General features: G+C 42.1%; 54 protein-coding genes (1 of these 54 running past the window's edge). 8 read left to right on the top strand and 46 right to left on the bottom strand.

The features are described 5' to 3' along the window. On the top strand, positions 1 to 868 hold the 3' portion of the coding sequence (locus ON01_RS09245) for an FAD-dependent oxidoreductase (RefSeq protein WP_010530753.1). The gene continues 662 nt to the left of window position 1, outside the view; 868 of the gene's 1,530 nt are visible here — the last part of the coding sequence; its start codon lies off the left edge, out of view; its stop codon occupies positions 866 to 868. Positions 869 to 1,326: 458 nt separating this feature from the next. Here the strand turns inward: ON01_RS09245 and ON01_RS09240 are convergent, their stop codons facing one another. Continuing rightward, a complete protein-coding gene (locus tag ON01_RS09240) occupies positions 1,327 to 1,971 on the bottom strand; it encodes an RlpA-like double-psi beta-barrel domain-containing protein (protein WP_010530752.1) in 645 nt (214 codons plus the stop codon). A gap of 134 nt (positions 1,972 to 2,105) precedes the next feature. Here ON01_RS09240 and ON01_RS20070 point away from each other — a divergent pair, with 134 nt between their 5' ends. Beyond that, positions 2,106 to 2,237 (top strand): hypothetical protein, encoded by a 132-nt coding sequence (locus tag ON01_RS20070; RefSeq protein ID WP_010530751.1) that lies wholly within the window; start codon positions 2,106 to 2,108, stop codon positions 2,235 to 2,237. Between the two features lie 8 nt (positions 2,238 to 2,245). On the opposite strand, the gene cysK is transcribed toward ON01_RS20070, so the two are convergent. From cysK to ON01_RS09150, 18 genes are all read right to left on the bottom strand, one after another. After that, the gene (gene cysK, locus ON01_RS09235) at positions 2,246 to 3,166 is read right to left on the bottom strand and encodes a cysteine synthase A (RefSeq protein ID WP_010530750.1); all 921 of its coding nucleotides are present in this window, start codon (positions 3,164 to 3,166) and stop codon (positions 2,246 to 2,248) included. A 14-nt stretch (positions 3,167 to 3,180) separates the two neighbouring features. Beyond that, a complete protein-coding gene (locus ON01_RS09230) occupies positions 3,181 to 4,491 on the bottom strand; it encodes a D-serine ammonia-lyase (protein ID WP_138919764.1) in 1,311 nt (436 codons plus the stop codon). Positions 4,492 to 4,577: 86 nt separating this feature from the next. Further along, positions 4,578 to 5,423 (bottom strand): gamma-glutamylcyclotransferase family protein, encoded by an 846-nt coding sequence (locus ON01_RS09225; RefSeq protein ID WP_010530748.1) that lies wholly within the window; start codon positions 5,421 to 5,423, stop codon positions 4,578 to 4,580. 95 nt (positions 5,424 to 5,518) lie between these two features. Continuing rightward, positions 5,519 to 6,391, bottom strand: coding sequence for a 5'-3' exonuclease (locus ON01_RS09220; protein WP_010530747.1), 873 nt, complete (start codon positions 6,389 to 6,391; stop codon positions 5,519 to 5,521). After that, positions 6,388 to 10,026 carry a dynamin family protein gene (locus ON01_RS09215; protein WP_010530746.1) on the bottom strand — a complete coding sequence of 1,213 codons (3,639 nt, stop codon included), beginning with the start codon at positions 10,024 to 10,026 and terminating at the stop codon, positions 6,388 to 6,390. Before ON01_RS09215 ends, ON01_RS09220 begins: the two co-directional genes overlap by 4 nt. Positions 10,027 to 10,152: 126 nt before the next feature. Beyond that, positions 10,153 to 10,620, bottom strand: coding sequence for a CBS domain-containing protein (locus ON01_RS09210; RefSeq protein WP_010530745.1), 468 nt, complete (start codon positions 10,618 to 10,620; stop codon positions 10,153 to 10,155). Between the two features lie 319 nt (positions 10,621 to 10,939). Further along, entirely contained in the window at positions 10,940 to 12,469 is a 1,530-nt protein-coding gene (locus tag ON01_RS09205; RefSeq protein ID WP_010530744.1) for an acyl-CoA carboxylase subunit beta, read from the bottom strand. A 21-nt stretch (positions 12,470 to 12,490) separates the two neighbouring features. After that, complete coding sequence (locus ON01_RS09200) at positions 12,491 to 13,282, bottom strand: enoyl-CoA hydratase (protein ID WP_425357505.1); 792 nt, start codon at positions 13,280 to 13,282, stop codon at positions 12,491 to 12,493. A gap of 85 nt (positions 13,283 to 13,367) precedes the next feature. After that, positions 13,368 to 13,580 (bottom strand): acetyl-CoA carboxylase biotin carboxyl carrier protein subunit, encoded by a 213-nt coding sequence (locus ON01_RS09195; RefSeq protein WP_010530742.1) that lies wholly within the window; start codon positions 13,578 to 13,580, stop codon positions 13,368 to 13,370. A gap of 12 nt (positions 13,581 to 13,592) precedes the next feature. After that, the gene (accC, locus tag ON01_RS09190) at positions 13,593 to 14,948 is read right to left on the bottom strand and encodes an acetyl-CoA carboxylase biotin carboxylase subunit (protein ID WP_010530741.1); all 1,356 of its coding nucleotides are present in this window, start codon (positions 14,946 to 14,948) and stop codon (positions 13,593 to 13,595) included. Positions 14,949 to 14,958: 10 nt separating this feature from the next. After that, positions 14,959 to 16,593: an AMP-binding protein gene (locus tag ON01_RS09185; RefSeq protein WP_010530740.1), complete on the bottom strand. Its 1,635-nt coding sequence runs from the start codon at positions 16,591 to 16,593 to the stop codon at positions 14,959 to 14,961. Positions 16,594 to 16,660: 67 nt separating this feature from the next. Next, positions 16,661 to 17,803, bottom strand: a complete 1,143-nt coding sequence (locus ON01_RS09180; protein ID WP_010530739.1) for an acyl-CoA dehydrogenase family protein — start codon at positions 17,801 to 17,803, stop codon at positions 16,661 to 16,663. A 66-nt stretch (positions 17,804 to 17,869) separates the two neighbouring features. Further along, positions 17,870 to 18,535 carry a TetR/AcrR family transcriptional regulator gene (locus ON01_RS09175; RefSeq protein WP_010530738.1) on the bottom strand — a complete coding sequence of 222 codons (666 nt, stop codon included), beginning with the start codon at positions 18,533 to 18,535 and terminating at the stop codon, positions 17,870 to 17,872. Positions 18,536 to 18,625: 90 nt separating this feature from the next. Then, complete coding sequence (gene parC, locus ON01_RS09170) at positions 18,626 to 21,067, bottom strand: DNA topoisomerase IV subunit A (protein ID WP_010530737.1); 2,442 nt, start codon at positions 21,065 to 21,067, stop codon at positions 18,626 to 18,628. Positions 21,068 to 21,115: 48 nt separating this feature from the next. Beyond that, positions 21,116 to 23,071 carry a DNA topoisomerase IV subunit B gene (gene parE, locus ON01_RS09165; RefSeq protein ID WP_010530736.1) on the bottom strand — a complete coding sequence of 652 codons (1,956 nt, stop codon included), beginning with the start codon at positions 23,069 to 23,071 and terminating at the stop codon, positions 21,116 to 21,118. 323 nt (positions 23,072 to 23,394) lie between these two features. After that, positions 23,395 to 23,808 carry a CoA-binding protein gene (locus ON01_RS09160; protein ID WP_010530735.1) on the bottom strand — a complete coding sequence of 138 codons (414 nt, stop codon included), beginning with the start codon at positions 23,806 to 23,808 and terminating at the stop codon, positions 23,395 to 23,397. 14 nt (positions 23,809 to 23,822) lie between these two features. Beyond that, on the bottom strand, positions 23,823 to 25,349 hold the full coding sequence (locus tag ON01_RS09155) for an ABC transporter permease/substrate-binding protein (RefSeq protein WP_010530734.1): 1,527 nt from the start codon (positions 25,347 to 25,349) through the stop codon (positions 23,823 to 23,825). Next, positions 25,349 to 26,416 carry an ABC transporter ATP-binding protein gene (locus ON01_RS09150; protein WP_010530733.1) on the bottom strand — a complete coding sequence of 356 codons (1,068 nt, stop codon included), beginning with the start codon at positions 26,414 to 26,416 and terminating at the stop codon, positions 25,349 to 25,351. The genes ON01_RS09155 and ON01_RS09150 overlap by 1 nt, the downstream gene beginning before the upstream one ends. A 167-nt stretch (positions 26,417 to 26,583) precedes the next feature. Between ON01_RS09150 and plsY the strand changes: the two genes are divergently transcribed. The 4 genes from plsY (at position 26,584) to ON01_RS09130 (ending at position 28,867) form a co-directional block, all read left to right on the top strand. Continuing rightward, positions 26,584 to 27,165, top strand: coding sequence for a glycerol-3-phosphate 1-O-acyltransferase PlsY (gene plsY / locus ON01_RS09145; RefSeq protein WP_010530732.1), 582 nt, complete (start codon positions 26,584 to 26,586; stop codon positions 27,163 to 27,165). 101 nt (positions 27,166 to 27,266) lie between these two features. After that, on the top strand, positions 27,267 to 28,208 hold the full coding sequence (gene folE2, locus ON01_RS09140; RefSeq protein ID WP_010530731.1) for a GTP cyclohydrolase FolE2: 942 nt from the start codon (positions 27,267 to 27,269) through the stop codon (positions 28,206 to 28,208). Between the two features lie 8 nt (positions 28,209 to 28,216). Next, positions 28,217 to 28,447 carry a membrane protein insertion efficiency factor YidD gene (gene yidD, locus ON01_RS09135; RefSeq protein ID WP_010530730.1) on the top strand — a complete coding sequence of 77 codons (231 nt, stop codon included), beginning with the start codon at positions 28,217 to 28,219 and terminating at the stop codon, positions 28,445 to 28,447. Positions 28,448 to 28,573: 126 nt separating this feature from the next. Then, positions 28,574 to 28,867, top strand: a complete 294-nt coding sequence (locus ON01_RS09130) for a HesB/YadR/YfhF family protein (protein WP_425357504.1) — start codon at positions 28,574 to 28,576, stop codon at positions 28,865 to 28,867. A 177-nt stretch (positions 28,868 to 29,044) separates the two neighbouring features. Here ON01_RS09130 and ON01_RS09125 read toward each other — a convergent pair whose 3' ends face one another. The 7 genes from ON01_RS09125 to ON01_RS09100 all read right to left on the bottom strand — a co-directional run bounded on the left by ON01_RS09125 (position 29,045) and on the right by ON01_RS09100 (position 35,258). Then, positions 29,045 to 29,344, bottom strand: coding sequence for a hypothetical protein (locus ON01_RS09125; protein ID WP_010530728.1), 300 nt, complete (start codon positions 29,342 to 29,344; stop codon positions 29,045 to 29,047). Beyond that, positions 29,344 to 29,769 (bottom strand): acyl-CoA thioesterase, encoded by a 426-nt coding sequence (locus ON01_RS09120; protein ID WP_010530727.1) that lies wholly within the window; start codon positions 29,767 to 29,769, stop codon positions 29,344 to 29,346. Before ON01_RS09120 ends, ON01_RS09125 begins: the two co-directional genes overlap by 1 nt. A 105-nt stretch (positions 29,770 to 29,874) precedes the next feature. Further along, positions 29,875 to 30,093: a small acid-soluble spore protein Tlp gene (gene tlp, locus ON01_RS09115; protein ID WP_010530726.1), complete on the bottom strand. Its 219-nt coding sequence runs from the start codon at positions 30,091 to 30,093 to the stop codon at positions 29,875 to 29,877. Positions 30,094 to 30,301: 208 nt separating this feature from the next. After that, positions 30,302 to 30,454 (bottom strand): FbpB family small basic protein, encoded by a 153-nt coding sequence (locus tag ON01_RS18920; RefSeq protein ID WP_010530725.1) that lies wholly within the window; start codon positions 30,452 to 30,454, stop codon positions 30,302 to 30,304. Positions 30,455 to 30,536: 82 nt separating this feature from the next. After that, positions 30,537 to 31,118: a TlpA family protein disulfide reductase gene (locus ON01_RS09110; RefSeq protein WP_029329069.1), complete on the bottom strand. Its 582-nt coding sequence runs from the start codon at positions 31,116 to 31,118 to the stop codon at positions 30,537 to 30,539. A gap of 161 nt (positions 31,119 to 31,279) precedes the next feature. Then, positions 31,280 to 33,997, bottom strand: coding sequence for an aconitate hydratase AcnA (acnA, locus tag ON01_RS09105; RefSeq protein ID WP_010530723.1), 2,718 nt, complete (start codon positions 33,995 to 33,997; stop codon positions 31,280 to 31,282). A 277-nt stretch (positions 33,998 to 34,274) separates the two neighbouring features. Further along, positions 34,275 to 35,258 carry an ATP-binding protein gene (locus ON01_RS09100; RefSeq protein WP_010530722.1) on the bottom strand — a complete coding sequence of 328 codons (984 nt, stop codon included), beginning with the start codon at positions 35,256 to 35,258 and terminating at the stop codon, positions 34,275 to 34,277. 405 nt (positions 35,259 to 35,663) lie between these two features. On the opposite strand from ON01_RS09100, the gene ON01_RS09095 reads away from it, so the two are divergent. Beyond that, on the top strand, positions 35,664 to 36,140 hold the full coding sequence (locus ON01_RS09095; RefSeq protein ID WP_010530721.1) for a DUF2621 family protein: 477 nt from the start codon (positions 35,664 to 35,666) through the stop codon (positions 36,138 to 36,140). A gap of 98 nt (positions 36,141 to 36,238) precedes the next feature. Here the strand turns inward: ON01_RS09095 and ON01_RS09090 are convergent, their stop codons facing one another. From ON01_RS09090 to ON01_RS09055, 8 genes are all read right to left on the bottom strand, one after another. Next, positions 36,239 to 36,703, bottom strand: a complete 465-nt coding sequence (locus tag ON01_RS09090) for a CcdC family protein (RefSeq protein ID WP_010530720.1) — start codon at positions 36,701 to 36,703, stop codon at positions 36,239 to 36,241. A 66-nt stretch (positions 36,704 to 36,769) separates the two neighbouring features. Then, positions 36,770 to 37,195 carry a Na(+)/H(+) antiporter subunit B gene (locus tag ON01_RS09085; protein WP_010530719.1) on the bottom strand — a complete coding sequence of 142 codons (426 nt, stop codon included), beginning with the start codon at positions 37,193 to 37,195 and terminating at the stop codon, positions 36,770 to 36,772. Between the two features lie 96 nt (positions 37,196 to 37,291). Next, a complete protein-coding gene (locus ON01_RS09080; RefSeq protein WP_010530718.1) occupies positions 37,292 to 37,999 on the bottom strand; it encodes a cytochrome c biogenesis CcdA family protein in 708 nt (235 codons plus the stop codon). Between the two features lie 203 nt (positions 38,000 to 38,202). Further along, positions 38,203 to 38,427 carry a YneF family protein gene (locus ON01_RS09075; RefSeq protein WP_010530717.1) on the bottom strand — a complete coding sequence of 75 codons (225 nt, stop codon included), beginning with the start codon at positions 38,425 to 38,427 and terminating at the stop codon, positions 38,203 to 38,205. Positions 38,428 to 38,471: 44 nt separating this feature from the next. Further along, entirely contained in the window at positions 38,472 to 38,933 is a 462-nt protein-coding gene (sirA, locus tag ON01_RS09070) for a sporulation inhibitor of replication protein SirA (protein WP_010530716.1), read from the bottom strand. 172 nt (positions 38,934 to 39,105) lie between these two features. Further along, positions 39,106 to 41,109 carry a transketolase gene (gene tkt / locus ON01_RS09065; protein ID WP_010530715.1) on the bottom strand — a complete coding sequence of 668 codons (2,004 nt, stop codon included), beginning with the start codon at positions 41,107 to 41,109 and terminating at the stop codon, positions 39,106 to 39,108. 87 nt (positions 41,110 to 41,196) lie between these two features. After that, positions 41,197 to 41,430 (bottom strand): DUF896 domain-containing protein, encoded by a 234-nt coding sequence (locus ON01_RS09060; RefSeq protein WP_010530714.1) that lies wholly within the window; start codon positions 41,428 to 41,430, stop codon positions 41,197 to 41,199. An 84-nt stretch (positions 41,431 to 41,514) separates the two neighbouring features. Beyond that, entirely contained in the window at positions 41,515 to 42,153 is a 639-nt protein-coding gene (locus ON01_RS09055; RefSeq protein WP_010530713.1) for a YneB family resolvase-like protein, read from the bottom strand. A gap of 345 nt (positions 42,154 to 42,498) precedes the next feature. Here ON01_RS09055 and lexA point away from each other — a divergent pair, with 345 nt between their 5' ends. After that, on the top strand, positions 42,499 to 43,122 hold the full coding sequence (lexA, locus tag ON01_RS09050; protein ID WP_010530712.1) for a transcriptional repressor LexA: 624 nt from the start codon (positions 42,499 to 42,501) through the stop codon (positions 43,120 to 43,122). A gap of 144 nt (positions 43,123 to 43,266) precedes the next feature. Here lexA and glnA read toward each other — a convergent pair whose 3' ends face one another. The 12 genes from glnA to miaB form a co-directional block, all read right to left on the bottom strand. Next, positions 43,267 to 44,604 carry a type I glutamate--ammonia ligase gene (gene glnA, locus ON01_RS09045; RefSeq protein ID WP_010530711.1) on the bottom strand — a complete coding sequence of 446 codons (1,338 nt, stop codon included), beginning with the start codon at positions 44,602 to 44,604 and terminating at the stop codon, positions 43,267 to 43,269. A 192-nt stretch (positions 44,605 to 44,796) separates the two neighbouring features. Beyond that, complete coding sequence (locus tag ON01_RS09040; RefSeq protein WP_010530710.1) at positions 44,797 to 46,050, bottom strand: methionine gamma-lyase family protein; 1,254 nt, start codon at positions 46,048 to 46,050, stop codon at positions 44,797 to 44,799. 9 nt (positions 46,051 to 46,059) lie between these two features. Further along, on the bottom strand, positions 46,060 to 47,295 hold the full coding sequence (hflX, locus tag ON01_RS09035) for a GTPase HflX (protein WP_010530709.1): 1,236 nt from the start codon (positions 47,293 to 47,295) through the stop codon (positions 46,060 to 46,062). A gap of 87 nt (positions 47,296 to 47,382) precedes the next feature. Then, on the bottom strand, positions 47,383 to 48,309 hold the full coding sequence (spoVK, locus tag ON01_RS09030; protein ID WP_010530708.1) for a stage V sporulation protein K: 927 nt from the start codon (positions 48,307 to 48,309) through the stop codon (positions 47,383 to 47,385). Positions 48,310 to 48,439: 130 nt separating this feature from the next. Next, entirely contained in the window at positions 48,440 to 48,664 is a 225-nt protein-coding gene (hfq, locus tag ON01_RS09025) for an RNA chaperone Hfq (protein WP_010530707.1), read from the bottom strand. 47 nt (positions 48,665 to 48,711) lie between these two features. Continuing rightward, the gene (gene miaA / locus ON01_RS09020) at positions 48,712 to 49,638 is read right to left on the bottom strand and encodes a tRNA (adenosine(37)-N6)-dimethylallyltransferase MiaA (protein ID WP_010530706.1); all 927 of its coding nucleotides are present in this window, start codon (positions 49,636 to 49,638) and stop codon (positions 48,712 to 48,714) included. 20 nt (positions 49,639 to 49,658) lie between these two features. Continuing rightward, positions 49,659 to 50,108, bottom strand: a complete 450-nt coding sequence (locus ON01_RS09015) for a Dps family protein (RefSeq protein WP_010530705.1) — start codon at positions 50,106 to 50,108, stop codon at positions 49,659 to 49,661. A gap of 58 nt (positions 50,109 to 50,166) precedes the next feature. Then, the gene (gene mutL / locus ON01_RS09010) at positions 50,167 to 52,020 is read right to left on the bottom strand and encodes a DNA mismatch repair endonuclease MutL (protein ID WP_010530704.1); all 1,854 of its coding nucleotides are present in this window, start codon (positions 52,018 to 52,020) and stop codon (positions 50,167 to 50,169) included. Between the two features lie 18 nt (positions 52,021 to 52,038). After that, a complete protein-coding gene (gene mutS / locus ON01_RS09005; protein WP_010530703.1) occupies positions 52,039 to 54,609 on the bottom strand; it encodes a DNA mismatch repair protein MutS in 2,571 nt (856 codons plus the stop codon). Positions 54,610 to 54,722: 113 nt separating this feature from the next. Then, on the bottom strand, positions 54,723 to 55,289 hold the full coding sequence (locus ON01_RS09000; protein ID WP_010530702.1) for an outer spore coat protein CotE: 567 nt from the start codon (positions 55,287 to 55,289) through the stop codon (positions 54,723 to 54,725). 267 nt (positions 55,290 to 55,556) lie between these two features. Next, positions 55,557 to 55,985 (bottom strand): YlbF/YmcA family competence regulator, encoded by a 429-nt coding sequence (locus ON01_RS08995; RefSeq protein WP_010530701.1) that lies wholly within the window; start codon positions 55,983 to 55,985, stop codon positions 55,557 to 55,559. Position 55,986: 1 nt separating this feature from the next. Continuing rightward, complete coding sequence (gene miaB, locus ON01_RS08990) at positions 55,987 to 57,567, bottom strand: tRNA (N6-isopentenyl adenosine(37)-C2)-methylthiotransferase MiaB (protein ID WP_010530700.1); 1,581 nt, start codon at positions 57,565 to 57,567, stop codon at positions 55,987 to 55,989. Between the last annotated feature and the right edge of the window lie 104 nt (positions 57,568 to 57,671).

The raw sequence follows: 57,671 nt of genomic DNA, 5'->3' as shown, positions 1-57,671 counted from the left end.
GGATGAACACCGTATTAACTGCAACTATGTCATTCAGGCATCCCATTATCCATTTTATGACGGGCAAGGGTTTTACCCAACACGAATGTACCCGGAACGTTCCTATATCATTGCCGTCAAAACACCGGAAAAATTCCCGGGTGGAATGTATATAAATGCTGAATCCCCATCACGTTCAATCAGGTCAGCTAATATGGACGGAGAAGATTTGTGGCTGATTGTCGGTGAAAATCACAAAACGGGCCAGGGCGAATCAACGATGAAACACTATGAAGCGCTTCAGGATTACGCTGAAGAACAATTTGGCATATCTGAGTTTGTGTACAGATGGTCAGCACAGGATTTAACGACGATGGACAAGGTTCCGTATATCGGATCGGTCACGAAAAATGAGGAAAATGTTTATGTTGCAACCGGTTACCGTAAATGGGGCATGACAAACGGTACGATTGCAGCAAAAATCATAACTGACCGGATTCTTGATAACGATAATCCCTACAGTGAACTCTTTACGCCGTCACGGTTTCAGGCTGATCCTTCAGTTCGGAAATTTGCCAGTATGAATGCTGATGTTGCTAAACATCTAATCAGCGGAAAACTTGAATACACCCAAAATAACGTAAAGGACCTAGAGCCTGATCATGCAACAGTAACAAGAGTTAAAGGAAAACGCACCGGTGTCTATAAAGATCAGGATAAACAGCTGTATGCTGTCGATACAACATGTAAACACCTCGGCTGTGAAGTGACTTGGAACTCAGGAGAACGGACGTGGGACTGTCCATGCCACGGATCCCGCTATTCCTATACCGGCGAGGTCATTGAAGGTCCAGCAAAAGAACCACTGAATAAAGTTGAGTTGGAATAAAGCAGTCATTAAGTTGACTGCTTTATTTATTCCAATTTTATATGTCCGATTAACAAAAAGGGAGGAGGAGGGTTCTCGTGTTCACATAAGCTTTGGACAACGCAACCAATATAACTGATTCATTTGCCGAAGCATTTGAACGAACTATATTATTGGCTGATGTTATATATATCGGTGAAGGAGCAGTTAAATTGAAATCAGATAATCAACAAAAGATTATCTCAAAAATTTCCTCGATTGTCTCACTATCATAAGTATACTTAGTTATGAAACAGAATATGCCGCTTGATATTTATTTTTCCATAACTTCTTATAATATATATTATGTAAACTAGAATATATATTAACGGGACGAAATTAGATCACCTTTCCGCCCCATTTTGTAACATATCTTCAAAGACTTATTTGATTTACAAACATAAGATGAAACTTCCGATAACTTAATTATATAATAATAATTATACTTCCTTTATATCAAGTGAAATAACCCGATTATTACCCGGATTATAAACGACACTGGCACGTACAGTGATGGTTTCCTGGACTGACTGAAGGCTGTATTCATATGTCTCTCTGGTTCGCGACGGTGATTCCTGAGTTTTGTTTACAAAGTTATATTCAGTTATGTTGTAGCCTGAATAGGCTGTTTGCGTTATTTCGAGCAAATATCTGCCCCATTGCTGCTGCTCAACTTGTGAAACGGGTGCTATCTGAATATCAATGACACCTTGCTGCGGATTAGCACCCAATGTTTCAAAAACTCTGCGATGTACGTTTAGGCGATTATCCGGATAGCCAGGCACCTGGTCAACAATCTCCACTAAAATGGATCTTCCCGTAACAGGATAACTGATGTGCAGCGTCTGGCCACACTGGTATGGGGAATTCTCGCCCACCGCCGCAGTCATATATAAATTATCTGACCACGGAATACCACATTTAGTAAGTCCTCCGCCTTCTGTCCACGTTGCCTGGCCACTGACGAACTGCTGTCGGAAATCGGGATACATAACATCTTGATAATGAAGTTGCTGAGCAGCGTCATATGGATGGTAAGCATACGGATACAAATTTGTGAAATATGGATTTGTCTTTGAATACATCTTCCTCCTCCTATCTAAATCAAACTTCATCAATACAGTATGCATCTTCAGAACAATCCGTTACAGACGCCCTGTAAACACTGTTCTTAGACAGGTTCATATGAAAATAGGATAAAAAAGAAAGGAGTAATGTAATGAAACTTCTTGATTGGCAGATGGTTCTTTTTGTCGGAGGTTATCTCATCCAGGATTACTGGCTTTACTGGGGGTTGCCGCGGGTTTATTACTGGAGATCTAATCCAAAAAGAGGAAAAGTGAGCAAGTAAATAACTGCTCACTCATCAAAGAGATTCATACTTAAATAACGCTCCCCTGTATCAGGTGCCATACACAACACCTTCTTGCCCTTTCCGAGTCGTTTAGCAACTTTTACAGCTGCAAACACTGCTGCTGCACCTGATAGCCCGATGAAAATACCTTCTTTGCGCGGCAGTGTTTTAAACATATTGACCGCATCGTCATCAGTTATCTGGAGAATCTCATCATAAACAGATGTATTTAAAATATTGGGTACAAATCCCGGACTTGTGCCAACTAATTTATGTGAGCCCGGCTTTCCACCTGACAATACGGGAGATCCTTCTGGTTCGGCAACAGCAATATGCAAATCAGCTATCTTTTCTTTTAACACTTCACCTGTTCCAGTAATGGTTCCGCCTGTTCCGGCGGTCGCCACGAATGCGTCAAGCTTTCCTTCCACCTGGTCATAAATTTCAAGAGCGGTCGTTTTACGATGAATATCTGGATTGGCTTGATTTTCAAATTGTTGCGGAATAAAACTATTTGGTATTTCTTTGTTCAGTTCTTCAGCCTTTCTGATGGCACCGGGCATTTTTTCTTCACTTGGTGTCAACACCACTTCTGCTCCAAAGGCTCTCAAAATATTACGACGTTCCTGTGTACTGTTATCAGGCATTACCATAATAGCCTGATAGCCTTTAGCTGCAGCGTTCATTGCCAGACCTATCCCGGTATTGCCGCTCGTCGGTTCAATAATTGTCGCACCCGATTTGATCAGCCCTTCATCTTCTGCCATTTTTATCATGCTGTAGGCAGCCCGGTCTTTAACACTTTTGGTCGGATTAAACGATTCCAGCTTCAAAAATACATCAGCTGCATCTTCCGGGACGATATGGTGCAACTGTACAACCGGTGTCTCTCCGATCAGCTCTGTCATGTTCTGTGCCACTTTCATATAAAACAACCTTCCTATCTTATACTCTTCCCTTTATTATAAAACTTTTCCATATCTTTTTCAGGTACAAGCGATCCGCCGGTTGCCCATGCAATATGGACAGCATTCGTAAAATCAATATCATTTTTCCTGACATACGGGGATATTTGCTTAGGTCCCGGTATTCCCGCTGTTGCTGATGGCTCCAGATAGATTCCTTCAGTATCAGCAAGCATGACCAAATGGCGGTACAATTCATTATCGTCTATTGTGTAAACCCCGCTCACCAATTGATCGCTGATGGCTGTTGCGAACCGGGAAGGTCGTCCGACAGCCAATCCATCCGCTTCTGTCCGGTTATCAATGCCAAAATCCTGCACACTGACATGGTCCATTTCGCCAGTTGCAAGACCAATGAGAACAGATGGTGAATGTGTGGGTTCGGCAAAAAAGCAATGGACATGATCACCAAACACCTGCTTCAGTCCAAAGGTGATACCTCCCGGGGAGCCGCCGACACCACAGGGAAGGTAGACAAATAACGGATGATCTGCATCAATTGTAATATTTTCCTGTTTCAGTTGTTTTTCAAGCCTTAAAGCAGCAACACTGTAGCCTAAAAATAAATGTTTGGAATCTTCATCATCCACAAAGTAACCTTTGGGATCCGATACGGTTTTTGCTCTGCCTGCAGAAATAGCTTCACTGAAATCACCTTCAAATTCCAGCACTTCAGCACCTTTGTGACGCAGCAGATCCTTTTTCCATTGTTTCGCGTCAACCGACATGTATACGGAAACATTGAAACCCAGTTTGGCGCTAATAATACCGATACTCAGCCCCAAATTTCCTGTTGATCCAACCCCTATGGAATACTGACTAAAAAACGATTTGAACCGTTCACTTGAAAATACATCATAATGATCATGTCTGTATACCAGCCCAGCTTCCAACGCCAGTTTTTCAGCATGCTGCAAAACTTCGTAAATGCCACCCCTGGCTTTGATGGAGCCGGCAATCGGAAGTTCATGATCGCACTTCAGATAAAAATCCCCAGAGACCTCAGTAAAATAGCTTTCTTTCATATGATTGATTTGCTTAAGTGGTGATTCTATTATACCATTTGCATCGGCCGTCTCGGGAAATTCATTTTCCAAAAAAGGGGCAAATCGCTGCCAAAGCGACGCTGCCTCTTCCATGTCATCCCGTGTTAATGGAAGTGAAGAAACCTCGCGCACATTTTTTAGATAAGGGTTCATCCAGAATACAGGATTTAAATCCATTATGTCCTTCATTATCGGGAGCTTATTTTGCCAGTCATTAAGTTCCTCCTGTGTCAAAACGATAATATCCACCTTCTTTTCGCCCAATTTATTGTTACCATTCCCTACAAGTCAGCTTATCATGTCACCGAACATCATTGAAAACAGATTTATCCACCTAAAAGCCTAATCCTGTTCTGAAGACTCCGTAAATAATCTTCGCTTAAATATCCCTCTCCTCCTCTGATAATTTCCGTGCTATATCGCTTGGTCGGGGGTGTTTCATGCGATTTTCTGACGCCAATAAATGTCAGACACTGATAGATCGATTCATTTATTGATACCGGAACGACAGCCGGTCTATACGAATGGGAACGGACACCTTCCCGTTTATACAAATAATCGATGGCATCATACGGTATCCTGTAAACTTTCCCTTCAACTTTCCCTCGCTTATTTTCCACTAAATCTGCTTTGCCGCCATCGTCTGTGCTTCGGGAAAATTGAAATTCAAAGCCCTCCAAAATGCCCTTTCCTTTCACTTCAGCAAAGTGATGGTCGACACCCGCCTTTTTAAACCGCTCATCGTCCATGCATGATCCGTATGCAAAATACAGCAGGTTATTCTGTTTTAAATATGTATGGACAAGCCAATCGCCGGAAGAAATCCAGTCAAAAGCATGATTCAATGCGTTTCCTGCTGTATAAACAAAAGCATCGTGTTGATAACCGCTATCGTCGTAAACCGGAAGAACCTTACGTTCGGATAGATTATCAGCATTGTTTTCCTTATACCCTTCCAATTGGTCGATTTCAGCCAGCTGCCGTTCTGATACATCATATAATTCGCCCCAGATCCGATTGGACGTGTTTTGTTTCATAATAGGATAACCGTATCCGCTGTCGAATAGTGAGCCTTCCACAAAATATTGCTGACAAATGCACTGCAAGTCATTCAATAGATAATTATTTTTCCCACCGCACCTTAAGGTTCCATATACAAAAACTGTTGGCATTCAATTCACCCTTTATTTCAGCCCAAGATAATGTTTTTTATCAACAAAACCCGGCTCCTACCCCTTGTTTCAGTAAAAGCCAGGTTATGATCTGTTTAATAAATCTGTTTTACTAAATTGCCGAATTCCAGATCTGCAAATTTTCCTTCAACAATCGCTTTATCATATTGCCATAAAGCATTATCCAGTGTGCAGCCGACTGAAATATCGCACTTGATTTCCGCAAGCTTCCTTGATAAATGCAGCATCTCTTGGTTCTCCCGGATTTTCTTTTGCACACCTTTTGGCAGCCTATCCATATTTTCAAGAATTCGGTCAATCGATTCATATTCCTGAATAAGTTTTAATGCTGTTTTTTCACCAATACCTTTCACACCAGGATAGTTATCCGATGTATCGCCCATAAGCCCTTTTAAGTCTACAATTTGTCCCGGACGTATACCTTTCTGTTCCTCAAACGTCTCCTTTTCAAAGACTTTATAGTTTCCAATTCCTTTGCGCATAATGGCTACACGGATGCCATCATCAACGAGCTGTAAAATATCCTGATCGCCGGTTACAATCAGAACATCGTGATCTTTAGCATATTGTCTCGCCAGCGTACCCATGCAATCATCGGCCTCAAAATTCTCCAGCCCGATGTTAGGGATATTGAAAGCTTCCACAACTTCCTTTACGAGATCAAATTGCGGAATCAGCTCTTCCGGCGGCTCTGAACGGTTTGCCTTGTACCCGTCATATATATCAGTGCGAAATGTTTTACTTCCCATATCCCAGCAACAAATAACGTGTGACGGTGCGAATTTATTTGCTGCATCAAGAAAGTACCTCATGAATTGATAAACGCCATTAGTCGGCATGCCGCTCTTGGTTTTCATGAAATTTCCCCGGAATGCCGTGGCAAAATAACCGCGAAAGAGTAACGCCATGCCATCCACCAGCATTATATTATGCTGCTTTGTCGTCATTCTGCTTTCATCTCCTCGTACTCGGTTAAAATTGAAGTCAGTCGTTCATGTTTTCTGCGCAATGTATCCAGATCCATTGATTCATCACTGAACATTTTCAGCTGATTATCAATATGGTTTTCGGCATGCCGAACAATAAATTGTTTCATCGTATTCACCATGTCATTCCATTGATGAATATAAGATGCATGCATTTTTTCGTGATTTTCAGTAATGTAATCATCCGCAAAAGGATATAGTCGTTCAAACAGACCTTCTTTCATACTTTCTTTCTCATTTCTCGCAAAAAATGCCTTTGTCCCGTTAAATTGCTTCAATTCTTTTTCAAATGTCTGTGCGTCAAGGTTTGCAAACGCTTGTTCATAATCAGGTGTCGACAGCTCTGATTCCTCAAAGTCAGGAAGCAGAAAAGCATTGTCGATGCTGCTGCTTTTATTGGTATAGTCAAGGTAAACCTCCTGCTTCAAATTATATATAAATGATTCGATGCGCAGTGAAACAGCCCGTAATTCCTGTAATAGCTCATAGCCGGCGTAATCAAGCAGATTCCATAAACTGTTTTTCAATTGCTGCTTAGCCTCTTTGCCCGATCCTGTGATGGTAGCCGGGTTAAAGGTTTCTTTAAATAAATCATTAAACCGGATCGAGAAGCGCTCAAGCACATAATATAATTGCTTTTTCTGTTTTTGTTTGATTTTCTGCTCATATAAACCAGTATCGATTTCATCAGCCAGCTTTTTCAGCGACGATTGTTTTTCCAGTAACGCCACGCGTGCTTGTTCTTTCTCTTCAGCATTCATCTGAAGAGAATCCAGATACTGCCGCACTGCCTGGTTTGCCCGCTGAATATCCCGTACGGCTGACTGTATGGTAATCGTAGCTAAATCATGATGGATAAAATGATCGAATGCCGATTCAAAAGTTTCCATTTGGTCATTTAACGTTTTGTCATGCCGCTTTTCCTCAAGCGATTGTTTGCTCGAAACAGGAAACAGTCTTGGAAAACGGATGCCTAAAGCCGTCAGCTGCTCTTCAATATATTGCTGCACCATTTGAAGTTCTGATGCGTCCTGTGCAAGATCGGAAGCATTCACGATAAAAAACATTTTATCCAGGTGAAAAGCATCTTTCACCCGTCCTAGCTGCATCAGAAAATCTTTATCAGCACGTGAAAAAGCATGATTATAATAAGTGACATAAAGGATCGCATCAGCATATTTAATATAATCAAACGCGACATTGGTATGTCTGGCATTAATCGAGTCAGCACCGGGGGTGTCGACCAGCGTAATCCCTTCTCTTGTCAATGAACAATCATAATAAAGGTCAACTGATTCCAGGAAACATGCAATTGTTTCATCTGTCACATAAGCGGAAAAATCTTCTAAATAAATGGTCCTTTCCTGACCGATTGCAGCTCTACTGTATTCGTAGCCATTCAAAATAGCAGTCAAGTATGCCTGATGTGTTTTATGCAATTGATCACTCTGATGAATATTACGCTCGGTTATCCAATTCAGTAATTCGTCGAGACTATCCGTTTTGGGCGAAAATTGACTGATCAGTGACGTCAGATCGTTAACGAGCGTTGTCTCATCTTTCATTTTTACGACGACAGTTCCGTGTTTTTTTTGCCCGGTAACCGGATGAATGCGATTAATGACAGCAGTTGTCGGGTTTGGCGCCGATGGGAGAATGTGTTCCCCGATTAAAGCGTTAGCCAGTGATGACTTCCCAGCACTGAATGCTCCAAACAGAGCAATCGTATATGACCGGTTGTTCAGCCTGTCATGTTTCCGTTCCAGGTCATCTATAATGGACTGAAATCCAGGCAAATCTGAAATCGTATCTCTTGTCTTTTCCAGATCAGGCAAAATATGTTGAACCGGATACGCCGGCTTTTCAGCGGGTTGATCATTCGTTTCCACAATGGCAGGTTCATTTGTTTCCCGGACAGGAAATGGCTTTGCCTGTGCGACAGATACCTGTTTTGTTGCTGACAGATCACTTTCCATTTTTGCCCAAATATCTGTTTCCGGCTGTGGTTCAGCTAAGGCTGCATCTACTTTATGAATTTGTTCCTGCAGTTTATTTTTTAACGATTCCTGCGTTTCTTGCTGCTTACGGATTTGCTTCAGGTCATCACGTTCAGATTCATACACAGCAGACTCTTCGGCTATTTCACGGGATATTTCACCATAAACGGAATCCCAGAGTTTCAGTGCTTCCTGTTTATACGATTGTTTTACGTCATGACTAACATCATCGGTATAGCGCAGAACATAGTCGCCGTTCACGGTTGCACCCGATTTGATTAAGGCCTTAAGTGATTCGGCATCATAGGAAATTGATATATTGTGTACCTGCTGTGTCAGTTTCTGATTATAAATCCCATATTCATGAAGCAGATTCAGCAATTTATCCCGGAGTCTCCACTGGACAGATGTTTCGATGTTTTGGTGTAATCCAGTCAAAAAATCGTTCTCCCGTTTATGCCGTTCGTCTTCGGTCTTTTTCTTTGATCCAATTAACCCGACTTTAAAATCGCTCTGCTGGGATTCCAAAAATAATTGGGCTGTATCGCGCAATTTTGCCGGCATCAGGTAGGCATTTTTTAGAGTGGTGTTCAATTCGTTGCGAAAATCTTTCTCCATCTTTTCTGGTAAGCTGCTTAAACGGTCAATTTCAGCATGCAGCTCATCCAATCGCACTGCAGTCTCTGCTGAATCATCTCCGTCCAGCGTTTCCATTTCTGCCATTTCGTCTTCATAAAGCTGATGCAAATAATCCTTATGTTCTGCGATAACCTGATTAATAGACCGCTCGATATTAAGTAGATCATCTCTCTGTGTATCAAGCATTGAAAACAATTCCATTTTAATATCATCTATTTGATTATGGGGCGCATTAGCCTCGATTAAAGAAGAATAATAGATTATTTCCGGGTATATGCCCCATTGATCAAACGTTTGTTTAATTTTTTCGACGAAGTTCCTGAAAGTTAGCTCCTGTTCGTTATGTTTGTCGATTTGATTAATAATCATGTACACAGGTATCCCATAATCCTGCACCTTTTTCAGGAAATGCAAATTAACTTCTGATTGGACATGATTATAATCCATGACATAGAACAGGGCATCCACAAGGTGTAATGACGATTGGGTAATCAATCGATCTGCATCATCTGCGGCATCTATGCCGGGGGTATCGATAATTGTGCATCCATCAGGCAAAACAGCCTCTTTTGTGCTTATCTCGATTTCTTTAATACTGCCTTTACGTTTCGCATAATCCTTTATGAGATCGATATCATACGGTTCTTCATATTCAAGTACTGTTCCGTCATCCGTATAGACACGTGCAGAGCCTTTTCCGGAGTTTATTTTAACGACATTTGCACTCGTTGGAATCGGACTTTTCGGCAGGATTGATTGACCCAAAAGATGATTGATCATTGAGGACTTACCGGCGGAAAAATGACCGGCAAAACTGATTATAAATTCCTGCTCATTCAATTTTTGATAGATTTGCAGCAGCTTATCAGCGCTTTTAGTATCTCGATTTTCGTTCATCGCCTCATAAAGGCCCGCCAAATGCTGCTGCGTGATATGAGTCTGTTTTTCTTTTGTTATCATCACGCTGTTCGTTTCCCTTCCATCAAAGCACTTCTCATAGTATTATAGCAAAGCATCATTGCCTGCGTCGACACTTCACACGCTTAATGGTTGTTAAATGAACCGGGCATTACTGGTAGATAAACGTTAATCATCTGTTTCAGCAATTACTTTATTATAAACGGACCGGATAATATCACCGCGGCTTACAACCCCAACGACCTTGTTCGATGCATCAACAACCGGTATTTTTTTAAAATGATAACGGGATAATAGTGATAACGCTTCTTCTATTTCATCATCGGGATGCACGGCATATACATTCTTTTTCACAATTTCTGAAGAGTGATGTTCAATACTGGTTTCTATTTTATTCCGCAATCCTTCTTTTTCAGTGATAAATACCATGGAAAAAGCATCGTAAATTGTCCGGCCATCCGGCTGCAGATAACGGATGACATCACCATCACTGATCATCCCGATCAGACGGGCGTTTTCATCAACCACCGGTACACCGCCGATTTTATGTTCGACAAGTGTTTTCAAAAGATCTTTAATTTTAATGTCTTCCTGAACGGAAATAACATCGGTAATCATAAAGTCCTGAATCTTCATTGCTGTCACCTCTTCGTATATAGAGTACCCACATATGACATATCAGAGCATTAACTATTGCAGTTACCTTTATCATATCATATTCCATTTTTTTAGGTTAATATTCAAAACGAATTAATTTACATAATATTATTATGGTTTACTAAAGGCGGATAATAACCGGAATATTTAAACCACCGCTACGGAAAAATACTTCGCTACTATAGATAAAAACCCTTTTACTGTAAAAATCCGAACGATGATTGGCAAACTCACCGAAAAGTTTGAGTCATCGTTCGGATTTTTCTTTCATGAACACTTTTGTCTCAGTATCTTGATACTACACAGGATATACACCATGTTTGCGATCTGTGAATGTTGTATTTTTTGCTTCGTATATCTTATACCGTTTGATCAGATCGTGGCGCAAATCCTCCGGGTCTACAATGGCGTCAATGACCATTTCTGAGGCTAAACGGTAAATATCAATGTTATCTTTATATTCTTCCTGTTTTTCTTTTATAAATTGAGGGCGCTCCTCTTCCGGTAATTCCGCTATTTTATTGGCATAGACAGCGTTAACAGCTGCTTCAGGCCCCATGACGGCAATTTGGGCTGTCGGAAGGGCCAGACAGGCATCAGGCTCGAACGCTGGGCCGGCCATGGCATAAAGTCCCGCACCATAGGCCTTGCGTACAACGACTGAGATTTTCGGTACAGTGGCCTCACTCATCATTGCCAGCATCTTGGCGCCGTGGCGGATAATGCCTGCTTGTTCCACCTTTGTACCAATCATGAAACCCGGAATATCCATTAGGAAAAGCAGCGGGATATTAAACGCATCACATAATTGAATGAACTTGGCACCCTTATCCGCCGAATCAGGAAATAATACACCACCCTTCATGCGCGGCTGATTGGCAATTATACCGACTGATTTACCATTTATTCTCGAAAGTCCGGTGATTAATTCAGGGGCGAATTTTTTCTTAACCTCGCAAAAGCTGTTTTCATCAATAATCCGTTCGATAAAATCATGCATATTGAACGGGGAATTCTGGTTTTCCGGAATAAGTTCCGTTATCGATTTTTCAAATGCTTTAACGTCTTTCGGCTCAGCGCCGGCCGGTTGATGTCTGAAATTTGCCGGAAAATAGTCAAGATAGTTGCGTGTGTAAGTGATGGCTTCTTCCTCGGATTTCACCAGCACATCACCTACACCGGAAACCGAGCAGTGCATATTGGCACCCCCCATTTCCTCAAGACTGACTTTTTCTCCAATCACTTTTTCAGCCATCCTTGGCGAGCCAAGGTACATGGAAGCATTGCCATCAACCATAACAACAATGTCACAGAACGCCGGTATGTAAGCGCCTCCTGCCGCTGACGGGCCAAAAAGCAGACAAACTTGCGGTACCCGGCCGGATAATTTGATCTGATTATGAAAAATACGGCCTGCACCGCGGCGCCCCGGGAACATTTCAACCTGGTCCGTAATGCGTGCACCAGCAGAATCCACCAGATAAAGCATCGGGATTTCCAGCTTTGCTGCTGTTTCCTGAATACGAACAATTTTTTCCACTGTCCGTTTGCCCCAGGAACCCGCTTTTACTGTGGAGTCATTTGCCATAACGCAGACATCCTGGCCATTGACCCGGCCTATTCCTGTAACGACACCATCTGAAGGCAAATCGCCATCCATATAATTTGCAAAAAAGGCATCTTCTATATCGATGTCTTCATCAAACAATAGTTCAAGCCGTTTCCGAACAAACAATTTTCCTTTTTCTTCATTCTTTCGGTGGTACTTTTCCTGTCCGCCTTGTTTAATCGTTTCCACGCGATGTTTAAAATCTTCAGTAGAACTCATTTTTCTTCCTCCCTGCTTCGGTTACTTGCCCTGGTAAACAGGTTTTCGTTTTTCTTTAAATGCATACAGTCCTTCAAGCCGATCGTCTGTCGATACTGTTTCTTTATAGCATAAGTGCTCAATTGACAAGCCTGTTGTTATATCAGTCTGCAAACCCTTATTTATGGCCAATTTTGCCTGGCGGAGTGCAACAGGTCCGTTTTTTACTATCGACTGTACCATGTCAATGGCTTCCTGCAGCAAATCATCTGATGTCGCAACTTGTTCGGCAATACCTAATTGGAAAGCCTCTTCAGCTAAAATAGGTTTTGCTGAAAAAATAAGCCGTTTGGCCTGGCCTGCACCGATTAACCGTGGCAGCCGCTGGGTCCCACCTGCTCCGGGTATAATAGCCAAAGATGTTTCAGTCAGTCCCAACTTGACGTGGTCAGCAGCAATTCTGATATCACAGGCCAGAGCAAGCTCCAATCCGCCTCCAAAAGCAGCACCATTAATGGCTGCTATAACAGGCATTTTCATATTTTCAATGTTTGCTGCAGTCCTTCCGATATACTGAACAGCCTCGACTACCTGATCTTCTGTCATGCCTTTGCGTTCCTTGAGATCCGCTCCGGCACAGAAGGCCTTTTCGCCTGAGGCAGTAATGATGGTGCACCGGATTGAATTGTCTTCATTAATCTTTTGGACAAGTTCGTTTAATTCATCGAGCAGCCTTTTTGACATCGCATTCATCGCTTCCGGCCGGTTCAACGTTAGGACAGCGATGTGCTCTTCTTTTATATCATAGTTTATAAGTGATGCCACATTGACCATCTCCTTTCATGGCATTCAAGCTGAAAGTACTGATCAGACAGCCGTTCCAGATCCCCAGAAGGGACTGGAACAAACAGAAGCCTCATCATTCAATGATCGCAATCACGTCTCCCTCATTGACAAAATCACCTTCTGCAACTTTTAATTCCTTGACGGTACCATCCACTTCAGATGCAATCGGTATTTCCATTTTCATAGATTCCAGAATAACGACGTCCTGATCTAATTCTACTTTTCCACCTTCATCCACCGTAATTTTCCATACATTGCCTGCCATAGATGCTTTAATTTCTGTCATATTAACAACCTCCTAATTTGTTTGAATCATTGGCAAATAATATGTCTCGACAAATGCTGTTGTCGTATTCCCATTTTTGAATTGCGCGTGATCAGCCACTGTTTTCAGCATTGGGATATTGGTTTTAATGCCTTCAACTTTATAAGTTGACAATGCCTCCTTTAACAGGGAAATGGCTTCGCTCCGATCAGCCCCTTTAACAATCAGTTTGCCGATCATCGGATCATAATATGGTGTGACATCATAATCGTCTGTCACAGCAGCTTCATTACGGATATGCTCACCCTCAGGCAATTCAAACGCCGAAATGTGACCCGGAGATGGAAAAAACGTTTCCGGATCTTCTGCATAAATCCGTACTTCAATGGCGTGACCATCCATTTTGACATCCGATTGCCTGATTGAAAGTTCTTTACCCTCAGCAATGCGGATTTGTTGTTCAACAATATCCAGTCCGGTTATTTCCTCTGTGACCGGGTGCTCCACCTGAATGCGTGTATTCATCTCAAGAAAATAGAAATTTTCCTGTTCGTCCACAAGAAACTCAATCGTTCCGGCGCTGACATATCCAAGCGCTTTAGCTGCTTTGACAGCAGTCTCCCCCATTCTTTGCCTTGTTTCATCTGATATGATTGGTGATGGCGCTTCTTCCACTACTTTTTGATTTCGGCGCTGAATGGAACACTCCCGTTCGAACAAATGAATGGCATTACCATGGTTATCTGCCAGGAGCTGTATTTCGATATGACGGGCATCATCCAATTTTTTCTCCATAAACATGGCACCGTCACCAAAAAATGTCCGGGCACGTTTGGAATTGCTTTCAAATGCTTTTGTTAATTCCTGATCGGTATTAACAACCTGCATGCCAATTCCGCCACCGCCCGCAGACGCTTTGAGCATAATCGGATACCCGATGTCACGGGCAATTTCAATAGCTTCATCAGACGATGCAACGGCTCCGTCTGTTCCCGGAACAACAGGAACACCGGCTTTTTCCATAGCTTCCCTGGCAGCAATTTTGCTTCCCATTTTTTCCATCACATCACCAGAAGGGCCGATAAATCGAATTCCCGACTGCTCGCATTTTTCGGCAAACGCTCCGTTTTCGCTTAAAAAGCCATAGCCTGGATGGATCGCATCCACATTGGCCTCTTTGGCAATCGAAATGATTTTCTCCACATGAAGATAGCTATCCTGAACACGCGGAGGCCCCAGTAAAAAGCTCTCATCAGCCATCGTTACAAATGGTGCTTTCTGGTCAGCTTCGGAATAAACAGCAACAGTATCAATATTCAGCTTTTTACATGTACGGATAACCCGAGCGGCAATTTCACCCCGGTTGGCTATCAAAATTTTATTTATCATCGAATCCCCCCTATTGCCTTACTTCCGCAACGGCTTGTTCCCTCAATTTAAATTTCTGAATTTTACCGCTTGCGGTCATTGGATATTCAGCGGTAAATTTAATGTATTTGGGAATTTTATGTCTTGAAATATTTCCTTCGCAGAATGATCTGATATCCTCTTCTGTTGCATTTGACCAATCTTTTAGGATAATCCAGGCCATCAGTTCTTCCCCGTATTTTTTATCGGGGATCCCTACTACCTGGACATCAAGAACATCCGGATGCTGATAAAGGAATTTCTCGACTTCCCGTGGATAAATATTTTCGCCGCCGCGAATGATCATATCTTTCATACGACCCGTAATCTGGAAATAACCATTCTCATCCATCACTGCCAGATCACCGGTATGCAACCAGCCATCCCTGTCGATTGCCGCATCTGTCGCTTCCTGATTGTTATAATAACCTTTCATGACATGATAGCCTCGCGTGCACAATTCACCTGGCTCACCCTGTACCTGTTCTTGCTCAGTTCCCGGTACGATGATTTTAACCTCCACGTTCGGATGGACTTTTCCGACAGTTGTTGCCTTCACTTCAACAGGATCGTCCGTTCTTGTCTGGAGAAAAACAGGGGATGATTCTGTCTGGCCATAAGCTATCGTAATTTCGGTCGCACCCATTTTATTCATCACATCTTTCATCACTTCAATCGGACACGTCGATCCCGCCATAATTCCTGTCCGCAGATGTGAAAAATCGTACGTTGAAAAATTGGGATGATTTAACTCCGCTATAAACATCGTCGGAACACCGTGCAATCCCGTACATTTTTCTTCTGATACAGCTTTCATCACTTTTTCAGGATCGAATTGCTCTAAAAGCACCATTGTTGTTCCTTTTGAGACAGCTGCCAATATACCCAGTACGCAGCCGAAGCAATGGAAAAATGGCACCGGTATGCACAGCCTATCTTCATGAGTCAGCTTCATACAGTCAGCAATCTGATTGCCGTTATTTACAATATTATGATGTGTCAGCATTACACCTTTCGGGAAACCGGTAGTCCCTGACGTATATTGCATGTTGATGACTTCTTTAGAATCCAGGGACGCTTTGCGCTGTCCCAATTCCTCATCAGAAACGGTTTTGCCTTTTTCCATAACATCATTCCAAGTATAGGCATTTGCATAATCATCATCACTCAGCACGATAATGTTTTTCAGAAAGGGCAGTTTTTCTGACTTCAATATGCCTTTTACAGACTGGTCGAATTCCGGGCAAATTTGTCTTAAAATGTCAATATATGATGTTCCTTTATATGTTTCTGCCAAAATAAGAGTCGTCGATTCGGACTGTTTCAGCAAATATTCAAGTTCTTTTGCCTGGTAATTGGTGTTTACGGTAACGAGCACTGCCCCCATTTTGCCCGTTGCAAACTGTGATGTGATCCATTCAGGTTTATTGTCTGCCCAAATAGCAACGTTTTCGCCCTTTTCAATCCCCAACGACATAAATCCTTTTGCCGCCTGATTGACCATCTCATTGAATTCCTGATACGTTTTACGTAGATTCAGTTCTGGATAGACAACTGCTTCATAATCCGGATACAAATTCACCTGCTTTTCCAACAACTCGCCAATTGTATGGTTAAGTAATGTCATGAACTGTCTCCCCTCATTTAGTTAACCGCTCACATAGTCCGATATTTTTGCATGCCTTTATCGATTATCAGCACCCCAATTGTCTTGCGATTACCATCCGCTGAACCTCAGATGTGCCTTCTCCTATTTCAAGCAGTTTTGCATCACGCAAATATCTCTCCACTTCGTATTCCCGCATATAGCCATAGCCGCCGTGAATCTGAATGGCCTGATTCGCAGCCCGGAAGGCTGTTTCCGTTGCATAAAGCTTGGCGTATGCTGCTTCTTTTGAAAACGGCTTATCCTGGTCTTTCAGCCACGCTGCCTTATACACAATATTTCGTGCAAGTTCTACTTCCATAGCCATATCTGCAAGCTTAAATTGAATCGCCTGAAAATCGGAAATCGGTTTATTGAATTGTTTGCGCCCTTTCGCGTAGTTAAGCGCTTTATCGAGTGAGGCCTGAGCAATTCCGAGACCAAGCGATGCAATGGATATTCTGCCCCCGTCCAGCGTATACAGAAATTGCTTAAACCCTTTTTTCGGATCACCGAGCAGATTTTCTTTCGGTACCCGGACATTATTCAGCACAATTTCAGCTGTGTCTGAGCCGCGTACCCCCATTTTATCGTAGTTGCTGGTAATGGTTAGACCCTCAGTGCCCGTTGGTACAATGATAGCAGAGATAATATTTTTGCCCCGTTCGTTTTGTCCGGTTACAGCAGTGACAATAATTGTTTTGGCATAACTGGCATTGGTGATGAAACATTTCTCGCCATTAATGATATAATCATCGCCGTCTTCCTCTGCTGTTGTTTTGGTGCCCCCAGCATCCGAACCAGCATTTGGCTCGGTCAGACCGAATGAGCCAAGCGCCTTTCCTTCTGCCATTGGCATCAGATATTTTTCTTTCTGCTCTTCGGTGCCAAAATAATAGATTGGGCTCGCGCCAAGTGAGACAGTTGCTGCAAAACTGAGCCCGGTGCTGCCGCATACTCTGCCAACCTCCTCCACCGCGATGGCATAGGAGAGCGTGTCACCGCCGGACCCGCCGTACTTTTCGGGAAATGGAATGCCCAGTATACCGAGCTCCCCCATTTGTTCGAAAATATCGAGCGGAAAACGCCCTTCTTTATCGATCTCAATGGCCCTTGGTTTAATGACATCCTCTGCAAAATCACGTACCATTTTCTGAATCATCGTCTGTTCTTTCGTCAGTTCAAAATTCATGTTATCCCCCCTTTAATCATTACACTAAAGACCGACTGGTTGGTCTGTATCGGTCATAAAAAAACGCTACAAGTAGAAATCCTCCTTGACGCTCTTAATCAGCAAATCTTGATATGTATTCCCCGAAATTGAATCCGTTTTCAATACTGCGCGTAATATTAAATCAACATAAATTGATCCAATTTCGTCAATCGTTTTTGCACCGGAATACTTATACCATTTGTATGTCCAGTTGACCATCCCCAGTATCGCCATGGCCGTTATGTCAACTGACAGATCCTCGCGAAATTCACCGGCTTCCTTACCTTCTCTCAATGCATTCAGCAAAACCTGTTTAAACTGATCCCGTTTTTTCTTGATACGAGTCTCGTATTCGGATTTTAAGTAAATATTTTCCTGGTAAAAAACCGAAATGTGGGGTTTGTAAAGACCGAACGTCTTCACAAAATCTTTGATGATTGCCTGCAGCTTTTCAGTCGGGTCAGAAAAGGTTTCAGTTGCAATCGTTGCCTTTTGTAATACATACGTAATGAACTCATCATGAATAACATACAGTAATTCGTCTTTGCTGGTGAAATGATGATAAAAACCTCCCTTGGAAGTTCCCGTTTCATCGACAATCTGATTGACTGTGACACCGTGAAAGCCATATTCTTCAAATAAAATCAGAGCTTCATCAATAATTTTTTTTCGTAAATCCGTTCTGAACCCTCCCTTCCTACTTACAATCAAATCATATCATATTTTTCTGAAAACCAAAAGAAAATATTTTGTAATAAATTAGCAGGCAGATCGACTATATGACTGCCTGCTAAAGAACGATTATTCTTCAAATGGTTTTTGATAAACGGGGTCTTTCCATACTTCGGCAACTTCACCCTGATTGTCACTGTCAATGACAAATGAACCATTGCTGTAACGGTCACTGGTTGACAGTTCCAGCGGGAATAAATGGTGTGTGCCGCCCTTGTTTGTCCTGAAATAAATCGTATCATTTTCATCTATCATGTAGAAACCTTTTAGGCGGTGGGCTTTTGTTTTTAATTCACGCAGCATGGTCAGGCCCCGCTTGGCCCGGCTGGATTTCTCAAATTGATTCAGTTTCATCCGTTTTGCTGCACCGCGCTGCGTTACTACGACAATAGAAGGTTCGGCTAATTCATCAAACACTTGACCATTAACAACATATTCATCGTCTTTCAGCATAACGGCTTTAACACCTGTTGCACGCTGACCGACTACGGATATTTCCGACTCATGATACCACAGGCCAAACCCTTTATTGGAAGCAACAAACACATCACAGTGCCCATTTGTCTGAAATACATCAATCACTTCATCATCGCCCTTGAGATTCAAAGCTATCAGCGCTTTCGAATAACGCTGAGCCTTATACAAAGATAATTCACTGCGTTTAACCATGCCATTTCTGGTAAAGAAAACAAGATACTGTCCTTCTTCAAACGTGCGTATCGGTATGCTTTGGATAATGCGTTCATCTTTATCAATCGATACGATATTGGATATATGCTGACCGATATCTTTCCATCTGATATCTGGCAGTTCATGGACAGGAAGATAAATGTATTTGCCTTTATTGGTAAACAACAGGATATGATCTGTGGTATTCAGCTCGAATAGCCCGACCAAATGGTCATCTTCTTTTATCCCCGGGTCCTCACCGTTCGATGCACCATAAGACCGGGTGCTTGTCCTTTTGACATACCCGTCTTTTGTTGCCGATACAACAACATCTTCGCTTGCCACAGTCACTTCGATGTTAAACGTCAGTTCTTCAATATCCTCTTCAATCACCGTTCGCCGTTCATCAGCAAAGGATTTCCTGATTTTCTTTAATTCTTTTTTGATATGCTGCATGAGCTTTTTCTCACTTGACAGCAATGTGTCATATTCATTGATCCGCTTATTTAAATCCTCTGCTTCCTGTTCCAGTGAGGTGACATCGGTGTTTGTCAGCCGGTATAACTGCAGCGTGACAATCGCTTCTGCCTGTGCTTCCGTGAAATCATATTTGGCAATGATCCGTTTTTTGGCATCCTGTTTATCCTGTGAGGCACGGATCGTTGCAATCAACTCATCTAAAATGGAAACCGCTTTTATCAGGCCTTCCACAATATGTGCACGATCTTTTGCTTTATTTAAGTCGTAAGCCGTCTGTCTTGTTACGACTTCTTTCTGGTGTGTTATATAGGAATCAAGAATCTGCGGCAATGATAATAGCTTTGGCGTTTTATCCTGGATTGCAACCATGTTGAAGTTATACGTCACTTGCAGGTCTGTATTTTTATACAGATAATTTAAAATACCCTCACTGTTCGCCTCTTTTTTCAGTTCAATCACAATCCGAAGCCCCGTACGATCTGTCTCGTCCCTGACTTCGGCAATCCCTTCTACTTTGCGATCGATGCGCAGTTCATCCATTTTCTTGACCATGTTTGCCTTATTGACGTCATACGGAATTTCATCGATTACAATCTGCTGCCGGCCGCCCCGGATATCTTCAACAACTGCCCTGCCACGGACGACTACTTTTCCCTTTCCGGTTTCATACGCTTGCCGGATGCCATCGACACCCTGAATAATCCCGCCAGTTGGAAAGTCGGGACCGTTTATAACCTCCATTAATTTATCCACGGTTACTGAAGGTTTGTCAATTTTCATAATGACCGCATCAACGACCTCTGCCAGATTATGCGGCGGTATATCGGTTGCATAACCTGCCGATATACCAGTTGATCCATTGACAAGCAGGTTTGGAAATTTAGCTGGCAGAACGATCGGTTCGCTAATCGTATCATCAAAATTTGGTATAAAATCGACTGTATCTTTCCCAATATCACGGAGCATTTCAGAAGCAATACTTGATAACCTTGCTTCGGTATAACGCATTGCTGCAGGTGGGTCCCCGTCAATGCTTCCATTATTTCCGTGCATTTCCACCAGGCTGCTGCGAACTTTCCAGTCCTGGCTCAGGCGGACCATCGCGTCATACACCGAACTATCTCCGTGCGGGTGATAATTCCCGATAACGGTACCGACCGTTTTGGCTGCTTTACGGAAATTTTTATCGTGTGTATTTTTTTCTTCATTCATCGCATATAATATTCTGCGCTGAACGGGTTTCAATCCATCCCGTGCATCCGGGAGAGCCCGTTCCTGAATAATGTATTTACTGTATCTTCCAAAACGGTCACCCAACACTTCTTCAAGTGGAAGGTCCAAATAATTTTCAGCTTGTGCCAAACCAATTCCCCCTATAACGGCGTTGCATCATGTCTCCGAACAAGTTTGCTATTGCGATTGGATTTTATCGTTTTCCAATATATTTGCATCATCAGCCATCCCGAATTCAACATGGCCTTCAATCCATTTTCTCCGCGGTTCCACTTTATCGCCCATTAATGTCGTTACGCGTCTTTCAGCACGGGCCAGGTCATCAATCGTCACCCTAATCAGCGTTCTCGTTTCCGGGTCCATTGTCGTTTCCCACAGCTGATCGGCATTCATTTCACCAAGGCCTTTGTAGCGTTGAATGATATAACCATTTTTGAATTCCTCAATTGTCTTTTTCATTTCATCATCATTCCATGCGTACACGGTTTTCGCTTTTTGGCCTTTCCCTTTGGTTATTTTATAAAGCGGTGGCAGGGCGATATAAACCATCCCTGCTTCAACGAGCGGCCGCATATATCGGTAGAAAAAGGTCAAAAGCAATACCTGGATATGAGCGCCATCCGTGTCAGCATCGGTCATAATGACAATCTTATCATATTGCGAATCTTTTAAGTCAAAATCACCGCCGACACCCGCACCGATGGTATGAATGATTGTGGAAATTTCTTCATTTTTTAAAATGTCCTGAATCTTAGCTTTTTCGGTATTGATAACTTTTCCACGCAACGGCAATATTGCCTGAAATTTACGATCACGTCCTTGCTTGGCTGAACCTCCTGCAGAATCACCCTCCACAAGATACAGCTCATTTTTCTTCGGATTTTTCGATTGTGCTGGCGTCAGTTTACCGCTTAATAACGTATCTTTTCGCTTCTTCTTTTTGCCGGACCTCGATTCTTCTCTTGCTTTCCTTGCAGCTTCGCGAGCTTCTTTAGCTTTCATTGCTTTACGGATCAGCATTCCGGCAGCATCCGGATTCTCCTCAAGGAAGTAGGACAGTTTTTCAGATACGACAGAATCGACAACAGAGCGTGCTTCTGGTGTCCCAAGCTTATCTTTTGTCTGCCCCTCAAATTGCAGCATTTCTTCCGGAATACGCACCGATATGATGGCCGTGAACCCTTCCCGGATATCTGATCCTTCCAGATTTTTATCCTTGTCTTTAAGGTATGTATTTCTTCTGGCGTAATCATTAAAAATTCGGGTAACAGCAGTACGTGCACCTGATTCATGCGTTCCGCCATCCTTTGTCCGCACATGATTCACAAACGACAGGATGCTTTCAGCGAACCCATCATTAAACTGAAAGGCAAAGTCAACCTCAATGCCCTGCTGCTCTCCTTCGAACGAAACAACCGGATGCAACGTATCTTTTTCTTCATTCAGATATGTCACAAACGACTCCAGACCATCCGGAAATTGGTACGCTTCTTTTAACGCATTTCGCTCATCCGTTAATTGGATTTTTAACCCTTTTAATAAGAATGCTGCCTCTCTTAACCGTTCAGATAACGTCTCAAAATTATAATCGGTTACCGTGAAAATGGCAGGATCCGGTTTAAAATGAATGACCGTTCCTTTTTTACTGGTTTTCCCCACCTTTTCCAGGGAGCTGACAGGTTTGCCGCCATTTTCAAATCGCTGATGATATTTATGACCATCGCGGAAAATGGTTACCTCCAGCCACTCAGATAGTCCATTGACAACAGATGCACCTACGCCGTGCAGTCCACCGCTCGTTTTATAGCCGCCCTGTCCAAACTTTCCGCCGGCATGCAAGACAGTAAAAATCACCTCTGTTGTTGGTTTGCCGCTGGAGTGGACCCCTGTTGGAATTCCGCGTCCCGAATCTTCCACGGAAATACTGTTATCCTCATGAATGGTTACTTTAATAACGGATCCATACCCGGCCAGTGCCTCATCGACGGCATTATCCACAATCTCAAAGACAAGATGGTGTAATCCTCGCTGATCAGTACTGCCTATATACATCCCGGGTCTTTTTCTTACTGCATCAAGACCTTCCAGTACTTGAATCGAATCATCCGTATATTGTAAAGACTCTTTAGCCATGCAGCCCGTCTCCTCTCTTTCTTTATAAGGATACATGTTCTCCTATGATAATTTCAATAATAGAACAAACGTTTCCAAATGTAAAATACCTTCCGTAATTTTGATTGAATTATACCTATATTACCTTAAAACACGCTTATTAGTATACTATAATTTCAACTTAATATTTGAAATCCCGGCTTGTCGCTTAGAAAACTTGGCTTATCGCCAAGCTTTTATGGCGAAAGCCTTAGTTGCACTTATGCAGTAAGAAAGTATTTATACCTTCTTAACTGCCAAAAAAAGAATGACCATGAAAGGCCATTCCGTAATTTTTATAAACATCAGACGAGGACTGAGTGAGCAACCTTAATACACATATCCATTATAACAGTAAATTCGCGCTCCTGCAGATAACCATATGCCTCCTGACTGACAAGGCCCTGCTGAGCCCAGAATACGCGGCAATCGGTCTGTGCCGCTTCTTTTGCGATTGCCGGCAGAAATTCGGAGCGCCGGAACACATTAATAATGTCAATGTTTTCCTCGATCTCTGTCAGTGTGTCATATGCCTTCTCCCCCAGTACTTCATCGACTTTGGGGTTTACCGGGATGATTGTATATCCCTGTTCCTGCATAATTTTTGAAATTTGATAGGACGTGCGTTCGGTATTATCAGACAAGCCTACAACTGCAATTGTTTTTGCTGATTCCAAAATCTCCTTTACAGCCTCATTTGATGGATTTTCCCACGTCATTCGTTAATCCTCCTTTAGTCTTCGAGCAAACCTTCTTCCTTCAGAAACTCACGGGCAACATCTGCAGGATCCCGATTTTCATAATCAACTTGATAATTCATCTGACGCATCTGTTCATCCGTTATTTTGCCGCCGAGCTGATTCAATATGCCTTCCAGCTCAGGGTATTTCTCCAATGTATCCTCACGCATCAGCGGTGCACCCTGATATGGCGGGAATAGATTTTTCGGATCATTCAGTGTTACCAGGTTCATTTCAACCATGTAACTGTCTGTTGCATAGGCGTCTATAACATCAACTTCACCATTTGCCAGTGCATCCTGCCGAATCCCCGGCTCCATTGTCCGGACATTGGCGAGCTCCAGATTATAAAGGTCCTGCATACCAACATAACCATCATACCGGTCTTTGAATTCCAGTGTGAAGCCCGCGGTAATATCATTCTCAATCCGCTTTAAATCACCGATTGATTCGAGATTATGCTCTTCAGCCAATTCCTGTTTTGTCACAACAGCATAGGTATTGTTGAATGCCATCGGTTCTAACATAACCATACCATATTGTTCCTGCATTCCCTGTCTTGCCTGCTCATAGACTTCACTTTTTTTATTACTTTCAGCTTCCTGTTCTAAATGCGTAACGATCGCTGTACCAGTGAATTCAGGATAAATATCAATACTCCCGTTTTTTAATGCACTGAAAACGAATGCTGTTTTTCCCAGGCCGGGCTCTAGCTCAACCGACAAATCGGTTTCTTCCTCAATCAGAAGCTTGTACATGTTAATCAGAATGGCCGGTTCAGAGCCGAGTTTACCACCTATTGTCAGATCAGCCTGCTTGGCAGGGGAAAAGAAAAATGGTGATGCAACAATTAATACCGCAATACAAAGCATCGCGATAAGCGACTTAAACCCCGCACGTTTGGAAAGCCGCTCAAGTCCGCGTAAAACAAAATCCAGAAAAATTGCGAGTAATGCAGCGGGAATGGCACCCAGTAAAATAAGATTCAAGTCTGCTCCGCGGTCGATGCCCAAAAGAATAAGCTCGCCTAAGCCACCGGCGCCGATTAAAGCGGCGATGGTCGTTGTACCCACGATCAGAACCATAGAGGTCCGTATGCCTGCCATAATAACCGGCATGGCAATCGGGAGTTCAACTTTTGTCAATCGCTTAACGGAATTCATTCCCATCCCTGTAGCTGCCTCTTTTAAAGCCGGTTCAACTTCATTAATCCCGGTGTAGGTGTTTCTCAAAATGGGCAAAAGCCCGTATACTGTCAGGGCAATAATGGCAGGTGTTGTGCCGATTCCGAAAAAAGGAATTAAAAATGCCAGAACAGCCAAACTCGGAATCGTCTGCATAATGGCAGACAGGCCAATAATCGGTTCGGCTATCCGCTGATATCTGGTCAGTATAAGTCCAAGAGGTACCGCAATTATAACCGCAATGATTAATGACAGCAAAGAGACTTGCAAATGTTCCCAGATAGTTTCCAACAGCATATCCTGCCTGTTCTGAAAAACGGAAATGAATTCTTCCATTACTGGATCACCCCGTCTTTCGCGGCAGTTTCACGTCTGAGATACGAGAGAACATCTTTATAAGTCAATGTTCCGACAAGCCGGTCTTGTTTTAAAACAGGATATACTTCCTGGTGACCCTTCTGTAATTCATCAGTCGCCTTATAAAGCGGCATGTTGTTTTTAAGCACTATAAAGTCATCAGCCAGCTGTCCGTTTACAAGGGCCGAAACAAACTTGTCATCCTCATCCTTGATGATAAATGTCCCCTGTTCCGTGTAGTCGCCTTTATCATATGCCGCTTTTGTTATCACACGGGAGTCTACATCACCGGCTACAACATCAATCGCTGTTTGCCATGGTGATTTGCGTTCCCCGATAAAATCCTTCACAAATGTCGTTTCAGGGTGCAAAACTAATTGCTGGGGTGTGTCTACTTGAATGATCCGCCCCTCTTTCATAAGGCAAACCTTATCACCAAGTGCCAGCGCCTCGTCAATATCATGCGTCACAAAAACAATCGTTTTCCTAATTTCCTGATGCAGCTTTTTAATATCATGCTGCAATTGTTCACGGCTTATCGGATCCAGTGCGCTGAATGGCTCATCCATCAATATAATATCCGGATCAGCGGCCAGTGCACGGATAACCCCAACCCGCTGTTGTTCCCCGCCTGATAGTTCGCTCGGTCTGCGATGCATGTAAGTCGATGAATTGAGACCTACCATCTCAAGCAATTCTTCACTTCTTTCACGGATTTCTTTCCGCTTCCACTTTTTCATTTCGGGGACGACTGCAATATTTTCTTCAATGGTCATATGGGGAAACAACGCGATTTGCTGAAGAACATAACCGATATTCCAGCGTAGTTCATGAATATTATAATCATTAATATTCGTACCGTTTATGTATATCGTACCTGCTGTCGGTTCAATCAGACGGTTAATCATTTTCATTGTCGTTGTTTTGCCGCAGCCGCTTGGGCCGATCAATGTAACTAATTCGCCTTCATTGATTTTTAGGGAAAAATCGTTGATAGCTTTTGTGCCATCGGGATAGGTTTTTTTGACATCACTGAATTGGATCATCTAGATTCGTCCTTTCCACAATTTTTATTTCGACATGATTTCACATTACCCTTAACAATCATTATAAAAACGAATTTGCCGCATAACAATCAATAAAGGTTCTTTAAACCATTACTTCATGGTAAAATGGGACAAAGCCAAATAAGTGTTGGAAAGTGGGAAACGTTATGGAATTTTTAGTATTTGCGGTTATCGCATATTTATTGGGATCCATCCCCTCAGGCGTGATTGTTGGCAAGCTCGGTTACAATATAGATATCCGAGAGCATGGAAGTGGCAATCTCGGCGCTACGAATACATTCCGGATTTTAGGTGTAAAAGCCGGTATCATTGTAACATTGGCGGATATTCTTAAAGGGACCCTGGCAACGGCTCTTCCTATGTTTTTTGATGTGGAAGTGTTCAGGCTTGGAATCGGATTATTTGCTGTTCTTGGTCATACGTACCCGCTATTTGCAAAATTCAATGGAGGTAAAGCTGTCGCGACATCAGGCGGGATAATTCTAGGCATCAACCCGGTACTTTTCGCAGTCATGATTATGTCTTTTCTTGTCACATTGTATTTTTCCAAGTATGTTTCCCTTTCGTCCCTGGTTACCGGCGTTATTGCAGTAATTGTTTCCGTCATATTCCAGGATTGGGGGCTGGTCATCGTAACAGCAGCACTAACTATCTTTGTATTTTACCGTCATCGTGAAAACATAAAACGGATTAAAAACAAGACCGAACCTAAAATAAAATGGATGTAGACCACGAAGCATTACATAAAGCCAATAAATTGAATCTTTACTTGGACATTTAGTATACTATGATAGTAACAGCTACAAATTGGAAGGGGTCACAGATCGTTATGGACAAAGCTAAGATAATTACAAAGAAACAGTTACCGGATAAAGCCGAACGTCATAAACTATTTGGTTCTGTCGAGCCCGGTCCCAGAACAAAACCCAGTGAAAAAAGCAAAATGGCTGATTTACAGAATACACGAAAAGACTTTTTATTTGACCTCGATGCGGTAGGAATAACTAATGTGAAACATCCGATTACCGTAACAAGCAATATGGAACCCAAAACACAAACGACTATCGCAACATTTGAATTCACATCCAGTATTGATAAATCGAGCAAAGGCACCAATATGAGCCGTTTTACCGAACAGCTTCAGGAATTTCACCAAAAAGGTTTCGTCATTAACTTAAAAACACTTAAGTCATTTACGAAAGATCTTGCCGAACGTCTGAACCAAAAGGATGCCGAAATTAGGGTGAGTTTCCCATGGTTTTATGAACGAAGCGGCCCTCAGTCGGGGCTTTCCGGCATGAATCATGCGGATGTCTCAATCGAGGTCAATTATGACAAGATCGCAGGATTCACTGTCAATGCTTCACTGTCCTCACTAATCACGACACTTTGTCCCTGTTCAAAGGAGATCAGTGAATACAGTGCTCATAATCAGCGCGGAGAAGTTACAATGACTGTATCTCTAGCGGAGGACTTTGATGATGACACCGCAGATTGGAAGGAATTAGTGCTGGAAGCAGCCGAAAGTAATGCCAGTGCCAGATTACACCCTGTTTTAAAACGACCTGATGAGAAGATGGTAACGGAGCAAGCATATGAAAACCCGCGCTTTGTTGAAGACCTGGCACGCCTGGTTGCCGCGGATTTATATGAAATACCGTTTGTCACCAAGTTCCAGGTGCAGTGCCGGAATGAGGAATCGATTCATATGCATGATGCCGTCGCTTCGATTACGTATGACAAGGTAACGGATGAAAATCTGGAAGGATAATCGTCATTATGAAATATATCTTTATCGGCCTGATAAAATTTTATCAAAAAGCGATCAGCCCATTTAAACCACCAACCTGCCGATTTTTTCCAACATGTTCAGAGTATGGACTGGAGGCATTTCGTCGTTTTGGGTTCTTTAAAGGCGGATATCTGACCATCCGGCGAGTCAGTAAATGCCACCCCTTTCATGAGGGTGGCGTTGATTTAGTTCCGGATAAACGGGTACATGATAAATAACGTGATACTTCATTCAGTGGGTCGCTCTTTCCCACTGGATGCTAGTTGATCATAATCGAGGATTTTTGGGGTAGTTAGCCGCCGTTTTCTGACCATTATATTCGGGATAACGATATCTAGGGAGAAGTGATCGTATTGAGTCTGAGTATAACGCATGAGGCCGCTGATTGGTATAAAAAAGAATTTGATATAGATGATCAATCCTATCTGCGTTTTTTCGTCAGGTACGGGTTTGGAGGGCAAATCCCAGGATTTTCATTAGGCGTCGGTTATGATGTTCCAGATAATATGTTTGCTTCCAGCAACGTCAATGGGATAATGTTTTTTATCGAGAATAAAGATGCATGGTATTTCGATGGAAAAGATCTGACGATTCAGCTTGATGACACAACCAGGGAACCGAAATTTATCTACAGCTAGAAAGAGCTTGAGACAAAAGTATTTAAGGCAAAGAAAAATCCGAACGATGATTCAATCCTTCAGTTAGATTCCGAATCAGTTCGGATTTTTTAGTGAAATGAGTTTCTGCGTAAGCCAGCGCATTATTTTTCCGCAGCGATGGTTTATACGTATACTAACATTAAAGAAAGATTCGGTTTATAATCCGAACCTGTTTATTTGTTCCCACTGCCTTTCTTTTCTTAGAATGCTTGCCTGCCTTTCCCCGAACAGATCAAAATGCGGATGAACCCTATCCATATGAATCCATGCTGGGTCTAAATTGTGGTGCTCTCCCCAGGCGGATAGTTTCTTCAAATCACTGCATCCTACTTTTGTAACGGTGTCACATCCTGGAAAGCGGTCATCAATCCAATAGTGTGTTAAAAAACTGATATGGCCGTGTTCGACATCGGCTTTCCACTTAATTAACTCGTTCCGATCAATTCCAAACGCCATCAGGATTCCCCGTTCACTTGCTTTAAGTAAATCTGATGCCATTCGGGAAAGGCTTTACGCAATGATAACGGCCGGAACGAGTCCTTGTTGACAATCACGTGTTTTGTCGTGCCGCTTACCGCTAATTCCCCGTTTTCCTTTATGATCTTATAAGCATAAACTGTCCTGAGGCCGTCATATTCGTCAATCCACGTTTCAACGATTGCTTTCTCACCGTAATGGACAGGATTTTTAAAGCTTATTTGGGCATCAACAACCGGCGAGACAATATTGTTTTTCTCCATATCAGTATATATAAGACCAAGACTTTCAATGTATTTTGTTCGGCCAATTTCAAACCAGACGAGATAATTAGCATGATAAACAACGCCCATCTGATCTGTTTCCTGATATCTTACTTCAATTGGTGTATGTGTTTTGTGCAATCTGTCTTCCCCCTGTATAAAGTTAGTATGTAGAATATTTTATCATACTTTTAAGTCTTAAAGGGGAAACCTCAAACCATTTGATACATGGTTTGAGGTTTCAGGCTATCGTTTTGCTTCATCTTTAATTTCCTGCCGCATACCTTCAATGGCTTGCTCACGGCGCTTATTCTTATCCTTTATTTCTTCTTTTTCTTCACCAGAAGAGTGTTTCATGGTATCATGTGCCTCTTCTATATTTTGGATCGTATCCTGAACCATATTTTGCAGTTTCTCGACATTATCACTGCGATCATCCGGTTTAGGTTTGTATTTATCAGTCATATTTGGTCTCCTTTTCAAAATTGATGTCACCCTCAACGGGTGTCTCTAACTAAATTTTTTGCTGAAATCATGATAATATGCAAAAGTTCTTAAACCCGCGATTGACAAACACCGCAACAAACCAAATCAAGCAACATGGTTTACCGCAATCCTTAAATGTACTAACTGCACAAAAAAATCCTGTCCAGGTTGGGACGGACAGGATTGTTTACTCAGCACGCTTCTCGTTTAAAGACTTCTGCATTTTCTTTTCCATATTTTGTTCGAACTTTTCCAAAAACGACTCATCCTGTAAAATTTGTCTGCGATTTTCTTTGACAAGTTCATCAAATGAGAGTCTCTTCTTTAAAGAAATGGTCATCAACTCCTCTTTTAGAAGTAGTATTACCATTTCTTTGAAAATTTATCACATATTTGCCAAATATTGGCGGATATAACATAGATTACGTTAACTTGTTCATCATTTCCACCATATAATCATAATCCATCGGGCCAAGCTTTGGCGGCTGTTGGACTTTTCCATCCGTACCAATGAAATACGTGGTTGGAACATTATAAATGGAATACTCATCTTGGATCTCTGAATTTTTATCCAAAGGTATGGGGTATGTATACCCGTTCTTTTCAACATATTCCCGGACAGTTTTTATGCCTGAATCACTGCCGGTTAAATTAACGGCAACTACCTTAATCTGATCGCCATATTCCTCATGAAACTTTTGCATTTCAGGCATTTCCTCTTTACATGGACCGCACCAGGACGCCCAAAAATTCAATATGACCTTTTGTCCGCGTAAATCGGACAATTGGAATGTTTCACCCGAAAGTGTTTCTACCTTAAAATCCGGTGCGTAATGACCGGTTTCAATCCCCGTTTCACCTGGTGGTACAATTCCGGCACCTTTCTGGTTACCTTCCTCCGGGTTTACGTTTGTAGCCTGCTCTTCTCCTATGTCTAGCAGGCTGACAACCGTCATACCAATCAAGAATACAAGTAATCCTATTCCCAGTATTCGTTTGATCATCTGATTCACCTTACTTTGTGACATTTATAATTAAATCGTATAGATATTTCATCAATATGTAAAGCTAAAGAGATAATTGTCAAAGGTTGTTCAAAATTTCCCCCACAGCGTAAAAAACCAATACACCGGACAATCCGATGTATTGGTTCCTGTTACATAACCTATTGCGTAACGCTGCTTGTGGTATTCAGTTTATTTCGAAGCACCATTTGAAGGATGCCGCCGTGACGATAGTAGTCAACTTCAACATCGCTATCAAATCGGGCGATGACATTAAATTCGGTTGACTTGCCATCCTCATCAACAGCTGTGACTTTAACACGGTCATGCGGTTTTACATTCTCGTCAATTTCCACGTTGAATGTTTCCTTGCCAGTCAGTCCAAGCTTATCAGCACTGTCACCTTTTTCGAACTGTAATGGCAAAACACCCATCATGACCAAGTTCGAACGGTGAATGCGTTCAAAGCTTTCGGCAATAACTGTCTTGATACCCAACAGATTCGTACCTTTGGCAGCCCAGTCACGGGAAGAGCCCATTCCGTAATCTTTACCGCCGACAACGACCAATCCGATGCCATTCTCCTGATATTTCATGGCAGCATCATAAAATGGCATAACTTCGCCAGTCGGCCAGTATGTGGTATAGCCGCCTTCTTTACCCTGAGCCAGGAGATTGCGGATACGGATATTGGCAAACGTACCGCGCATCATAACTTCATGGTTACCGCGGCGGGATCCGTATGAGTTAAAGTTTCTTGGTGATACACCTTTCTCCTGAAGATACTGTCCTGCTGGCATATCTTTTGCGATTGCCCCTGCCGGTGAAATGTGGTCGGTTGTTACCGAGTCGCCGAATTTACCAATCATACGGAGATTATTTAACGGCTTCACGGAACCTGCTTGTTTTGAAAGTCCCTCGAAAAATGGCGGATTTTGAATGTATGTTGATTCACTGTCCCATTTGAATAATGGTTCATCAGTTGTTTGAATCTCGTTCCATTTTTCGTTGGAATCAAATACGCGCTCATATTCTTTACGAAAAATCTCCGGCTTAACGACAGACTGAACAGCATCTTTAATGTCTTCCATCGATGGCCAGATATCCTGTAAATAGATAGGCTCGCCGTCTGCGTCAGTACCAAGCTGATCCTGTGTCAAGTCAATATCAACCGTTCCTGCTAGTGCATAGGCAACAACCAATGGCGGTGATGCCAGATAATTAGCTTTGACTAACGGATGAATACGCCCTTCAAAGTTACGGTTACCTGATAATACAGACGAAACCGTTAAATCACTTTCTTCAATTGCTTTTTCAATTTCCGGGCGAAGCGGTCCGGAGTTTCCGATACATGTCGTACAACCATAGCCGACAAGGTTAAAGCCAAGCTGATTCAGATATTCCTGCAATCCTGAATCATCAAGATAACGTGTAACAACTTTAGATCCTGGAGCCAGTGATGTTTTAACATATTCAGGAACTTTCATGCCTTTTTCAACCGCTTTTTTAGCAAGCAGTCCAGCCCCCAGCATGACATATGGATTGGATGTGTTGGTACAGGATGTAATCGCAGCAATGGCAAGCGCACCTGTCTTCATAACCGACGTTTCATCATTCGGATGCTGCACTGTTGCCACTTTGTCAAACTCTGATTTATCCATGCCAAAGCCCTGATTTCCGGATGGTGCTGTAATAGCTTTATTGAATTCTTTCTTCATATCAGACAGCGCGATCAAATCTTGCGGACGTTTTGGTCCGGATAGATTTGGTTCAAGCTCTGATAAGTTGATTTCAACAACTTCGGTATACTCAGGATCTTCCTGATCAGCTGAATACCAGAGATTGTTTTCTTTACAATATTTTTCGACCAGTTCAATTTGCTCTTCACTGCGGCCGGTTAAGTGAAGATAGCTTAAAGCCTCATCATCAACAGGGAAGAAGCCGCATGTTGCGCCATATTCAGGTGCCATATTGGAAATAGTTGCACGGTCAGCAAGCGGCATATCTTTTAACCCTGGTCCAAAATACTCGACAAACTTTCCGACAACATTTTTCTCACGGAGAACCTGGGTCACTTTTAATGCCAGGTCAGTTGCTGTCGTTCCTTGCGGGAAGCTGCCGGTAAATTTAACACCAATGACTTCCGGTGAAGGGAAATATGATGGCTGGCCAAGCATACCTGCTTCTGCTTCGATTCCGCCGACACCCCAGCCAAGGACACCCAGACCGTTGATCATTGTTGTATGTGAGTCAGTTCCGAACAGCGTATCCGGAAATGCATCATATGTGCCGTCTTCATTTTCAAGACCATGAACAACATTTGCGATATACTCCAGGTTTACCTGATGGACGATACCTGTTGCAGGGGGCACAGCACGATAGTTTTCAAATGCTTTTTGTGCCCAGTGCAAAAATTCATAACGTTCCATATTACGTTCAAATTCAAGTTCCATGTTTGCTTTCAATGCATTAGGTGTACCATACTGATCTACTTGTACCGAGTGGTCAATAACCAGGTCTACGGGTACTTCCGGATTAATCTTATCCGGTTCGCCTCCCATGTCAACCATTGCCTTTCTTAACGAAGCCAGATCAACAACAGCCGGCACACCGGTGAAATCCTGCAAGATAACACGGGAGGGTTTAAAAGGGACATCCACCCCTTTTCCTTCATTTGTCCCCCATTTAGCCAACCCTTTAATATGTTCATCTTTGATCACGTGCCCGTCTTGTTGACGAACGAGCGATTCAAGAAGAACTCGGATTGAAAAAGGCAGACGGGATATTTTTCCCAAATTGGCATCTTCAAGTGCTTGTAATTGGTAAAAGTTGTATGTCCTGCCATTCAGATCAAATTGCCTTTTTGTTTCAATTCCCATAAAAACAGTACTCCTCTCTGATCTTTCTGTTAAACGGCAAACCAAAATGCCGCTTGCAATACCCGGCATATGCATACTTATGTCCAAAGCCTGAGCTTGACATATGCAGATAAGCCCATTTATCATTTGTTATCTGCCAAAAACATCTACGAATATATATTATATGAAATGGTTCTATAAAACAATCGTTTCATCACAGTTGATATATATTAATAAGTTATTAAAAGTGATAAGCAAAACTTATACTTTTATGACTGCAAACGTACGAATATTTATATTATGAAACTGGTAAGATAACTCTGAACGTACTTCCGATTTCCTCATTTTGCAGGATTTCAAGTTCCCCCCCGTGACGCTCAAGAATTTGTCTTGTAATCATCAGTCCAAGACCGGTTCCATTTTGTTTTGTAGTAAAAAACGGCTCACCCAACTTATGTATGATTTCCTCAGGTATACCCGGACCTTCGTCAATAATGTCAGTCAAAACTCCCTTTTTATGCGGATAGCTACTGATCTTAATGCAGCCGGGGTCGTCCATTGCCTCAATCGCATTTTTCAATATGTTAATAAAGACTTGTTTAATTTGAGAACGGTCACACTTAACATTTTGGCTTGATATTTCTTTCATTTGAATTTCAATGTTTTTTAATCTTGCCTGTGGTTCTAAAAGAGTGACGACATCTTCAACCATTTCGAGTAAATTTTCCATTTCTTTATGATTGGTCATCGGCTTTGAAATGAACAACAGCTCCGAGGTGATGTTCTCCATCTTCTCAATCTCATCAACCATAATATGATGATACGCATCTTCCCTCTTGACACCGGCTTGCAGCAGCTGCAGAAAACCCTTCAAGGACGTCAGCGGGTTACGGATTTCATGCGCAATTCCCGCCGCCAGCTGTCCTGCAACTGACATTTTTTCGGATCGGATCATCATTTCTTCAGCTTCCTTTTTGTCTGTGATATCTTTGGTGCAGGAAATATAATAATGATTGCCATGTTCATCCTGAATTGTTGTCACCAGATTTTCCGTCCATATATTTTTGCTGTATATATTTGGTACGTTAATATTAAAAACCTGTTTGACATTTTCAGTCGTATCAAAGTGACCCTTTATATAGGAAGCGTCACTTGAAGGGATCAATTCATGCCACTTGGCGCCGAGAAGCTCTGAAACCTTATAGCCCAGTAACTGTTCGACAGCTTTCGATATATAAATAATTCTGCCGTTTTTATCCCATAAAGTAACGAATCCGCTCATATTCTGGTCTATCCATTTAAGGATTGAGGAGGGTAGCGAAGCCATATTATAAAATTCTTGAGGTTGAGGGGGGTTGTGGATAGTTGTTCATTCTTATTGATCTCTGTGGATTTTTTGCCATAGTTACTGTTCATCCTCTTCCCTCCTTAAGTCATATATTCTTCAATCAGTAATTCATATGACAAATTAAACGAAAATATGCTACTATATTTGTAATATGGTAACTTGTAAAGATGGTAATTGTGTTAGATTATAATACAATTTATGGGTACTGTAAAAAATTCACCAACAAATCATGATTACAAATATAAGGCGTCATATGATACTATAATAGCCTATTGAAATGAAAAATTAAAGGAAAAAATTACTAAGATCTTTACTATTAAGAACAAAACAGGTGGTAATATGTCAATAATTGACGATATGTTAATCGTTTTATGGGGTTTTTTGATGTTAAGTCTCATGGGGATCGGCGGATTTTTTATGTTCCGTAAATTCCTGAAACAATTGCCGAAAGAAGACGGTCATTCAAACATGGAGTGGGAAACGTATTATGTCGATCAAACGAGACATATGTGGCACAAAAATGAAAAACAATTGCTGGAAGAATTGGTTGCACCCGTCCCCGAATTATTCAGAGATGTAGCGAGGCACAAGATAGTCGGTAGAATCGGTGAAGTTGCTTTAACGAAGAAATGTGACATGATAACCCGGGAGGTCCTGATCGAAGGATATATCTTAGCAACACCAAAACGGGATCATAAATTCTTAAAGAAAAAATTAAAAGAGAAGGATATTGATGTAGCACCTTATAAACACTTATTTGAACTGTCCCGAAGCGGCTATGCTAAAAATTGGAAATCACGTTATCAAAAAGGATAAGGAACAGTTTTGAATCCGATGAAAGAACAGCCGGATACATTATTAAAAAGGGCAGCTGACCCAATTGTAAGGGTCAGCTGCCTTTTTTAATTTATCTGTTATTTAAGTTCTTTTTCCAGCCGTTTAAACTTGAAAAGCATTGCCAGACGCCAGGAGATGATCATACCAAACGCAAGAAGGAAAAACATGCCGCTTGTTTCCCCAAACGAAATCGTTGATCCGATCGCTAGTTTAATGATTATCCTGAACAATAATAAACCGAACAAAATAAAAACAAATGATTTTGACGGAATTAAATATATATATCTGCCTTTTATTTCAAAATTGGACGTTTTAATTAAAAAAAAGGAGAAAATGATACCGACAAAAATCGCCTCGAAAACCTGGAGCACATTCACCCGAAAAACTGGAAATAAAAACATAAGTGCGCCTGTACTCATAAATAATGGGGGCAAAATTATTTTTTTGACGGATGCCGGTTTCCTGGATGCCTTTAAGCGAATAAATATCATAGTAATAGCCATAATAGCCGCAATTATGGTACTCGCTGTCAGCCAAAACATTAGCAATCACTCTTCCCCATGCCTAATTAATCGGTAAAAAAATCATTCCCATAACCGGATTGACTATTATTGATCCTCTGCAATGGTTAAAATGATGGTGACAGTGACACCGAGAACGGTAAAGTAAACACCAAAATCAAATAACATAGCAGTAGCCAGTTCAAGTTCACCAAAAATCGGGAAATGGAAATAATCATATGTATGTGACAAAAACGGCTGTCCGAATAAGAAAGAACCTACCCCGGTTCCTACAGCAAGAATCAACCCGATAGGAATCAGCATACGATAGTTAATCGGCAAAATTTTTTCAAGTACGCCAGCACCATATGCCATATACATCAAAACGATAGCAGAGGATGTCATTAAACCACCAACGAACCCTCCGCCTGGCGAATTATGACCGGCAAGTAACAAATAAATCGAGAAGCCCAGCAGAATAAACGCAATTAAAGATGTTGTCGTCCGAAAAATGAGATCATTAGGTTTATACATATCAGCCGATGCCCCTTTTCATGTCTATTGTCCAAAAAATCTCCACTCCATTCAGTTTATTACAAACCAAGTTAAAAATCCAGTTTGTCCAACACGTTAAAATCCGGAAAACCCGAATAAGCCTGCGAGAAACGCTGTTAAGTCAGTCATCCAATCAAAGTACAAGGCAATTCCCATAAAAATCATGATATAGCCGCCAATTTTGACAATCTTTGAACTGTTACGCTTGATCCACGACAGTTTCCCGATAAAAAAGGATAATACTAGGAACGGAATCGAAAAGCCCAATATATAACTGATCATCATCACCATTCCAAGATCGGGATTGGTTGCTGCCAGAGAAATAACGATAACAAGGATAGGCCCCATACATGGAGTCCAGCCCAGTGAGAATGCCAAACCGATAACAAAAGATCCGAAAAACCCTGCCGGACGGTTTTTAAAGGTAATTTTTCGGTCTTTCATAAGAAATTCAAAGTTAAATACACCGACAATCACAAGCCCGAAAAATACAATCAAAATGGCCCCGATTTGCCTGATAATATCCCTATTTGACTCCAGGAATCCGGCAACAAATGAAGATCCGAAACCAAGCATAATAAAAACGAGCGAAAAGCCGACAAGGAAAAAAACAGTATGCATTAAACTTTGTTTTGTCAGCATTTTATTCTCATTTGTTAATTCATTAACACTCATCCCTGTTATATAAGAAAGAAACACCGGGTAAAGCGGCAGCACACAGGGAGAGATAAATGACAGGAAGCCCGCTCCAAATGCTATAAAAACATTTATTTCTTCAGACATTGTAATCCTCCTACACTACTTCCTGAACTATATTTTACCAGAAAAGACAAATGGAACTGAAACCGTTTTTGACAATAATCCGACAGTTGCAGCCATATACAATATATTATCCTCATCTAGCACCAAATCAGAAAAATACCCCTGTAATCTGTCAAAATTCAGGGGTATTTTCCTAAACGGTTTTCTATGATGAATAATGCCAATTATTTCCCTTGTTGCTGATTATTCATCTGACGCATCATTTGATTAATTTTCTTCTGGGACGGTTTTTGACCCATTTGCATCATCAGCGTACGCAGCATTTGCTCATTAATTGGCGGGTTTTTCTTTAAATAGTTCATCATGTATTTTCGGGCGATAAAAAATCCAAGTGCAACTCCCGCAATTAAGGTCAAAATTGCTATTAATACAACCCAAATCACGTCCATTAAAGCTTTCCTCCTTCATGTTGTCTCTCATACAGTATAGTAAATCAAAGATAAGAATACAATACTTGTCCAGCCTTGTCATTTCCCTTTAACTGAAGAACCGGAGAGACCCAGCCGAAATCGTTCTCTGCTTCGCCTACCACGAAAAAATATGGCTGGTATAACCGTAAGGCGGGAAAAAGCAGATCCTCGGCATCATTAATTATGTCACCCCGAAAGTTTATACGTTTTTGCTCGATATGTAAAGAAATATTGCGTGTTCCCTCTCGAATGGCCAAAGACCCTTCATTGTTTTCAACCATGACATGGGATGATTGATTTTCCAATATGTGTGATAGAAGTAAGTTCTCAGGCAAGTCCATCGTAATATACTGGAACTGCTTTTCCAGATCCTCTCTGTTTTGCTGATGGTGATAACTTTTAATAAATCGGCATAATATGTCACTGCGAAAATAGAAAAACCGTGCAAATTCTTCCTTAATCCAATAAATAGAGTAATGATTCAACAGAAATCCTCCTCTCTTATATATACTATTATACCGTTTCATATTTAGAAGTTTGTCACACTGCGCAGCAAAGAGACACTATTTTTGTCGACTCCCCCAATTCCATATCAGATCAATCATTTCCAATAAAAAGGTGGCTCCCCAAGAGGAGAAGCCACCTTTACACAAAAATTTATTTTATCAATTGTTGAACACGTTTTACGACATTATCAACATTAAAACCATATTCTTCAATCACTTTATCCCCTTTAGCGGAGGCACCGAACCGGTCAATGGCCAGAACATCGCCCTGCTCGCCTGTATATCTCTCCCATCCAAATGGTGATGCCATTTCAATAGCCAATCTTTTCTTGACATTCGGCGGAAGCACTTTATTCTTATAAGCCTCATCCTGTTCTTTAAATCTGTCCCAGGACGGCATGCTCACAACGTTTACTTCGATTCCTTTTTCATGCAGGGCTTCTTTCGCTTTTACAGCAAGCTGCACTTCTGAACCCGTTGCCAATAACAATGCATCAGGTGTTTCTTTATCTGTTTCACTGATAACATAGGCACCTTTACGCACGCCTTCTTGAGCATGTTCTTTCGTTCCTTCCAATACCGGAAGGCCTTGTCTTGTCAGGACAAGCGCAGTAGGCTTATCGTTCGACTCCAGTGCCAGCCTCCAGGCTTCACGTACCTCATTGCCATCTGCAGGACGGATGAGTGAAAGACCGGGCATAGCCCTAAGAGATGCCAGCTGTTCAATAGGTTCGTGTGTCGGTCCGTCTTCGCCAACAGCAATCGAATCATGTGTAAACACATATGTCACAGGGTTATTCATGATGGCAGACAACCTCAGCGCAGGGCGCAAGTAGTCACTGAATACAAAGAACGTTCCGGCGTAAGGCTTAATGCCGCCATGCAAAGCCATTCCATTAGCAGCAGCTGCCATCGCGAATTCTCGCACACCGAACCAGATATTTTTTCCGGCATAATCATTTCGGGAAAAGTCATCCCGGTTTTTAATCGTCGTTTTATTTGAGCCTGCTAAGTCAGCACTGCCTCCAAACAAATATGGTACTGCTTTTGAGACTTCATTCAGAACGTCACCGGATGAAGCACGTGTTGCTTTCGGATCATCTTCCGAGTCATATACGGGAAGGTTCTTCTCCCAGTTTTCCGGTAGTTCGCCTTTTATGGCATGTTCTAATTCATTGCCTGCTTCGGGATATTTTTCTTTATAAGTTTCGAACAGATCGTTCCACGCTTGCTCAGCGTTTTTTCCATCTTCGGCGATTTTTTTCCTGAAATCGGCATAAACGTCATCAGGCACGTGAAATTCATTATGTGTCCAGCCATAGTGTTCTTTTGTCAGTTTAACTTCATCTTCACCCAGAGGCGCGCCATGTGAAGCTGCAGAAGCTGATTTGTTCGGCGCCCCGTAGCCGATAACGGTTTTTACTTCGATCAGTGTAGGCTGATCGGTATTTGCTTTAGCTTCTTTGATGGCGTTGCGGATTTCACTCAAATCATTACCGTCTTCCACCCGTATAACCTGCCAGCCATATGCTTTGAAGCGTTCTTCCGTATTATCCGAAAATGCACGATTCAGCTCGCCATCAAGTGAAATGTCATTTGAATCATACAGAGCAATCAGTTTGCCCAATTTTAAATGACCTGCAAGTGATGCAGATTCATGGGAGATGCCTTCCATAAGGTCACCATCGCTCACAAGTGCATACGTGTAATGGTCAATAATGGATATATCGTCTTTATTATAGGTTGCTGCTAGATGTGCTTCAGCCATTGCCATACCGACTGACATGGCGATACCTTGTCCAAGCGGGCCTGTCGTTGCTTCAACTCCGTCAGTATGGTGGACTTCAGGGTGGCCCGGTGTTCTGGAATCCCACTGGCGGAATGACTTCAGATCATCTATGGTTACATCATAACCCGATAAATGCAGGAGTCCATATAAAAGCATTGATCCATGACCCGCTGATAAAACGAAACGGTCCCGGTTAAACCATTTAGAATTTCCCGGATTTTGGGTCATAAAATCCGTCCACAATGTGTACGCCATCGGTGCAGCGCCCATCGGGAGACCGGGATGACCAGAGCTCGCGTTTTCTATCGCATCAATTGCCAAGGTCCTGATTGTCTTAATGGATAGCTGTTCGATTGTTTCTGACAAAGTGATACCCCTTTCCCTTGTTAACATTGATTCGTGTCCTTCTTAATTCTATAATGAAACGATCACCATAACAAGTCTAAACAATAGTTAATGTTTTTTGTCCCTGCTTTGTAAATCTCGCACTTTTTGTGGCGTGACATCTCTGCCTTCAGGGTCTTTTACGGTCATTGATTTAAACTGATTTTTGAAAGATTTCCGGACATTCTGCAGGTATTCCTCGCGGAGCTCTTTTTGTTCAGCCTGTTCTTTGACAGTCAACCCTTCTTCTTTTGACTTTTTAGCCAATTGATTTATGCGATTAAGTTTTTCTTTTGAAATCATAGATGGAACCTCCTGAAAATCAATAAAGGCAGAAACAATATGACTGTTCCTGCCTTCTAATACTACACGTCAAATTATTCATATTCAAGTGTCGAGATATTCCTGATATCTGCGATGTACAGTCGCTTTTGAAACAGAATGTCCCAATCCGTTCAGCGTATCAGCGATTTCCTGGAACGTAAGCTCATGCTGCCTTAATCGTACAACTTCCTCAATCGGAAAGTCCTTTCGTTCCTTTCCCGGAGCCTTGTTGCGGTTTGACAGATTTTTGCTTGGATCAAATCCATTCTCAACGGCTTTCTTCATTCCCCGCTTGATTTTTGCGTTATGGATTTTCCGCTGATATTCTTCTACAATACTAACAATCTGCAACACCATTGAGTCCGCTTCAGACAACTCCAGTTCACCGTCATAAAATGATGTATAAATCCCCACATCCAATTTTTGCAATTGATGATATAGGGCGATTTTGGTATTGCCCCGGCCCAACCTCGTTTCATCCTGGATAAGTAAACAATCAGCCTGCTTATCAGAAAAATAGTCCAGCATCTGAAAAACGCCTTCCCGGTCTATTTCATAGCCGCTTGCCTGCTCTTCAATACATTCCGCAATTTTAAATCCATAGGCTTCGGCAAGCTTCATCAATTCTTCTTTCTGCCTTTGCAATGATGTTTCCTGAACTTTTTTATCAGTACTGACCCGGCAATAAATAATTGCTCTCAATGTAATATCCCCTTATAGAGGTTGTTCAAACAGTCCGGTAACAAGTTTTCGTTATCCTCCTTTTTGAACACGCACTTATATGTTATCCACTTGTCACCATTGAAAAATATAAAAATATCAACGCAGATGCAAAAGCTATCAAATAAAATATATCAGTTTTTGTAATTCTTTCAAACATATGAACCATCCTTTCCTTCATAAAAACAAGAACTTCTGTTCGAATCTATCTATTATTATATACGAACAAATGATCTTGTCAACAGTTTTTTCGAACGAATGTTTGCTTTGCTGAAATAGACATGCTATACTGACCTCAATAAATATTATGCGCGAGGTGTTTAATTGATGACGAAACTTTCAAAGCGGCAGGAAGCCATTCTGGATTATATAAAAGAACAAGTTGACGAAAAGGGTTATCCACCGTCTGTCCGGGAAATCGCGGTGGCCGTCGGGCTTGCCTCCAGCTCAACCGTACACGGGCATTTGGCAAGGCTGGAAAGCAAGGGTTTTATCAGGCGCGATCCTACAAAACCAAGAGCCATTGAAGTTTTGGACCTTTCAGAGGAAAGCCATATACCAAGGGAAGAACCACGATATGCCCCTGTTATCGGTAAGGTAACAGCTGGGCTTCCAATTACCGCCGTGGAAAATATCGAGGAATTTGTTCCTTTGCCTAGTTCGGTTACAGGTACTGATGAGAATCTATTTGTACTCGTCATTGAGGGAGAAAGCATGATTGAAGCCGGTATATTGGATGGCGATATGGTCATCGTTAAACAGCAAAACACGGCGCAAAACGGCGATATTGTTGTCGGTATGACCGACGAAGACGAAGCGACCGTAAAACGATTTTTTAAAGAAAAAGATCATATTCGTCTCCAGCCTGAAAATGCAACGATGGAGCCGCTGATTTATCAGAATGTGACTATTTTAGGCAAAGTAGTCGGTTTGTACCGTAATGTTGAGTAGAACACTAATAACACCCTTATCTTTTATAGACCATATTTTATAATTGCAGTGTATTCGAACGTTTCAGCTGCAAAAATAAAACAAGGCTTTGTCATCATAAATGTGATGACAAAGCCTTGTTATTAACAGGATAAATCTGCAATTTTAATAGGTTGTGAGATATTGCTCCCGCTCCCATGGATGAACAGTCGTTCTGAACAAATCCCATTCAATCGTTTTTGCTTCAACAAAGTGTTCATAAAGGTGTTCACCAAGTGCTTCAACGATTGTCTCATCTTGCTGCATTACTTCCAAAGCATCCATTAGTGTTGCAGGCAAATCCTTAACGCCATTCTCTTCACGTTCTTTTTTGTCCATATCATATATGTTCTGATCAACCGATTCAGGCGGTGTTAATTTGTTTTCAACACCATCCAGTCCGCTGGCGAGCAAGACTGACATCGCCATATATGGATTGGCGGCAGGATCAACACTTCGCACTTCAATGCGGGTGCTTAAACCACGGGAGTATGGAATACGGACAAGCGGACTCCTGTTTGTACCGGACCACGCCACATAACATGGCGCCTCATAACCTGGAACAAGGCGTTTGTACGAATTGACCGTTGGGTTCGTAACAGCTGTGAAGTTTGTAGCGTGTTTAATTACCCCGGCAGTGAACTGATAAGCAACATCGCTTAGTTGCATCTCCCCATCTTTATCAAAAAACGCATTTTCGCCATTCCTGAATAAGGACATATTAACATGCATGCCGGAACCATTGACCCCGAACAGCGGTTTTGGCATAAAGGTCGCATGCAAATTATGTTTTCTAGCAATCGTTCTGACCACCAATTTGAACGTTTGAATGTCGTCGGCATGTTTGACAGCATCCGAATACTTAAAATCAATCTCGTGCTGCCCTGGAGCACCTTCATGATGTGATGCTTCAATCTCAAAACCCATTTCTTCCAGTTCCAAAACGATATCCCGCCGGCAATTTTCGCCCAAATCTGTCGGTGCCAGATCAAAATAACCACCGTGGTCGTTCAGTTCCATTGAAGGCTGACCTTTTTCGTCAAGTTTAAACAAAAAGAATTCGGGTTCTGTTCCTATATTAAATGCGTTAAAACCAAGTTCCTCCATTTTCTGAAGCTTGCGTTTTAAATTGTAGCGCGGGCATCCTGCAAAAGGGGTTCCATCCGGGTTATAAATATCACAGATAAACCGGGCTACTTTCCCTTTTTCGGAGGTCCATGGAAACACCACAAATGAATCCAGATCAGGTTGCAGATACATGTCAGATTCCTCGATGCGGACAAACCCTTCGATGGATGAACCATCGAACATCATTTTATTGTCCAATGCCTTATCCAATTGACTGAGCGGAATCTCAACATTTTTGATATTTCCAAGCATGTCGGTAAATTGAAGACGGATAAACCGTACATTTTCCTCATCGATCCGTTTCATGATTTGCTCTCTTGTTAACCCTGATGCCATTTAATTTCCTCCTAAGTCATTTTTAACTGCACATCAATCGTCCATCATAAAGTGAAACTTGCTTCAGTGAGACGCTTCTTTCCACTGAATGTTAGTTGAACAAAATCGGACATTTACTGCCAGTTACATGTGGGATAAACCTTACTCCTCTATATTAGAGATATCATAAGTCTGTGTAAAGTTATATCACGATCAGAACTGAGCTGACAAGGATATTAATTCTTGCTCAACTAATTCATTAACCGCTGCTTCAAGCGCAATTTTTACATGAGCGTATGTTAAACCTCCCTGTACAAACGCTGTATAAGGTTCCCTAATTGGTCCATCAGCCGTCAATTCAAGGCTCGCACCTTGTATAAATGTGCCTGCCGCCATAATGACCTTATCCTGATAACCGGGCATTCCGCTCGGATACGGGGTAACAAAGGCGTTAACCGGGGAATTGTGCTGAATGGCTTGACAAAAAGCAATCATATTTTCTGGATTATTAAAGGTAACCGTCTGAATCAGGTCTGTCCGATACGCTTCGTAATCCGGGCTTGTCCGAAAACCCGCCAAGTCCAAGAACCTCGCAGTCAAAACAGCACCTTTTAACGCTTCACCGACAATATGCGGCGCCATAAAAAGGCCCTGAAACATCTCCTGCAATGTGTTGAATGTTGCACCAGTCTCCTTCCCAAGCCCTGGCGCAGTCAACCGGTTCGCACACTGTTCCACAAGCGATCTGTTCCCGACGATATACCCGCCGGCACGGACAAGTCCACCGCCCGGGTTTTTAATGAGCGACCCCGCGATAATATCTGCACCTGCATGCAAAGGTTCCCGTTCCTCAGCAAACTCGCCATAGCAATTATCAACAAATATAATCACGTGTTCGTTTAGCGATTTTACAAAATGGACCATTTCGTCGATTTCGCCGATTGTAATAGAAGGTCTGCTATCATAACCTTTCGAACGCTGAATGCCTACCACTTTCGTTTTTGATGACAGCTTTTGCCTGATTCCAGAATAATCAACTGAGCCATCATCCATTAAATCGACCTGGTTATATGTAATATTAAAATCAGATAATGAGCCGCCGTGCTGGCCGCTTATACCAATGACTGATTCCAACGTGTCGTACGGTTTTCCGGTAATATAAAGCAATTCATCACCGGGACGCAACAGACCGAACAGAGCGGTTGATATGGCGTGGGTTCCGGAAACAATCTGCGGTCTAACGAGTGCATCTTCCCCTCCAAAAACTTCAGCATAAACACTTTCCAACACTTCCCGACCCAAATCATCATATCCGTAACCAGTCGTTGAATAAAAATGCGTTTCACTGACACGACTGGATTTGAAAGCATCAAGCACTCGCTTCTGATTTGTTTCGGTAACAGCGGAGATACTTGCATGCTGCTGTTTACAGTCATGTTCTGCCTGGGCTAGCAAATTTGTCAACATATCAGTTTCTTAATGCTCCTTTAATAAGCTTCTCAAAGGGTGATTTTGGCGGATATAACCGCTGACAGAGTAAACATTTTCGTTCTGCTGGAAAGATTGCTCTGTTACGATTGTTTCCTGCTCCAACCGGTGCAGCAATTTCCCCTGGTCAGGATTTATATCCACGGTATACCAGTCCCATTCATCCTTCAACGTTTCCTCCAGCTTCCTCAGAAGCCGTTGGATATCTGCCGGATCGAGTGCACTGATGAAAATATTGGGATAATACATCGGAATAAAATCATCCTCAATAAGATCTTTTTTATTATACACCATCAGCTTCGGGATTGTATCCGCATCAAGGTCGTGAAGTAAGTTATTCACGGTGTTTTGCTGCTGCTCCAGATCGGGATTTGCTGCATCAACCACATGCAGAATAAAATCTGCCTCGGTCACTTCTTCAAGCGTTGATCTGAAAGCCGCAATTAATGAGGTTGGCAGGTCTTGAATAAATCCTACTGTATCTGTTGCCAGCGTTTGAAAACCTGATGGCAGCTGGATTCTGCGTGTCAATGGATCAAGTGTGGCAAATAGCTGATTCTCAACCAGCGCATCACTGTCAGTCAGCTGATTAAACAAAGTCGATTTTCCAGCATTCGTATAACCAACAATAGCAATCTGAAAAACGTCATTTGTTTTTCGGCGCCTGCGGTATTGTTCACGCTGTCTGACGACCTGTTTCAGCTGTCTTTTAATATCGTCAATACGGCTTCTTATGTGGCGCTGATCCGTTTCGAGCTTTGTCTCCCCAGGGCCCCGGGTCCCTATGCCTGCCCCCAGGCGTGACATTTCTTCACCTCGGCCGCGGAGCCTTGGTAGCGTGTATTCCATCTGGGCAAGCTCGACCTGTAGTTTGCCTTCTTTGGTCCGGGCACGTTTAGCAAAAATATCCAAAATCAGCTGACTTCGATCAATTACCTGGATACCGATGTGGTCCGTCAGGTTACGCAGCTGGCCGGGTGATAATTCATCGTTTGAGATTATGATATCAGCATCATATTCCTCTGCTGTTTCACGTATCTCATCCATTTTTCCTTCACCAATATAATAGGCAGGGTGAATTCGCTGCCGATTTTGGGTGATTACTTTTTCAACTGATCCCCCTGCCGTTTTGGAAAGCGACTTAAGTTCATCAAGGGATGATTCAAAACGCATATCATTATCTCCAGGCATTTTTACGGCTATTACTATAATCCTTTCCAGCATGTCAAAACCTCTTCCTGTAACCATTCTTAACAATTAGTATATCCAGTATTTATCATAGCAAATAACAATTCTCACTACAATTCGATGTCATTGGGCATCAAGAGACAAATCCTCAGCGGTTAAATAAATCAAATCGTTAACTGAAAATGTTTCCCTCGTTAATAGCCTCATGGCGTGAAGTCTAATGGATTGCTCAACCACATTACGAATATACCGTGCGTTTGAAAAATTGTACTGCGATTGGCTTTTTTGTTTATATAAATGTGTCCGCAGCTTCCATTCCGCCTCTTTCGTCAGTTCATATTCCCTGCTTTGAACCATTTGCTTCGCAATCTTCATAAGCTGACTTGTATCATAATCCTGAAAATCCAATATAAATGGAAATCTGGATTTCAAACCGGGATTCAGTGTCAGGAAACGCTCCATTTCGTAAGGATAACCAGCCAATATCAGGACAAAATCATTATGATTGTCTTCCATATGCTTTACCAATGTATCAATTGCTTCTTTGCCGAAGTCTTTTTCACCGCCCCGGGCAAGGGAATATGCTTCGTCAATAAACAAAACGCCTCCCATCGCTTTCTGGATGACTGCCCGCGTTTTCTGCGCTGTCTGCCCAATATACTCGCCGACCAGATCGGCCCGCTCCGCTTCAATGAAATGTCCTTTCGAAAGCAAATCCATCTCAAAATACATTCTGGCAAGTTTCCGGGCTACCGTCGTTTTGCCGGTTCCGGGGTTGCCTTTAAACAACATATGAAGCACTTGTTTTGTACCGGGCAATCCGATTTCTCTCCGCTTTTCGTTGATGACAATCGTTGCATATATCTCTTTGATGGTCCGCTTTAATCGTTTCATACCAATGAATGAGGAAAATTCAGTATCAATATGCGAAAAGGAATTACTCTCTGTTAGGCACTTTTTGCCTTCTTCGTCAGCTGTTGCATCACGCTGTTTATCCTGCAGTACAATATTAATTTGCCCGTTTTTGTTTCGATGCTTTTGCGTTTCCACATGATCACTCCTTCGTCACGATAGTATACGTGTTGAAAGAATGAGGTGTGACAAATGCCCATACACCCAAACATACAACAGGATAAAAAACGGACGCCCGAAAGGCGTCCGTTTTTATCAACATTTATGATTATTCCTTTTCCAATGACACATTTTTTACCGGGGCAAATGTGGAGATTGCATGTTTGAAAATCAGCTGTTGTCTCCCGTCTGTTTCCAGCAATACTGTGAAATTATCAAATGCCTTAACGACCCCCCGCAGCTGAAAGCCATTAGTCAGAAATACTGTAACCGAAACATGATCCTTTCTGAGTTTATTTAAGTATTGATCCTGAATGTTTACCGACTGTGCCATTCTATTTCCTCCTCTTTTCTATCTATATTTAAATACTTCTATATATTTTACAACATTCCTGCTAAATCAGTTAAAATATTTCTAAATATAACCTCGTGCGATTCAGGTGTAACCGCATACCATTTAACATCCATTTTGTTTTTAAACCATGTATATTGCCGTTTGGCATAACGCCTGGAATTCCGCTTCAGCAAATTCACCGTATCGTCAAATGACTGCTCACCTTTAAAGTAAGGGATAAACTCCTTGTACCCGATACCGCGCATCGACTGGTGATTTTCATAGCCAAGTTCATACAGCAATTTGACCTCGTCCAAAAGCCCTTCTTCCAGCATATGATCGACACGGTCATTTATTCGTTCGTACAAAAGATGACGATCCATTTCCAAACCTATAAAAATAGGTTGATACGGTGAATTCTTTGATTGGTTTTTTTGATATTCGGACATCGTGACCCCGGTTGTTTCATAGACTTCTAACGCGCGGATGAGGCGTCTGTGGTTGTTTGGATGAGTTTTTGCAGCCTGATCCGGATCTATCTCCTTCAGACGTCTGTGCATGACAGCAGATCCATGTTCAGCAAGCTCGCTTTCCAGCTGTCTGGTTATGTTTTCGTTTCGTCTCTGATTGGAAAAATGATAATCATATAAAGCAGCCTGGATATACAGACCGCTTCCACCTGCAATAATCGGCAATTTACCACGTGAATCTATTTCATCTATGTAGTGCTGGACAAGTTTCTGATAATCAGCAACCGAAAAGGGTTCTTCAGGATTTTTAATATCAATCATATAATGGGGAATTCCATCTCTCTCCTTTTCGGTAACCTTTGCAGTCCCAATGTCCAAGCCTTTATAGACCTGCATGGAATCCCCGCTGATGACCTCTCCGTTGAAACGGCCGGCAATATCAATGCTCAGCTTTGTTTTTCCTACTGCGGTTGGTCCAACAATTGATATGACTTTCTGTTTCACAAGCATTCCCCTAATTGTCTTTATTCATACGCACGATAAGCTTGCAGCATCCAGACGTATTTCTCCAGTTTACTTTGCAGGGTTACAAGCAAATCGACTGTCGGTTCATCGTTTCTGTCGGCAGCGAGCGGAATACCTTCTTCTTTTATTTCTGTTATTATCTGCTGGTAATCCTCGACTAATTGTGCCGTTATTTCATCTTCTTTATCATCAGCCGTTGCTTCCGCGAGCGTTGTTTCTTTTATATATTTTGTCATCGTCGCCAGCGGTTTGCCATCAATCATTAACACTCTTTCTGCAATTTCATCCAGGTCTTCAGCCATGGTGTTATACATGTCTTCAAATACACCATGTAATTGAAAGAAATGTCTTCCCTGGATAAACCAATGATAACGATGAAGTTTTACATACATGACAAAGTAATTGGATAACGTCTGATTTAGAAAATTGATAAGCTTTTGATTATCCACAGACAGCACCTCGCATTCATCTCAATTAGTTTTTACGAGGGGTGTCCAATTTATACATTTACATGACCCGTTTAAACATTTTTTCCAGTTCATAAGAAGAAAAGTGAATAATAACGGGTCTTCCATGTGGACAGGTAAACGGGTCGGATGATTTTCGCAAATCTTCCAACAGCCTGAACATATCATCCTGGTTTAAATGATGGTTTGCCTTGATCGAACGCTTGCACGACATTAAAGCAGCAGCGTCTTCCCTGATCATTTCCACGTCGACTTTCTCATGTTGCATAATCTGTTCGATCATTTCCCTGATAACCTCTTCCTCAAAGCCTTTCGGGAACCAATTTGGATGTGAGCGGATGATATACGTCTGATTTCCGAACGGTTCAAAAAACAGCCCGACTTTCTCAAGTTCCTTCATATGATGGTCTATAAAGATTGATTCCTGTTTGGAAAAATCAAATGTTAATGGAATCAATAATTCCTGGAGTTCATTTGCTGTTTGTCCCAATTTTTTTCGGAAGCGTTCAAATTTGATCCGCTCCTGAGCAGCATGCTGGTCTATCATATAAAAGCCGTTTTCATTTTGTGCCAGAATATAGGTCCCATGAAGCTGGCCGATTGGATACATGACTGGTACCCGCTCCCGGCGTGTGCTGGTTTCCCCTTGTTCGGTTACGATAGCTGCATCGACCGGATCGGCTGAGTTGTTATCCGGGGTATCGTCAATTGACGTTTTAGGATCACGTTCAAATATTTGTTCAGTTTCCTGGTTAGTCTTCGGACTTTGGCCAATTACCGGGCTGGGTTCATTTACTTGCTGCGTATTTTGCCATGAGGCTGTTTTAGGTTCGGATTCATAAAATTGCATGCTGTTCTGAACACTCTTTGGATATTTTTCGGGATGTTTCTGTTCCATCTCCGGGATAAGCGATGCATTTCTGAAAGCGGCCTGAATTGTTTCTTCAATTGCTGTAAATAACGCCTTGTCTTTGCTGAAACGTACTTCCAGCTTGGTCGGATGAACATTAACATCAACTAAAACCGGATCCATTTCAATTGCCAGCACAACAAGCGGGGAGCGTCCAATCGGAAGTAATGTATGATAACCTCTAATAATGGCCTGCGTCAGTTGCATGCTTTTGATGTATCTGCCATTAACAATTGTTGAAATGTAGTTTCGTGAAGCTCTGGTGACTTCGGGTTTAGCGATATACCCTTCAATGGAGAAATCCAGTGTTTCATGTTTAACCGGTAGCATCTTTCTGGCAACACTCATGCCATATACCTGACTGATAACTTGCAGCATGTCACCGGTCCCTGCCGTATTAAACAGCTGCTTTCCATTATGCACGACCTCAAAACGAATGGAAGGGTGCGACAATGCCAGACGGTTTAACAAATCGGTAATATGACCCAGTTCGGTATGAATGGTTTTCATATATTTCAACCGGGCAGGTGTGTTAAAAAATAAATCTTCAACAACAATTTCTGTTCCCTGGCGTGCATCACTTTTTGTCCGATCCGTCACCACACCACCTTCAATCGACAGCAGTGTACCGGCACTGTCACCTTCTGATGTTTTAACTGACATTCTGCTGACTGCCGCAATACTCGCCAGCGCCTCTCCTCTAAAACCCAGTGTGTTCACGCGGAATAAATCCGTTTCATCTTTGATCTTGCTTGTTGCATGACGCAAAAAAGCTTTCTCGGCATCAGCTTCAGGCATGCCATTGCCATTATCAGTCACTTTTATTTTTTGGAGTCCGGCTTCTTCCACTTCAACCTTGATCCATGAGCTATTGGCATCAATACTGTTCTCAATTAATTCTTTAACAACTGAAGCAGGACGTTCCACCACTTCCCCGGCAGCTATTTTATTGGCGAGTGCATCAGGCATTTGGAAAATTCCCATGGAAACAGTCCTTTCATTCTAGTCTTCTTTCGCTTGTTTCTGCAGCTGGTATAATGCGTTCATAGCATCCATTGGCGTCATTTCAAATAGATTCATATCTTTTAAATCCTTTACCACATTGGCTGTTGATTGGCTGACCTGATTTTTATTCGGTTTCGCTTGTTCTGTCTCCGCAAAAAATGATAGCTGTCCGGCCTCGACCGCATTTGACTCATTGTTACTTTCCAGTTGACGCAAAATGGTGTTTGCCCGTTCAATCAACGGCGACGGAAGCTCAGCCAACTTTGCTACATGAATGCCATAGCTTTGATCAGCGGCGCCATCTTTCACCTGATGAAGGAAAACGACATTGCCCTCATATTCTTCTGCCCGGACGTGAATATTTTTCAATCTGTCGAGGGAATCCTCGAGTGCTGTGAGTTCATGATAATGGGTTGAAAATACCGTCTTGGCATGAATTTGATTATGAATATGTTCCACAAGAGCCTGCGCCAGTGCCATGCCATCATATGTGCTTGTCCCCCGCCCGATTTCATCCAGCAGAATCAGACTGTTTTCAGTGGCATTGGCGATGGCATGATTGGCTTCGAGCATCTCAACCATGAACGTACTTTGGCCTGATACGAGATCATCCGCTGCTCCAATTCGCGTAAAAATTTGATCGAACAACAGCAGTTCAGCTTCTTCACACGGGACAAAGCAGCCGATTTGCCCCATAATCACTGTTAAGGCAAGCTGTCGCATATATGTGCTTTTTCCAGACATATTCGGGCCGGTAATCAGCAGAATGGAAGTCTCTTGGTCTAGTAAAATATCATTCGGGACAAATGCATCATTTTTCATGACTTGCTCAACAACCGGATGACGTCCATTTTTAATCGCTAATCGATTCTTGGAAAATTCAGGCCGTTTATACTGGTTTGCTTCACTGACCGTTGCAAATCCCTGGAGTACATCGATTTGGCTGACTACTTCCGCTAAATACTGAATTTCCGGAATATGCTCCCTTACCTGATCCCGGATTTCCAGAAACAAGTTATACTCAAGATCAACACTTTGTTCCTCTGCTTCCAAAATCAGCTGTTCTTTTTCCTTTAACTCGGGGGTTATATAGCGTTCGGCGTTTGCAAGCGTCTGCTTCCGCTCATATCTCTCTTCAGGCAGCAAGTGCAAATTGGCTTTGGTCACCTCAATGTAATAACCGAAAACACGGTTATACCCGATTTTTAGAGATTTGATATTCGTTTCCTGCTTTTCCTTCTGTTCCAATTCTGCAATCCATTGCTTCCCGTTTCGGGATGCCTCACGATACGTATCAAGTTTGTCATGGTACCCATCCTTAATGATCGATCCTTCAGTAATGGAAACAGGCGGATCATCCTTCAGACTTGAGGAAAGCAGTGAAGTGAGCTTTTCCGGAAATGAGAGTTTATCGCTTAATTCCATGATTTTTTCTTTATCAAACTGTGTTAAAACCGCTTTTAGTTCAGGGATTTTTTCAAGCGATTGTTTCAACTGAATAAGATCACGAGCGTTGACATTTCCGTAAGCAACCCTTCCGGCGAGCCGTTCCAGATCATATACTGATTTAAGTGTCTCACGTAATGTATCACGTTCCATAAAACCTTGCAGAAAACCTTCAACGGTATCAAACCGCCCCTCTATTTCCTGATGATTTAACAGCGGGCGGTCAAGCCATTTTTTGAGCATGCGCGATCCCATTGCCGTGACGGTCTGGTCGAGCACCCACAAAAGACTCCCATGTTTTCCCTTTTTCATGATGGTCTCCGTCAATTCCAAATTTCGTTTCGAGTACATATCCAGTGATAAATAGTTGTCCAATTTGATAACCTGAGCAGGCTGCAAATGATCAAGCGAGCGTTTCTGTGTATCCTCTATGTAATTCAGAAGCCGGCTGAATGCTTGTACAAGACGCTCATCATTCAGATTCGCGCATAAACTGCGGTACTCTGCATTAAAGGTTGTCTCATCCTGATACGATAATGTGATATTTAATTTTTTGTGCAAATCTTCTTTTAGTGTATCAGGAAGGTCTGATGCAATAACAATCTCTTTTATTGGCTGATTATACAGCTCATGCATGACGGCATCCCATCCCCCAGGAATGAGCGCAATATTATTCTCGCCGACCGACAAATCATTATAGATGATCACATAAGAACCATCATCAAAATGCGAAAGACTGGCAATATAGTTATTATCGTGCTCCTCGAGCATATTGCTTTCCATCACGGTCCCGGGAGTGATCAGCTGTACAACCTCCCGTTTGACGACGCCTTTTGCTATTTTAGGATCCTCTACCTGTTCACAAATAGCAACTTTATACCCTTTATCAATTAAGTTTTTAATATAGTTGGCCGCGGAATGGTATGGCACACCACACATCGGGGTCGGTTCTTCTTTTCCACCATCCCGTTTGGTCAGAGTGATTTCCAATTCCCGTGCAGCGAGCGTCGCATCATCAAAAAACATTTCATAAAAATCGCCCAGCCGGAAAAACAAAAAAGCATCTTTGTGCTCAGCTTTAATTTTCAAATATTGCTCCATCATTGGTGTATATTTAGCCATAATGAGTCCTCCAAAAACTTGCGATATATTGTTATATTATAGCATATATTGCCGGACCAGGACGAATGCGGCAGGTAAAAAAACTTACGAGAGTGTTACCTCTCGTAAGCTGATTAATCCTTATCCTTACTGTCTACAAAGTCCGGCTCTACATCACTCAGTTCATCATCTGTAATATCAAAGCCCCAGTCATCGTCGTCATCAAATGTGTGACCTTTTGGATCTACCTTAACAGCAACTTTTGTCTCGCCGATAATTTGCACAACAAATTCGCGCTCAACATCTACTACGATTTTATTACCATGATGGGCAATTTCACATTCCAGGCAGTTAGGCTGCTGGACCACTTTAGCAATAACATCGTAATCATCATTTAAGCAGTTGTCATCTTTAACTGAGAGTGGGACATAGTCAGTATACGTCACACGCTCGGTGACCACTTCTGTTTTAGTATTATCATTGTACGAATACCAGATGTTAATATCATAGCTTCCGCTGATTTCCACCGTATCCTCTGATTTTTTCCTGGCATGGTACAAATGGTTAATCACCCAGCAGCCGAGTATACTGGAAGGTCTATGTGATGGCGATACATGGTGTGTTGCCTGCGTAAACTTTCTTCCTTTGCCGCAAACCGCTTTCGTTATAATTTCTCTATAATCATGTTCAAGAAAAGACATATCTTCGTTACCTCCTTTTACTCATAGTCATATTATGCAAGACAAATACCTAAAGTGCATGACGAAATGAGCAAAGAAGAAAAGACGATCGAAGTTTTCCCGAAAAGTTACAGAAAAAGGAGCTGGGAAAAAGGGTTTTATACAATTAAAATCACTAACTAGAAAGTATGAACAGTGATCTAACCCGCTCCGGAAATATACTCCGCTAAAGCAGTTAATGATTCGTCTTTAAAGTGGGTTGTTTTCGTTATATTCGAGCCTCTTTGTTTATTGCTCGTTCGTTTGTTTATGTTCCAGTTTTGTACCGGTTTCGCCCGACAGCAGATCACCGCCGGTTGAGGTAATCACATTATTGGTGACCTCTCGTGAGATTGTTCCTGAAACAAGCTGAAGGACATCATTAACAACGCCCTGGGTATCTTTAAATTCCTGAACAATTGGAATCTCATCCACTTCAGCATGCAGCCGGTCAATTTCTTCTTCAACTTTTTTCAGTGCTTCCGTTTTTCCATATGCCTGAAAGTTAACAGCTTGTTTCTGCAATGTCTTAATTTTTGTGATTAACTGCTGGACTTTCTTATTATCATTAATTTTCGCTTCGACCTGTTTGAAGCGGTCAATTTCCTCAGTGTTGGCAAGCATGTTTGCCAATTTTTTGGCTTCATCCAGTATTTCTTTACGTGTATATTCTGCCATCTTATTTCACCTCTGCTGTTGTTTCTGCCATGACACCGTTTAATGACCATGTTCTGGCTTCTGTAATTTTCACATCAACAATTTTCCCGATTAATGATTTAGGGGCCCTAAAATTAACCAATTTGTTTCGTTCCGTATAACCGGCCAGCACATCGGGATCCTTTTTGCTCTCACCCTCGACAAGAACTTTTACAACTTTATCCTTATAGTGTTGCATCGATTCGGCGGATTGTTTATTCACCAGCTCATTCAAACGGTAAAGGCGCTGTTTTTTCACTTCTTCAGGCACATCATCCTGTTTCCGGGCTGCCGGTGTACCTTCCCGGGGTGAATAAATAAATGTGAAGGCAGATTCAAAACCAACCTCTTCAACGAGTGACATCGTTTCTTCAAACTGTTCTTCCGTTTCATTCGGAAACCCGACGATAATATCTGTTGTCAGTGTCGCATTTGGCATCGCTTCACGAATTTTTCTAACCAGTTCCAGATATTCTTCGCGTGTATACCTGCGATTCATTTTCTTAAGAACTTCACTGCTTCCGGACTGGACAGGAAGATGGATATGGTCAAGCAGGTTTCCGCCTTTTGCAAGTACCTCTATCAGACGGTCATCAAAATCTCTTGGGTGTGATGTTGTAAACCGGATTCTTGGGATGTCAATTTTATGAAGATCATCCATTAAGTCGCCAAGACCATAATCAGAATCCTCGAAATCCTTGCCGTAAGCATTGACATTCTGGCCAAGCAGTGTAATTTCCTTATAACCTTGCGCAGTTAAATGGCGTACTTCCTGAATGATATCTTCTGGAAGACGGCTCCGTTCCTTCCCTCGGGTCATCGGCACAATGCAGTACGTGCAGAACTTGTCACAGCCATACATGATGTTAACCCATGCTTTGACTTTACCTTTTCGTGCTTTCGGGAGATTTTCAATGATGTCGCCTTCCTTGGACCAAACTTCCACCACTTTTTCCTTGCCGAACATTGCTTCTTTCACAAGGTGCGGAAGACGGTGGATGTTATGGGTGCCAAAGATCAAATCAACTTGCGGATGCTTTTTCATAATCCGGTTAACGACTTTCTCTTCCTGAGACATACAACCGCAAACACCAAGAATCAGATCAGGCTTCTCACGTTTCAGCGCTTTTAAGTGACCGATTTCACCGAACACTTTATTTTCCGCGTTTTCCCTGATTGCACAGGTATTCAGCAAAATAATATCCGCGTCTTTGGTATCATTGGTTGATTCATAACCCATTTCATTCAAAATGCCGGCCATGACCTCTGTATCATGTTCATTCATTTGACAACCGTATGTACGGATCATAAATTTTCGGCCTTTCCCGATATTTTCCATATCTTCCGGGATCCCGAAATCGTAGTGGACCTCCACATCATCGCGGCCGCGTTTCCTTGCTTTATTCAAGTTCGGCGGCTCATATGTCGTTTCAAAATATTTGGCAATCATATCGTCACTGGTTGTATTTTTAAGCCGTTCAATGTTATCCGCATCGGATTTTTTGTCCGCCGGATTTTCAGCTGGCTTGATTTGCGCCTGCTGTTTTCGCTGCTGCTCGTTCATAATTGGAACTCCTTTCATATATAAAAACACTTATCTATATAATTATACATTATTTCATTATAATGCCTTCAGTTATATTAAACAATACATGATGGCTGCAGCAC

Origin of the sequence: Lentibacillus jeotgali (assembly GCF_000224785.1) — a bacterium.
GTDB classification, from domain to species: Bacteria; Bacillota; Bacilli; order Bacillales; family Amphibacillaceae; genus Lentibacillus; species Lentibacillus jeotgali.
The sequence above is the reverse complement of the archived record's forward strand: the minus strand, read 5'-3'. Positions and strand labels throughout refer to the sequence as shown.

Bases quoted from the DNA above. Each gene is read 5' to 3' on its own strand.
- ON01_RS09240 (WP_010530752.1), bottom strand. From the start codon at position 1,971: ATGTATTCAAAGACAAATCCATATTTCACAAATTTGTATCCGTATGCT.
- ON01_RS20070 (WP_010530751.1), top strand. From the start codon at position 2,106: ATGAAACTTCTTGATTGGCAGATGGTTCTTTTTGTCGGAGGTTATCTC.
- cysK (WP_010530750.1), bottom strand. From the start codon at position 3,166: ATGAAAGTGGCACAGAACATGACAGAGCTGATCGGAGAGACACCGGTT.
- ON01_RS09225 (WP_010530748.1), bottom strand. From the start codon at position 5,423: ATGCCAACAGTTTTTGTATATGGAACCTTAAGGTGCGGTGGGAAAAAT.
- ON01_RS09220 (WP_010530747.1), bottom strand. From the start codon at position 6,391: ATGACGACAAAGCAGCATAATATAATGCTGGTGGATGGCATGGCGTTA.
- ON01_RS09215 (WP_010530746.1), bottom strand. From the start codon at position 10,026: ATGATAACAAAAGAAAAACAGACTCATATCACGCAGCAGCATTTGGCG.
- ON01_RS09210 (WP_010530745.1), bottom strand. From the start codon at position 10,620: ATGAAGATTCAGGACTTTATGATTACCGATGTTATTTCCGTTCAGGAA.
- ON01_RS09205 (WP_010530744.1), bottom strand. From the start codon at position 12,469: ATGAGTTCTACTGAAGATTTTAAACATCGCGTGGAAACGATTAAACAA.
- ON01_RS09200 (WP_425357505.1), bottom strand. From the start codon at position 13,282: ATGGTCAATGTGGCATCACTTATAAACTATGATATAAAAGAAGAGCAC.
- ON01_RS09195 (WP_010530742.1), bottom strand. From the start codon at position 13,580: ATGACAGAAATTAAAGCATCTATGGCAGGCAATGTATGGAAAATTACG.
- accC (WP_010530741.1), bottom strand. From the start codon at position 14,948: ATGATAAATAAAATTTTGATAGCCAACCGGGGTGAAATTGCCGCTCGG.
- ON01_RS09185 (WP_010530740.1), bottom strand. From the start codon at position 16,593: ATGACATTACTTAACCATACAATTGGCGAGTTGTTGGAAAAGCAGGTG.
- ON01_RS09180 (WP_010530739.1), bottom strand. From the start codon at position 17,803: ATGAATTTTGAACTGACGAAAGAACAGACGATGATTCAGAAAATGGTA.
- parE (WP_010530736.1), bottom strand. From the start codon at position 23,071: ATGGCTAAAGAGTCTTTACAATATACGGATGATTCGATTCAAGTACTG.
- ON01_RS09160 (WP_010530735.1), bottom strand. From the start codon at position 23,808: ATGACGTGGGAAAATCCATCAAATGAGGCTGTAAAGGAGATTTTGGAA.
- ON01_RS09155 (WP_010530734.1), bottom strand. From the start codon at position 25,349: ATGGAAGAATTCATTTCCGTTTTTCAGAACAGGCAGGATATGCTGTTG.
- ON01_RS09150 (WP_010530733.1), bottom strand. From the start codon at position 26,416: ATGATCCAATTCAGTGATGTCAAAAAAACCTATCCCGATGGCACAAAA.
- plsY (WP_010530732.1), top strand. From the start codon at position 26,584: ATGGAATTTTTAGTATTTGCGGTTATCGCATATTTATTGGGATCCATC.
- folE2 (WP_010530731.1), top strand. From the start codon at position 27,267: ATGGACAAAGCTAAGATAATTACAAAGAAACAGTTACCGGATAAAGCC.
- yidD (WP_010530730.1), top strand. From the start codon at position 28,217: ATGAAATATATCTTTATCGGCCTGATAAAATTTTATCAAAAAGCGATC.
- ON01_RS09125 (WP_010530728.1), bottom strand. From the start codon at position 29,344: ATGGCGTTTGGAATTGATCGGAACGAGTTAATTAAGTGGAAAGCCGAT.
- tlp (WP_010530726.1), bottom strand. From the start codon at position 30,093: ATGACTGATAAATACAAACCTAAACCGGATGATCGCAGTGATAATGTC.
- ON01_RS18920 (WP_010530725.1), bottom strand. From the start codon at position 30,454: ATGACCATTTCTTTAAAGAAGAGACTCTCATTTGATGAACTTGTCAAA.
- ON01_RS09110 (WP_029329069.1), bottom strand. From the start codon at position 31,118: ATGATCAAACGAATACTGGGAATAGGATTACTTGTATTCTTGATTGGT.
- acnA (WP_010530723.1), bottom strand. From the start codon at position 33,997: ATGGGAATTGAAACAAAAAGGCAATTTGATCTGAATGGCAGGACATAC.
- ON01_RS09100 (WP_010530722.1), bottom strand. From the start codon at position 35,258: ATGAGCGGATTCGTTACTTTATGGGATAAAAACGGCAGAATTATTTAT.
- ON01_RS09095 (WP_010530721.1), top strand. From the start codon at position 35,664: ATGTCAATAATTGACGATATGTTAATCGTTTTATGGGGTTTTTTGATG.
- ON01_RS09090 (WP_010530720.1), bottom strand. From the start codon at position 36,703: ATGTTTTGGCTGACAGCGAGTACCATAATTGCGGCTATTATGGCTATT.
- ON01_RS09085 (WP_010530719.1), bottom strand. From the start codon at position 37,195: ATGTATAAACCTAATGATCTCATTTTTCGGACGACAACATCTTTAATT.
- ON01_RS09080 (WP_010530718.1), bottom strand. From the start codon at position 37,999: ATGTCTGAAGAAATAAATGTTTTTATAGCATTTGGAGCGGGCTTCCTG.
- ON01_RS09075 (WP_010530717.1), bottom strand. From the start codon at position 38,427: ATGGACGTGATTTGGGTTGTATTAATAGCAATTTTGACCTTAATTGCG.
- ON01_RS09060 (WP_010530714.1), bottom strand. From the start codon at position 41,430: ATGATTTCAAAAGAAAAACTTAATCGCATAAATCAATTGGCTAAAAAG.
- lexA (WP_010530712.1), top strand. From the start codon at position 42,499: ATGACGAAACTTTCAAAGCGGCAGGAAGCCATTCTGGATTATATAAAA.
- glnA (WP_010530711.1), bottom strand. From the start codon at position 44,604: ATGGCATCAGGGTTAACAAGAGAGCAAATCATGAAACGGATCGATGAG.
- ON01_RS09040 (WP_010530710.1), bottom strand. From the start codon at position 46,050: ATGTTGACAAATTTGCTAGCCCAGGCAGAACATGACTGTAAACAGCAG.
- hflX (WP_010530709.1), bottom strand. From the start codon at position 47,295: ATGCTGGAAAGGATTATAGTAATAGCCGTAAAAATGCCTGGAGATAAT.
- hfq (WP_010530707.1), bottom strand. From the start codon at position 48,664: ATGGCACAGTCGGTAAACATTCAGGATCAATACTTAAATAAACTCAGA.
- mutL (WP_010530704.1), bottom strand. From the start codon at position 52,020: ATGGGAATTTTCCAAATGCCTGATGCACTCGCCAATAAAATAGCTGCC.
- mutS (WP_010530703.1), bottom strand. From the start codon at position 54,609: ATGGCTAAATATACACCAATGATGGAGCAATATTTGAAAATTAAAGCT.
- ON01_RS09000 (WP_010530702.1), bottom strand. From the start codon at position 55,289: ATGTCTTTTCTTGAACATGATTATAGAGAAATTATAACGAAAGCGGTT.
- ON01_RS08995 (WP_010530701.1), bottom strand. From the start codon at position 55,985: ATGGCAGAATATACACGTAAAGAAATACTGGATGAAGCCAAAAAATTG.
- miaB (WP_010530700.1), bottom strand. From the start codon at position 57,567: ATGAACGAGCAGCAGCGAAAACAGCAGGCGCAAATCAAGCCAGCTGAA.